Raw genomic sequence first — 55280 nt, 5'->3', positions numbered from 1 at the left:
CGCCCTGCTCCACCCGGGTCCTCCTGCGGCCTCGTGCCGGGCCCGGCTCGCGTGGCGCGGGTCCTCTGTGCACCATAGGCGAACGGGCCGACATCAGGGGTGTGAGGGCTGCCTCGCTGGTGGGAGCCGTCGGACGGTGGTGAGAGGTGACACCGGATCGGGTAAGGTAAGGCTAACCTGCCAACGATCGCGATTCGGTGGTCCCCATGACCGTCCCCGCCCTGTTGCCCGCCCTCCCGACCTCGCCCGTCGCGGCCGCCTACGCCCGGCTCGCCGAGGTCTTCCCCCATCTGCGGATAGAGGAGCACGCCCGGGACGAGCGGCTGCCGCTCGGCGCCGGATGGGTCGGCGCGGAGCAGCTCGCGGCCGGCGGCGCGGACCTCGACGCCTTCCTCGCCTGGGACAACGCGCAGGTGCTGCGCGACTACGGCACCCAGGCCCGCCCCGACGTCGTCGCCAGCTTCGGACTGCACCGGTACGCCTGGCCGGCCTGCCTCCTGGTGACCGTCCCCTGGTTCCTCGACCGCCGGGTGCCGCGACTGCCCGCACGGAACGTCTCCTTCCAGCGGACGCTCGGCCGGCTGGCGGTCCGCGTGGAGGAGTTCGCCTGCCTGCCGGGCGACCCCGCCGCGGCGCTCCCCGGCGCCCGGGTCGTCGCCGACGAGGACGCCCTGCGGGCCGAGGTGCGGTCCTCGCTCGCCGAGCACTTCGAGGCGATCCTGAACGGATTCGGCGCCCGGATGCGGCGCGGCCGCCGCGCCCTGTGGGGCATGGCCACGGACGAGATCGTCGAGGGCCTCTGGTACGTCGGCGCCCTGTTCGGGGAGGAGCGGCGGGCCATGGACGAGCTCGAACTCCTGATGCCGGGGACCGCCAAGCCGTACGCCGGTGCCGCGGGCTTCCGGGAGCTCCCCGGGGCCGAGGGGCCGGACGGCGCCCCGCGCGCCACCCGCGACCGGGCGACCTGCTGCTTCTTCTACACGCTGCGCCCCGAGGACACCTGTCTCACCTGCCCGCGCACCTGTGACGCGGACCGGGTCCGCCGGCTCGCCGCGACCGCCTGAGGCTCCCGAGTGATTACGCCACCCGGACGGGTGGCGTAAATCGAACTCAACTCCCCTTCCCTGCATGGGTGTTCGACCAGATCGCACCTATTCGTATGCCCTGGCGCCCCGATGGCGTGCTCTTGCCCGGAAACCCCTTGAGCGCCCCGCGGGGTCGGCCAGTATGGGCCGCCAAACGCCCTACTGCGATGCAAGGGACACCGCATGAGACTGACCGACATATCGCTGGACTGGCTGCTTCCGGGTGGCGTCATGGTGGCCGGAGTCCTGACGGCGGTGGCGGTGCTCGCGCGCGGGAAGCGCGCCGGTGACCAGGCCGCGGCCGAGGACTCCTGGGAACGCAGCGAGGAGCGCCGCAGACGCAAGGAGGCCGTCTACGGCACCGCTTCCTACGTCCTCCTCTTCTGCTGTGCCGCGGTCGCCGCGGCCCTCTCGTTCCACGGGCTCGTCGGCTTCGGCCGGCAGAACCTCAACCTCACCGGGGGCTGGGAGTACCTCGTCCCCTTCGGCCTCGACGGCGCCGCCATGTTCTGCTCGGTGCTCGCCGTCCGCGAGGCAAGCCACGGCGACGCGGCCCTCGGATCACGCCTGCTCGTCTGGCTGTTCGCGGGCGCGGCGGCCTGGTTCAACTGGGTGCACGCGCCGCGCGGCCTGGGTCACGACGGTGCTCCGCAGTTCTTCGCGGGCATGTCCCTCTCGGCGGCGGTCCTCTTCGACCGGGCGCTGAAGCAGACCCGCAGGGCCGCGCTGCGCGAGCAGGGCCTGGTGCCCCGCCCGCTGCCGCAGATCAGGATCGTGCGGTGGATGAGGGCGCCCCGGGAGACCTTCGCCGCCTGGTCGCTGATGCTCCTCGAGGGCGTACGGACCCTGGACGAGGCGGTCGACGAGGTGCGGGAGGACCGCCGGGAGAAGGAGCAGAACCGCATCCGGCGGCGCGACCAGGTCAAGCTCGACCGGGCGCGGCTCAAGGCGATCAACCGCCAGCACCGGGCCTTCGGGCTCGGCCGGGGCGGCGGCCGCCAGGTCGAGATGGCGGCGCTCAACGCGTCCGCCAGCAGCGGTGCGGGCCCGGGTTCGGGGTCCGGCACCGGATCGGGCACCGGCAACGGTTCCGCGACGGCCTCCGTGCAGGCCGCCGTCGCGGAACCCGCCATAGCGGACCCGGGACAACTGCCGCTTCGACCCCGGCCCTCCCTCCAGGCCGTCAGGGGAGGTGACACCCACCCGGGTGACTCCCGGACGGTGGACCTCACGGCGGAGGACGACACCCAGGCGCTGCCCCGGCTCGACTCCCTGGAGCGCAAGCTCAAGGATCTGGAGCAGCAGTTCGGCTGAGCGCCCCTCGCGCCCACCACAGATCGGCGGGGCCGCCTCTCAGGCGGCCCCGCCGTTCAGTTCGAACCACACCACCTTGCCCACCCCGTGGTCCTCGACTCCCCAGGAGTCGGCCAGCGCCTCCACGAGGACGAGCCCCCTGCCGTGCGTACCGTCGTCGGCGGGCGGTACGTGCGGTGGTGCGAGCCCGGGGACAAAGTCACGGACCTCGACCCTCAGCTGCTCGGGCACGACCGTCGCGGTCACGACGGCGCCGTGCTCGGTGTGGATCAGGGCATTGGTCACCAGTTCGCTGGTGAGCAGTTCCGCCACGTCGGAGGCGCCCGGCCCGCCCCATTTCCGGAGCAGTTCCCGCAAGGCGTGTCGCACCTCCGGCACCGCGGTGAGATCGGCGCATCCCACCTTTCTGAGCAGTTGAGTCGGCTGTCGTGCCTCCCCGGCCATATCCCCCACCCACAGATCGCGTCGAACAGGCTCACGGGGATGCATGCCCCGCCATAACGCCCGCATTCCCTCAGAGTCGGGGCACGTTGCGCAGGTTGGAGCGGGCCATCTGGAGCATCCGGCCCACTCCGCCGTCCAGGACGATCTTGCTGGCGGAGAGCGCGAAGCCGGTCACCATGTCGGCGCTGATCTTCGGGGGGATGGAGAGCGCGTTGGGGTCGGTGACGACGTCCACGAGGGCCGGGCCCTTGTGCTTGAAGGCGTCCTTGAGGGCGCCGGCGAGGTGCTTGGGCTTCTCGACGCGGACGCCGTAGGCGCCGGCGGCGCGGGCGATGGCGGCGAAGTCGGGGTTCTTGTTCGTGGTTCCGTACGAGGGCAGTCCGGCCACGAGCATCTCCAGCTCGACCATGCCGAGCGAGGAGTTGTCGAAGACGATCACCTTCACGGGCAGGTCGTACTGCACGAGAGTGAGGAAGTCACCCATCAGCATGGAGAATCCGCCGTCGCCGGAGAGCGAGACGACCTGCCGGTCCCGGTCGGTGAACTGGGCGCCGATGGCCTGGGGCAGGGCGTTCGCCATCGAGCCGTGGCTGAACGAACCGATGATCCTGCGCCGTCCGTTGGGGGTGAGGTAGCGGGCCGCCCAGACGTTGCACATGCCGGTGTCGACGGTGAACACGGCGTCTTCGTCGGCCAGTTCGTCGATCACGGAGGCGACGTACTCGGGGTGGATCGGCACGTGCTTCTCGACCTTGCGGGTGTACGCCCTGACGACGCCTTCGAGCGCGTCGGCGTGCTTCTTCAGCATCTTGTCGAGGAAGCGGCGGTTGCTCTTGGCGCGGATCCGTGGGATCACACAGCGCAGGGTCTCCCGGACGTCCCCCCAGACGGCGAGGTCGAGCCGGGAGCGGCGGCCGAGGTGCTCGGGCCGTACGTCCACCTGAACGATCTTGACGTCGTCGGGCAGGAAGGCGTTGTACGGGAAGTCGGTGCCGAGCAGGATCAGCAGATCGCACTCGTGGGTGGCCTCGTAGGCGGCGCCGTATCCGAGCAGTCCGCTCATGCCGACGTCGTACGGGTTGTCGTACTGGATCCACTCCTTGCCGCGCAGCGCGTGGCCGACCGGTGCCTTGACCCGCTCGGCGAACTGCATCACCTCGGCGTGCGCCCCGGCCGTGCCGCTGCCGCAGAACAGGGTCACCCGTTCGGCCTCGTCGATCATCCGCACCAGGGCGTCGATCTCGGCGTCCCCGGGGCGGACGGTCGGCCGGGAGGTGACGAGCGCCGTCCCGGCCGTCTTCTCCGGGGCCGGCTGGGAGGCGATGTCGCCGGGCAGCGAGACGACGCTGACGCCGCGGCGGCCGACGGCGTGCTGGATCGCGGTGTGGAGCAGCCGGGGCATCTGCTGCGGGTTGGAGATGAGCTCGCTGTAGTGGCTGCACTCGCGGAACAGCTGGTCGGGGTGGGTCTCCTGGAAGTAGCCGAGGCCGATCTCGCTGGACGGGATCTGCGAGGCGAGGGCCAGAACCGGCGCCATCGAGCGGTGGGCGTCGTACAGGCCGTTGATGAGGTGCAGGTTGCCCGGGCCGCAGGAGCCCGCGCAGGCGGCGAGGCCGCCGGTGATCTGCGCCTCGGCGCCGGCGGCGAAGGCCGCGACCTCCTCGTGCCGCACCTGGACCCAGTCGATGGAGGGGGTACGGCGGATGGCGTCGACGACCGGGTTCAGGCTGTCGCCGACGACGCCGTACAGGCGCCGGACGCCCGCGCGGACGAGGATGTCGACGAACATTTCCGCCACGTTCTGTTTGGCCATGGCTCCATCAACCCACGGCCCGGCGGGTCGCGCCCGGTGGGTTACGCCTCCCAGACGCCCGCCCCGGTGCGGTCGTCGGCGTATCCGGTCACCCTCAGCTGGGTGTCGGCGAGGAACGCGGCGAGGCCCGGCGGCTCCTTGTCGGCCCAGCGGGCGGCGAGCTCACGGGCGAGCGCGGGCTCGCCACGCATCGGCTCGGCGAGACCGGGCGAGGCGAGGAGCAGGGTGTCGCCGGGACGGGCGACGGAGGCGCGGAAGCGGAACGGCTCGGCGGGCGGCGGCACGGGTCCCTCGACGAGCGGCCCCGGGCCGGTCGTGATGCCTAGGTCCATGGTGAGCCGGTCGCCGTCCTCCGTCTCCTCGGCGAGCGCCGCCGGGGCGGCCGCGGCCGGGCCGGGCGGCGAGCCGAAGCCGACGACGGGCGCGCCGGTGACGGCGGCGGCCTCGGGCAGCAGCGGTTCGATGTCCTGCCAGGCGCCGTCGCGGAGCCGGAAGAGGCCGCCGCCGCCGATGCCGAAGAACACCCGGGTGCGGCAGCCGGGGTCGGCGGGGACCAGCAGGCAGCGGAGGGTCGCGGTGTACTCGTCGGGGGCCAGGCCCCGCTCGGCGGCGCGGGCCCGGAGCTTGCCGTAGGTGCGGTCGGTGAGCCGGTGCAGTCCCGACTTGAGCTCGCCGCGGCGGCCGGACCTGATGTCCTCGGAGAGCCGGGCGTGGCTGCGGCAGACGGCCTCGGCGATCCACCGGCAGGCGTCGGCGGCCGCGAGGTGGGCGTCCTCGGCGGCGCGGGAGCCCGCGGCGACGGCGACGAGGACGAGCGCGCTCTCGTCGTGGCCGAAGCGGGCGGTGAGCAGGGCGTCGCGGCGGGGCTCGCCGCGGTAGCGGGCGGAGTCACCGCGTACGGAGGCGGCCCGCAGGGTGCAGGTGCCGTACCGGGCCCCGTCGAGCACGGTGTCGGCGACCAGTTCGCCGAGCTCCCCGGGACGGGCGACGGGCAGCGCGGTCGGCTCGGCCTCGTAGGTGGGCGGCCGGCTTCCGACGTATCCGGTACGGGGCCGGGGCACGGAGACCTCGACGGTGAGGTCGGTGTCGTCCTCGGGAGCCACGGGCGGGGGGACGGGCACCTGGACGGTGGGCGGCTCGACGGGCGGGGCGGCTCGACGGGCGGGGGCGGCTCGACGGGCGGGGCCGCGGGCGGGTCGGCGGGCGGCGGCGCTACCGGCGGCGGCGCGGGGAAGGTCTGGGGCCCGGCGTGCGGCGTCTCCCAGGGGGCCCGGCCGGGCACCGGGGGCGGCGGGGCGGGGCTCGGTGGCGGAGGCGGGGCGGGGCGCGGCGGCGGGGCGGGCCGCGCGGGCGGGGTCGGCGCGGGAGCCGCCGCCCGGGGGTCCTGGCGGTCGGGCGCAGCGCCCGGCCGCTCGGTCGTGGTCGCCCGGGACGCCGTCGTGAAGTGGTCGTCGAGGGTGTCAGCCGTCGCCGCCGGAGCCGTGTCCGGCTCCGACTCGTCGTAGAGCTTGTCCCACCAGTTGTCGTCCCCCTGCTGAGTCATGCCCTTATTGTCCACCGCACGGGCCGCCCGAAAACGGGACATCAGGAAAACCGTTGCGGCAAATGGGTGGTCCGCCGGGCGGCCCCACCCCCCACGGGAAGGACGCCCGGCGGACCGGCGTGATCAGCGCACGTCGTAGGCGCGGACCACGGTCTGGGTGACGGAGTTGCCGTTGGCGTCCGTCAGTTCGGTCTTCAGGGTGACCGGCTTGCCGGCCGCGCCCGTGTGGTTCACGGTCGCGGTCCACGTGCCGCCCCGCTGGGAGACCCGCGCTTCGGTCCAGGTCGTGCCTCCGTCGTAGGAGTACGAGAGCTTGGCCGAGGTGAGCGCTGCGGGGGTGTAGCCCGCGTGACCCGTCGCGGTGAGGCCGATGTGCTGGCCGTCGGTCGCGGCGAGGGTCTTGAGTCCGTCCTCCGGAAGGTCGTACCGGGGGAAGAGAATCGGGATGCCCTGAGAATAGACGCTCTCGTCAAGCTTGGAGGTGAATTTCCAGACCGAGTTGACGGCGGTGGAGCGGGCCCACACCTTGCTGCCGATCTTCATGACGTTCTGTTCGAGGGTGTACGTCCCCTCGTCGGCGGGCACCGGGAAGGCGCCGAACGGCCAGCCGGACTCGCCGAGGACCTCGCCGTCACGGCTGAGGCGGAGGTTGCCGATGTCGCCGAAGGAGCCGGGCTCGCCGTGGTGGGTGGTGTCGCCCCAGATCGCGGCGGAGAAGCCGATGTAGTCGCCCTGGCGCTCGGCGACGAGGACCGGCTTGCCGGTCGCGTCGCGCGGGGCGGTGGGGGCGACCGCCCCGTCGTACCAGCTCTCGGTGCGGCGTTCCCCGGCCTTGTAGGTGTGCGGGGTGCCGATCATGTACTCGCCGAACGGGAAGCTGGACGAGAGCATGCGGTCCCAGCTGGTGTCCCCTGCGGTGTAGTACTCGGTGCGGGTGCCCGGGGCGGGCACGGTCGCGAGGTCGCCGAAGCCGATCGCCAGGCCGCTGGGCCGGGTGGCGCCGCCGAAGTCGAGGAAGTCGTTGGCGACGCCCATCGCGCGGTAGGTGGACTCGGTGCGGCCGAGCTGTCCGTCGCGGACGCGGTAGTTCTTGTCGCCGCGGATCGAACCCCGCTCGGGGAAGGCGAGGTTGTAGAGGTACGGGCTCTTCGCCGTGGCCTTCCAGGAGAGCGTGACCTCGCCGGCCGCGAGCCGGGCGAGCAGCGCCGCGCCCTCGGTGGAGTCGACGGCGAGGACCGGGAACGCGGCGCCGGTGAACCCGGCCGACGGGTACCAGCGGCCGGGGCCGGTGCGGTATCCGAGGACGGCCACCGCGCCCGCCGCCTTGGCGTCGCGTGCGACGGTCGCCGCGGCGGTGGAGGTGTCGGGGAAGCGGACCAGGGCGACGCGGCCCTGGACCCCGGCGGCCTTGAGCTCGTCGGGGGTGCCGGCGCCCGCGTCGGCGAGGCGGGCGGAACCGGCGCCGTCGAGGTTGGCGGAGCCGGTGGAGCCGGTGACCGGGTGCAGGGTCAGGCCGTCGCCGGTCCGCAGGGAGGAGATCTGCGGGGCGGCGGTGCGCCAGTAGCTGCCGAACTCGAAGTCGCCCTCCTGGGCGGCGCCTTCGACGGAGGCGTAGTAGCCGCGGATGGTGCGGCCGCCCGCGGCGGTGCCGGCGTGGATCCAGAAGTCGTCCCAGGAGCGGGCGAAGGCGAGGGTGGTGCCGCGGGCCTCGGACGCCTTGTCGGTCGTGACCGACAGCTTGTGGGCCCTGCGGGCGTCGAGGACGACCGTGGTGTCCTTCTTCAGCTCAAGCTGCGGGCGGCCGAGGTAGCTGAGCGAGTCGTTCAGCGTGGCGCCCTCCCCCGCGTCGGGGGTGGTGACGAAGGAGGAGAGGAAGTAGCTGCCGGGGCGCAGCCGGTAGACCTGGTCGGCGGCGCCGTCGTTGAAGCGGCGCTCGCCGCTGGCGACGTCGGTGCCGATGACGTCGAGGGAGGAGGCGCCCGCGGCGGGCTCGCCCTGACGGTCGATCAGCTTGACCCGGAGGGTGACGGTCTCGGGCTCGACGTAGAGCGAGAACGGGGTGGAGACGTGGACGCCGCCCTTGCCGGTGGCGATCACACGGCCGGTGACGTCGCCGTACTGGGCGCGGTCGAGGCGGGCCGCCGGGTCGAGTTGCAGCGGGACCCGGACGGTGGCGCCGGCCGGGACGGTGACGGTGCGGCTGCCGAGGCGGGCGATCGGACTCCGCACGGCGGAGCCGTCGTTGCCGGTGACCTTCTCGACGGCCAGGTTCAGCGTGACCGGGGCGTCGGAGGTGTTGGTGTACGGGACGGAGACCGAGGTGCGGTCGGTCCTGTCCTGCGGCCAGTTGTAGGTGCCGCCCTGGACGGCGGGGGCGCCGAGGACGGTCTGGTCGATGGCCGCCTTGACGTCGAGGCGGCCGCCGCCGACCTCGCGGACGTCGCCGGGGACGGAACTCTCGGCGGAGGCCACGAGCGCGGCCTTGATCTGCTGGGCGGTCCAGTCGGGGTGGCGCTGCTTGACGATGGCGGCGGCGCCCGCGACGTGCGGGGTGGCCATCGACGTACCGGACATGGACTGGTAGGCGTACACGCCGCGGCCGCCGGCCGCCGCGGCGGAGATGCCGACGCCGGGCGCCGCTATCTCGGGCTTGAGGGTGTGGTTGACGATCGTCGGGCCGCGGCTGGAGAAGTACGCGGTGGAGTCGTCGCGGTCCGTGGCGCCGACGGTGAGGACGCCGGGCGCGCAGCCGGGCGAGGAGACCGTGTTGAGGGCGGGGCCCGAGTTACCGGCGGCGATGACGAACAACGTGCCCTTGTTCTGCGCGAGTTGCTCGGCGGCGACGCTCATCGGGTCGGTGCAGTCGGTGGGTTCGGGGTTGCCGAGGCTCATGGAGACGACGTCGGCGCCCTGGGCGACGGCCCATTCCATGCCGGCGATGATCCAGGAGGCGGCGCCCGAGCCGGAGTCGTTGAGGACCTTGCCGTTGAGGAGGGTCGCGCCGGGCGCGACGCCCTTCTTCTTGCCGCCGCTCGCCGCGCCGGAGCCGCCGACGGTGGAGATGGTGTGGGTGCCGTGGCCCTGGCGGTCGTCGGCGCTGTCGGAGTCGGTGAAGTTCTCCGAGGCGGCGACCCGGCCCTTGAGGTCGGGGTGTTCGACGTCGGCCCCGGTGTCGAGGACGGCGACCTTGGTGCCGGTGCCGTCGTAGCCGGCGGCCCAGGCCTCGGGGGCGTGGACCTGCTTCGTCGAGCGCTCCAGGGTGGCCTGGACCTTGCGGTCGAGCCAGAGCTTCTCGATCCCGGCGGCGGAGCGGGCCGCGGGGGCGTTCAGGTCGGCCCAGAACGTGGCGGCCTGCTTCTTGTCCGCCTTGAGGGCGACGCCGTCGACGGCCTTCAGGACCTGGCCGCGCTTCGCGCCGCGCGGGGCGGCGGGGACGGAGCGGGCGAGGTCGGAGCCGTAGACGGCGATGAGCGGCAGGGTCGGGGTGGCGGCGTCGTCGTAGCCCTGGCGGACGAGTCCGGTGACGTTGAAGAGTTCCTGGTCGACGCGGCCGGCGGCGAGCGCCTCGGTGGCGCCCTCGGGGTAGACGTAGAGGTCCTGGCCGGAGCGGCGGGTCTGGACCAGGGGGACGGTTCCGTCCTCGCGCGGCAGTGCGGTGGCGGCCGGGTTGCCGTCGGCGTCGTGGGTGACCACGACGCGGTCGCCGGTGACCAGGGTCACCGTGGCGGCGCGGTCCCCGGCGCGGGCCGGGGCCTCGCTGCCTACCAGCGGTCGCTTGCCGGCCGTGCCGTCCCGTGGCTCGTTCGCCACGGACGGCGCGACCGCGGTGACGGCCAGGACGACGGCGGTCGCCGCCCCCAGGGCCGTACGCGAAATCGGGCGCATCGCTCTCCCCATCTGATTCCGGAAAAAGGGCACAAGACACCCGTCTCCGGGAGCTGTTGGTGCTGCGGTGGCGCCACATTGGCAGAGGTGAGGGCGGTACAGGGATGATGGGCGAGGCGGGAATACGCCGTGGCCGTTTCCCGCCAGGTCACCAACGGAACGAATGCCTCCGGTGAACGTCCCGGGAAGAATCCGGGGCGCCCGTCGGCGGTAGGGCGAGGGGTGGGGCATCCATGCTGGGAGCGATAGGACTCGACGAGCGCCAGGAGTCCGCGTACCGGGCGCTGGTCGCGCTGGGCGCGGCCGAGGTGACCGACCTCGCGCACCGGCTCGCCCTGCCCGAGCGGGACACCGAGCGGGCCCTGCGCCGCCTGGAGTCGCAGGGGCTCGCCGCCCAGTCCTCGGCGCGCACCGGACGCTGGGTGGCGGCGCCGCCCGGGGTGGCCCTTGGCGCCCTCCTCACCCAGCAGCGCCACGAACTGGAGCAGGCAGAGCTGGCGGCGAAGCTGCTCGCCGAGGAGTACCGGGCGGAGGCGGCCGAGGCCGCCGTGCACGACCTGGTCGAGGTGGTGACCGGCGCGAGCGCCGTCACCCACCGCTTCCTCCAGCTCCAGCTGGGCGCGCAGGAGGAGGTCTGCGCCCTGGTGACGGGCAAGCCGATCGCGGTCTCCGGCATGGAGAACGACGCCGAGGAGCAGGCCGCCGGGCGGGGGGTGCGCTACCGGGTGGTCATCGAGCGCGAAGTGCTCACCCTGCCGTCCGGGCTGCTCGAACTCTCGGCGGCGCTCAGCCGCGAGGAGAAGATCCGGGTCGCCGACCGGGTGCCGACGAAGCTGGTGGTCGCCGACGGGAACCTGGCGATGGTGCCGCTGACCGGCCGGGGCGCGGAGCCCGCGGCGATCGTCGTGCACGCGAGCGGGCTCCTGGAGTCACTGATGGGCCTGTTCGAATCGGTCTGGCGGGAGGCGCTGCCGCTGAGACTCGGCGCGGGCGCGCAGATCACCGAGGACGAGGCTCCGGGCCCGGACGTCATGGACCTGGAGATCCTGTCGCTGCTGCTCGCCGGGATGACGGACGCGAGCGTGGCGAAGCAGCTGGACCTGGGGCTGCGGACGGTGCAGCGCCGGGTGAAGGGCCTGATGGAACTGACCGGGGTGACGACCCGGCTGCAGCTCGGCTGGCACGCGTACGAGAAGGGCTGGGTGGCCCGCGGCTGACCCCGCCGTACTCCGTCCGTCCGCCTTGACCTGCGGGAACACCCGGATTCCGGCACCCTGGGCACATGAGCGTGTGGCAGCTCCTGCTGGTCGCGACGGTGATGCTGCTCGGGCTGTTCGGGGTACTGGCCCCCGGCGTGCCGGGGACGTGGCTGGTGTGGGCGGCGATGCTGTGGTGGTCGCTGCACGAGCGGACCGACCTCGCCTGGATCCTGCTGGCCTCCACGACGGGCCTGCTGCTGCTCACCCAAGTGGTCGTCTGGCAGTTGCCGGCGCGCCGTTTCCGGGGGGTGGGCATCACCCGGCGGATGGTGGCGTACGCGGGGGTGGGCGCGCTCCTGGGCTTCGTGCTGGTCCCGGTGATCGGCGCGATCCCCGGCTTCGTCGGCGGTGTCTACCTCTCGGAGCGGCTCCGGCTCGGCGGACACGGCCAGGCCCGGGCGGCGACCCGGACGGTGATGCGGGCCGCGGGCACCAGCGTGCTCGTCGAGCTGTTCTCCTGTCTGCTGATCGTGGGGGCGTGGGCGGGCGCGGTCCTCTGGGGCTGAAAGGTCGCAAGGGCCGGTCCTAGGACCGTGGAGGGAGCGGGATCGGTCCCGCCGCCGATCCGCCGGGGGCCTCGCGGCACCATCCTGGGGCCATGAGGGATTTCGAGGGCTTCAGCGAGGCGGAACGCGCCTATCTCACCGGTGGCCGGCAGCTCGCCCGGATGGCCACGGTCGACCCGTCGGGTCAGCCGCAGGTCAACCCCGTCGGCTTCTTCCCGCAGGAGGACGGCACGGTCCTGGTGGGCGGGCTCGCCATGGGCCGTACGAAGAAGTGGCGCAACCTGCGGGAGAACCCGAAGGTCGCGCTGGTCGTGGACGACCTCGCGAGCACCCGCCCCTGGCGGGTGCGGGGCGTGGAGATCCGGGGCGAGGCGGAGCTCCTCGTCGGCCCGCACGCGCTGGGCCCGCACTTCAGCGAGGAGGTCATCCGGATCCATCCGCGCCGGATCCACAGCTGGGGCCTTGAGGAGCCGCCGGGAGCGGCGTCCTGAGGTAGCGGGCGGCGTACGAGCGCCAGGGCCGCCACTCCTCCGCGTTCGGGCCGTCCGCCAGGGGCACGTCGGGGTCGCCGAGGGCCCGCATCCGGATCAGGGCCGCGGCCTCGGCGCTCACGCCGGGAACGGCGAGCAGCGCCCGCTCGGCCTCGTCGCGGTCGGCGCCCGGATCGAGGCGCACCTCCCCGTCGGCGAGGGCGCGGGCCAGCGGGCCCGCGACCGGGTGGCCGGTCAGCGCCCGGGGCTCCGGGAAGACGTGGGTGAGGCTGCCGCAGCCGGTGGCCAGCGGGGTGCCGTGCTCCTCGACGACCCGGGCGGACTCCGCCGCGCCGAGCAGCGTCCGCAGCGCGAACTCCTCCGGTTCGGCCGTCCCCGGGGACCGTACGCCGGGCCGGGCGGCCACCTCGGCGGCGAGCCCGGGGGCCGACCCGAGGCGCTCGGCGACCGCGTACGGGTCGGCGTCCAGGTCGAAGAGGCGGCGCAGCCGGTGCACGGCGGTGGTCAGGTCGCGCAGCTCGGTGAGGTGGATCCGGGCCTCGAGCCAGCGCCCGGCGGAGCGCTCGTCGACGGAGACGACCCCGGTGCCGTACGGCAGCCGGAGGGTGCGCCGGTAGGTGCGGGCGCCGGGAGCGCCGACGACCTCCTCGACGCGGGGCACGGCCTCGGCGGCGAGCAGCTCGAAGACCTCGCCCGCGGCGTACGGCCCCCGGTGGGCGAGCCGCAGCGGCACCCCCGCGGCCAGGGCGGTGCGGGCTCCCGCGCCGCTGCCCGCCTCGGCGCGCAGCGCGCTGGGGGTGCGGGCGTAGACGGCGCGGATGGTCTCGTTGAACTGGCGGACGCTGGCGAACCCGGCCGCGAAGGCGATCTCGGTCACCGGGAGCCCGGTGGTCTGGAGGAGCAGCCGCGCGGTGTGCGCCCGCTGGGCGCGGGCGAGCGCGACGGGCCCGGCGCCGAGCTCGGCGGTGAGCTGTCGCTGCACCTGCCGGGTGCTGTAGCCGAGACGTCCGGCGAGGCCGGGGACGCCTTCGCGGTCGACGACGCCGTCGCCGATCATCCGCATGGCGCGCCCGACGACATCGGCCCGGACGTCCCAGGCGGCGGAGCCGGGCACGGCGTCCGGGCGGCAGCGGCGGCAGGCCCGGAAGCCGTGGCCCTGGGCGGCGGCGGCCGTCGGGAAGAAGGCGACGTTCTGCCGTTTGGGGGTGACGGCGGGGCAGCTGGGACGGCAGTAGATGCCGGTGGTGCGGACGGCGAAGAAGAACTCGCCGTCGAACCGCGCGTCCCTGCTGCTGACCGCCTCGTAGCGGGTGTCGTCGTCCGTCACGTCTCCCAGTGTGCGACGGCCGACGACCCCCGGCTCGCGGTTTTCGGACACGACGCTGGTGGCGGGGGACGCTCCCTCTCCCTCGCGCGCCCGCTACCGGACCGGTCCGCGCGCGTGGCGGGGAGGGGCGCTCCCCCGCACGCCGCTACCGGACCTGTCCGCGCTTCATCGCCAAGGCGCGGCGGCCCTCGGCGCCCTTCCGCTTCCAGTCCTTGAGGATCTCGGTGCGCAGCCGGGCGTCGGTCTTGGCCACGATCCGCTGGTTCTCGCGGAGCAGCTTGCGGTAGCTCTCCAGGCGTCGCACCGGGAGCGAGCCGTCCTCGATCGCCGCGGCCACGGCGCAGCCGGGCTCCGACTCGTGGGCGCAGTCGTGGAAGCGGCACTCCGCGGCCAGCTCCTCGATCTCCGAGAAGACCTGGCCGACACCGGTCTCGGCGTCCCAGAGGCCGACTCCGCGGAGCCCTGGGGTGTCGATGAGGACTCCCCCGCCCGGCAGGACGAAGAGGTTGCGGGTGGTCGTGGTGTGACGGCCCTTGCCGTCGACGTCACGGGCCGCCTGGACGTCCATGACGTCCGCGCCGACCAGCGCGTTGGCGAGGGTCGACTTTCCGGCGCCGGAGACGCCGAGCAGCACGGTCGTGCCGCCGGCGACCACCGCGGACAGCACGTCGAGTCCCTCGCCGGTGGTCGAGCTGAGGGGCACGACCTGGACGCCGGGGGCGACCGTCTCGACGTCTTCGACGAGGTAGGAGAGGCCGACCGGGTCGGGCACGAGGTCGGCCTTGCTGAGGACGACGGTCGGCTGGGCGCCGGACTCCCACGCCAGGGCGAGGAAGCGCTCGATCCGGCCGAGGTCCAGCTCGACGGCGAGCGAGACCGTGATGACCGCGTGGTCGACGTTGGCCGCGAGGATCTGCCCCTCGGACCGCTGGGAGGAGGTCGACCGCGCGAAGGCGGTACGACGCGGCAGGCACGCCCGGACGTAACGGGGATCGCTGACGCCCTCGGGGTCGACAGCGGCCCAGTCACCGGTACAGATGACCCGGAGCGGATCGTGCGGAGTCACGAACGCCGTGTCGGCGCGCACGACCCCGCCGGCGGTGGCGACGTAACACTGACCGCGGTCGACCCGGATCACCCGGCCGGGGAGAAGTCCCTGGGCGGCGTAGGGGGCGAACTCGGCCTCCCAGCCCGCGTCCCAGCCGTACGCGGCGAGCGGGTGCTGGGCATCGGAGGAGGAAGACGCGTGGAACGAGGTGTGGAACAAGGGGAACCCTTCGAAGGGGCGGCCCCGGCGGCGCGCTCCGAGCGCGCGGTTTCGAGTGAGTGTCAGCCGGAGGCCACAGGGGTGGGAACGATGAACTCCTGAATGCGGGCAGAGCCCGTCACCGTGACAGTCATCAATGTCCTCACCTCCTGCTTCTTCTCAACACACAGACACCGATCCCCCGACGAGGACACAGCCGCGCCGTGGAACGAGCAGAACCCTAGCCCCCTCCGAGGCGCGGCACCACCGATTAAATCCGGGGCTTCCCGGCTCGCGTGGTGAACTCAGCTCAGTGGCGATTTCCCATGCAGTCGACACGAGGGAAAACGCACCCAGCTCGGGCAGGTCTGCCAGCCGAAAGTCCGATCCTCCGGCGTCGGCCCGCGACCTGCCTGGGCTGCCGCCTTGCGGCCGGCCAGGCCGTCGTCCCCGCCCTCGGCGATCAGAAGGCGTGGAGGTACACCCGCGCCTTGCCGCCTGCCAGGTCGTACACGTAGACGTCGATCCACTGGACGCTGCTACGGCGGTGGTCCTTCACGCATGGCGGGCACACCCCTGCCCAACGGGCACCCTTCAGCGTCTGCGGTTCTGGCAGCCCCAGGTGCCCGAAGAGTTCCTCATCCGGCGGGAGATCCACTGCCTTGGTGCGGATCGGCTTCTCTGTGCGAAGGTCTTCCGCGATCTGGACGGCCGTGTTCGCGTCTGTGACGAAGGAGAGGAGGTAGACGTCCTCCTGCGGGTTCGCCTGAACCGCACCGTTCACTTCCGTCGCGCCCGCCGGCACGACGACCTTCATGAAGTCGGCGACCTCGGGGGCGCCAACTCCCAGCTCCCAGTACGGGTAGGGGTCGCGTGTGGCACGGTCTCGGTCGGATGTGGAGCAGGAACTCAAGAGCAACGAGGCGGCCAACACCATCAGGAGGCGTCGAGTGGTCTTGTCCGGCATCTTCACCTGTTCTCGTCATCGCCTCGCGAAACGCGGTCGGCGCACACGAACGTTGAAGGGGTGGCCCCGGCGGCGCTCCGAGGGCCGTAGGCCCCTTTCGGTTACGTGGGCGGATTCCTGTCGTCCTGGGTGGACTCGCGGTCGCGGGTGTCGGTGTCGGGCTCGGCGTTCTTTCGGTCGGGGACGACGGCGTCTTTCGCTTCGCGGCGGGCAGCGCTGTCGCCGCTTTCCCCGGGGGCTTCGGACGGGGGCGTCGGGCGGTTCTGTTCGCGGTCGGTCATGAGGTGTTCCTTTCGTGCCGTGCGGGCGGATGCCCAGCTGCGTCTGCCCCGTCCTCGGCACGCTTACTCGGTCGGCCCGGCTACACACGGCCCCGCGGGAAAGGCGCGGACCGTGAGGACGGAACGTGCCGCTGCGGGAGGACCGGTTCGATGAGCCAGGAGACGACGGGCCCGGAGCCCTACCGGCGGGCGGCGGACTACATCGCCGCCGTCCTGATCCACCTGCGCGAGAACGTGCTGCTCAAGGAGCCCTTGCGCCGGGAGCACCTCAAGCCGCGGCTCCTCGGCCACTGGGGGACCTGCCCCGGCATCAACCGGGTGTACGCGGCTCTCGACCGGCTGGTCCTGGAGCGGGACGCGGACGTCCTGCTCGTGACGGGACCGGGGCACGGCGCTCCGGCCGTGCACGCGAACCTGTGGCTGGAGGGCACGCACGCGGACGTCGATCCCGCTCTGGGACGCGACGGGGCGGGCCTGCGCGAGCTCAGTCGTCGTTACTGCGCGCCCGACGGTTTCCCCAGCCACCTCTCCCCTGCGGTGCCGGGCACCCTCCACGAGGGCGGCGAGCTCGGGTACGCCCTGTCCACCGCCTTCGGCGCCGCCCTGGACGCCCCCGGGCGGCTGGTGGCCTGCGTCGTCGGCGACGGAGAGGCGGAGACCGGCCCGACCGCGGGGGCCTGGCACGCGTCCAAGTACCTGGACCCGGCCACCAGCGGGGCCGTGCTGCCGTTCCTGCACCTCAACGGCTACAAGATCTCCTCCCCGACCGTGTTCGCCACCATGTCCGACAGCGAACTGACCCACCTCTTCCGCGGCTACGGCTGGGATCCGCGGATCGTGGACGTCACGTCCGATCCCGGCGACGAGAGCCTGGTGGAGGCGGTGGCCGACGCCCACTCCGCGATCACCGCGATCCAGCGGCAGGCGCGCTCCGGGACAGAGCCCTCCCCACGGCCGGCCTGGCCGATGATCGTGCTGCGCAGCCTCAAGGGCGAGGGCGCCCCCGTCGAGGTCGAGGGCAGGCGCATCGAGGGCACGTTCCACTCCCATCAGGTGCCGCTGGCCGACGTCCACGACGATCCGGTCCAGCTCCGCGCGCTGGAGGCGTGGCTGCGTTCGTACCGTCCCGAGGAGCTCTTCGACGAGGACGGCCGGCCGGTCCCGGAGGTGACGGCCGGCTGTCCCGAGGGACGGCGCCGCATCGGCATGCAGCCGGCGGCCGACGGGGGCCGGCTGCGCCGGCCTCTCGACCTGCCTCCGCTGGCTCCGTACGCCGTCGGCCTCGGCGAGGGACGCGGCCGGAGCCCGGCCGGCCCGACCGAGGTGCTCGCCGAGTGGCTGACGGAGATCATGCGCCGGACCGCCGGGCGCCGCGACTTCCGCATCGTCTCGCCCGACGAACTCGCCTCGAACAAGCTGGACGCCGTGCTCCGGGCCACCGGCCGTGCCTGCACGTGGCCGGTGGAGGGGTACGCCGAGGACCTGTCGCGGGACGGCCGGGTCATGGAGGTCCTCTCCGAGCACACCTGTCAGGGCTGGCTCCAGGGCTACCTCCAGAGCGGCCGGCACGGCCTGTTCCCCACGTACGAGGCGTTCGCGTCCGTCGTGGACAGCATGCTCAACCAGTACGCCAAGTGGCTGAAGATGTCCGGCGAGGTCCCGTGGCGCGCGCCCGTCAGCAGCCTCACGTACCTGCTGACCAGTGAGGGCTGGCGCCAGGAGCACAACGGGTACAGCCACCAGGGGCCCGGTTTCATCAACAACCTGATCACCAAGAAGAGCACGGTGACCGGCGTCTACCTGCCCCCGGACGCCAACACGCTGCTGGTCACCATGGAGCGCCTCCTCGACGAGACCGGGAAGGTCAACGTCGTGGTGGCGGGCAAGCACGAGGCCGCGCAGTGGCTCGGCCTGGACGAGGCACGGGCGCACTGCGCCGCCGGGGCGTCCACGTGGGCGTGGGCCTCGCACGAGCGGGGCGAGGAGCCGGAGCTGGTCCTCGCCTGCGCCGGCGGCATCCCCACCGTCGAAACCCTGGCCGCGGCCCAACTGCTGCGCGAGGACCTGCCCGACGCGTCGATCCGGGTGGTCAACATCGTGGACCTGTGCGCCCTCGCGCCCGCCGACCGGCACCCGAACGGCATGCCGGACGACCGCTTCCGCGCGCTGTTCGGCACGGACACCCCGGTGGTGCTCGATTTCCACGGCTACCCCTCGGCGGTGCACCAGCTCCTGCACGGCCGGCCGCGCCCGGACCGCTTCCACGTGCGGGGTTACGTCGAGGAGGGGACCACCACCACCCCGTACGACCTCCTCGCCGCCAACGGCACGTCCCGCCACGACCTCGCCCTCACCGCGCTGGAGCATCTCGCGGCCCGCCACCCGCGGGCGCCGGAACTCGGCGACCGCTACGCGGCCCACCGCGACCGGCTCCGGGCGGAACTGCGCCGGACGGGCGAGGACCCGGCGGAGATCACCACCTGGCGGTGGGGCGGGTGACGCGCGGCCCCGCCTGGCCGTGGGGTGGGTGAGGCGGGTGAAGCGCGGCGGTGCGCCCCGGCCGGGAAAAGAGGCGGCCTCCTGACGCGGCGGTGCGCCGGGGCCGCTCGCGGCGGTGCGCCCCGGTGGCCGGGAACAGGGACGGCCCCCTGACGCGCCTGGGCGCCGGGGGCCGCTCCTGTTCGCCCTGGGGCCGCGCGGCGGCTCACCAGGGCGGTGTCAGGGCCGTTCGCGCTTGTCGCGCAGGGAGTCCTGGACGCCGCGGGCACGCTCCTCGGCCTTGGCCATGGCCTCCTTCGCCTTGCCCTTGACCTGGTCGCCCTTGCCCTCGGCCTTCATCCGGTCGTTGCCGGTGACCTTGCCGACGGCCTCCTTGGCCTTGCCCTTGGCCTGATCCATCTTTCCCTTGTCAGCCATGCTGCTGCACTCCCTGTGTGTGGGGATCTCGGTGAGGCCCAAACTAGGCGATGTCGGACTTTCGCGCGCTTCGAGCCGCATGTGGCCGAACCCGCCTTTGCGGGGCGCGATCCCGGGTAGGCGCCGACCATGAACCTTGCAACCGTGCTCGCCGCCGAGGGAAGTCCGTCCCTGCTGCTGATCCTCGTCGGGGTGGTCATCGCCGCCCTGCTGATCGGCGCCTTCTGGTGGGGCAGCCGCCGCGCCGCCCGCCGCCGGAACACGGCCGGCGCCGCTCCCCGTTCACGCGCCGGCTCGTGGCGCACCCCGGACCGGGACCCGGACGAGTGACGCCCGCGCCGCCGCCCCAGGGGTGGGCCGACGGGTTCCGGGTAGCCATCACTGCATGAACGAGACAGAGCATTGGAAACCCGGTGAAATCGTCCCCCTGAGCGGCATCTACGCCTGCGACTGCGGCAAGGAACATCTGTGGAGCAAGAGCACCGATGTCCGTGGCCACCGGTTCCCGCCGCTGCCCTACGACTGTTCGGGTCAGAGCTGGACCCTGCGCACGCAGGCGCATCCCGACGCCGACGCCGGCTGACGGACGGCTGTGGTGCGCCTGAGGACCAGCGACCCGCATGCGCCGGGGTGGCGCCGGGTGCGGCACGGCCGGGGGTTCCGGTACCTGGACGCCGACGGCCGGCCGCTCCCCGCGGCCGACCGCGAGCGGGTCCGCGCCCTGGTGATACCGCCGGCCTGGCGGGGCGTGTGGGTCTGCCCCTGGCCGAACGGCCACATCCAGGCGGTGGGGACGGACGACGCCGGGCGCCGCCAGTACCTCTACCACCCCGACTTCCGTGCCCGGCGGGAGGCCGCCAAGCACGCGCACGTGCAGGAGGTGGCGCGCTCGCTGCCGCGGCTGCGCAGGCGGGTGGCGCGCGACCTCGCCGGTCGCGGCCTCACCAGGACCAGGGTGCTGGCCTGTCTGACCCGGCTGCTCGACCTGGGTTTCCTGCGCATCGGCGGGGAGCGGTACGTGCACGAGAACGGGAGCTACGGCCTCACCACGTTGCTGCGGGAGCACGCCAGCTGCCGGAACGGGGAGATCCGGCTGGACTTCCCCGCCAAGTCGGGCAGGACCGTCACGCGGACGCTGGTGGACGAGCAGGCCCACGCGGTCGTACGGGCCCTGCTGCGGCGGAAGGATCCGGGCCCGAGGCTGTTCGCGTACTGGGAGCACGCGGCGTGGCACGAGGTCCACGCCGAGGACCTCAACGCGTACCTGCGCGAGCGGGCGGGCGAGGACGTCACCGCCAAGGACTTCAGGACCTGGTACGCCACCGTGCTGGCCGCGGTGGCCCTGGCCGTCTCCGAGAGCACCTCCGACGCGTCCACCGCCCGGCGGAAGAAGGTCGTGGCCCGTGCCGTGCGCGAGGTGAGCGGCTACCTGGGGAACACGCCCGCCGTCTGCCGCGCGTCATACATCGATCCGCGCGTCGTCGAGCGGTACGAGGACGGGAGGACCGTCGCCGCGGCCCTCGGGAAACTCGGGGAGGACGGCCTCTTCGGCCGTCCGGCCACGCACGGCGCCGTCGAGCGCGCCGTCCTGGAGCTCCTGCGGGACGACGACCTGTGACTCCGCGGGACGACGACCGATGACCCGGCCGGCCTGCGAGGGCCGCACGACGACGACCGGTGACCCCGCCGGCCTGCGAGGGCCGCGGGGTCACCGGGGGCGCCGGCGGTGTGACCGATCCGGTCAGTGGCCGAGGGCCCGCTTGAGTTCGGCCTTGTCCATCTTCGAACGGCCGTCGATGCCCCGCTGCTTCGCCTCGTTGTAGAGCTGCTCCTTCGTCGGGCCCTGGGACCCGCTGTGCGAGCGCTGTCCGCCCCGCTTGGACGAGGACTTGTCCTGGGTCGACGAGCGGCTGGAGGTCTTCGACTCCCCGGAGCGGGCGCGTTCCTTGTTGACCGTGCGCGAGGCGATCTCCTTCGCGCGCTTGGTGCTCTCGCCGCGCTGTTCGGCGCTCTCCTTGATGTGCTCGTACTGGCGTTCACGCTTGGGACTGGAACCACGAGGCATGGTGACTGGACTCCTTCACTCGACTCGGTGCGAGAGCTCCGGCGGATGCGTCGGACCCCGTACGGCGGCTGCCCGGCCGGGGCGACATCATTCAGTCCCGGTCCAGAAGTCGACCAAGGTGCCCCGGCCGGGAGCCAGCCCATCCCAGCCGCCGGCGAGGTCCACGACGACGACACCCGCCGTGGGGAACCCCGCCCTCAGCCGTTCCAGCAGCTCCGGCGGTCCCTGGCCGCACAGGCCCGCTGCCAGTTGGTGGAGACCGGGATTGTGGCCGACGAGGGCGAGAACGCCGAGGCCCGCGCCGTGGTCGGCCAGCGTGGTGACCAACTCGTTCGGGGCGGCGTTGTAGAGGCGCTCGTCGTACACGGTGGGCGGCGGGTCCGTCAGCTCAGGCTCGACGAGCCGCCACGTCTTGCGGGCCCGCCGGGCCGGCGAGCACAGCACCAGCTCCGGCCGGTACGGGGACCGCTCCAGCCAGCGGCCGGTCTCGGCCGCGTCGGCGCGCCCCCGGGGGCTCAGCTTCCGGTCGAAGTCCTCGGTGCGGCCCTTCGGCTCCGCCTTCGCGTGGCGCACCAGCAGCAGCCGGGCGCCGGGCCCCGCACCGGCGGAGCCCGTTCCGGGAAGATCGGTTTCCGGTGACATCCTTCGATCGCCTCCTCGGAGCGCCGGGGTCAGACGGCCAGGGTGATGGCGTAGGCGAGGAAGAACAGGGCGACCAGCACGGCGAGCAGACAGATCAGGATGAGCGGCCCCTTGCCCCAGCCTCGTGAGAGCGGCCGATACGGGCCGGCGCCTGAGCCGGTGCTGGACTCCCCTGCGGGGGTTTCGCCCGGTGGGACGCGGCCTCCGCGCGGGCCGGGGTCGGATGCCGGGTTCGACGGGGTCGTCATGACGCGCACCTCCTAGGAGCGGCCCGGCCTTCCCGCGCGGCGACGCCGTCGCGGCCTGGGGCCCGGGGGCCGGTATGCGGCGGCTACCCCCGGCCCGCCCGATCACGCCCCGGCGGGCCCGGGGCGCGTGGCGCTCCGGGTCCGCCCCGCGTCACTCCTTCTCCCAGCCGGAGTGGAGGCGGGCCTTCACGTCGTCCGGGGGCAGGAACTTGGACCAGCGCTCGGGGAACTCGGAGGGCATGTCCGGGTCGTCCTCGTCGACGTCCTCGGCCTCGGCACGCACGCGTGCGACGAGTTCCGCCGCCTGGACGGCACGGGCCCGCTCATTGGCCTCGCGGGCGGCGGCCGTGGCCACCGAGGGCCAGACGCGGTCGATGGCGGCGTTCACGGCGGCGCCGACGAGGACGGCGAAGGCCGAGATGCCGATCCAGAGGAGGACGGCGATGGGGGCGGCGAGGGAGCCGTAGATCGTCGGTCCCTCGACCTGGCTGGTGAGGTAGATCCGCAGCAGGAAGCTGCCGAGGACCCACATCCCGAGCGCGACGAGCGCGCCGGGGATGTCCTCGATCCACGGCGATCTGACGGGCACGGACACGTGGTAGAGCGTGGTCAGGAAGGCGATGGAGAGCAGGATGACGGCCGGCCAGTAGAGGACGGAGACGACTTCCGTGCCCCAGGGGACGAGTTCGACGACCCGGTCGGGGCCGACGACCGCCAGGGGCAGCACGATGGCTCCGATGAGCAGCGCCACGATGTAGAGCAGCAGGGCGAGGAGCCGGGTCTTGACGATGCCCCGGTGCCCGTCGAGTCCGTACATGACGGTGATGGTGTCGATGAAGACGTTCACGGCGCGCGAGCCCGACCAGAGGGCGATCGCGAAGCCGAGGGAGATCAGGTCGGGCCGTTTGCCCTGGGTGATGTCGTCCAGGAGGGGTTCGGCGATCTCGCGGACGCCCCGGTCGGAGAGAACCGTTCCGGCCGCGTGGAGGATGTTCTCCCGGATGCTGGCGACGGTGTCCGTGTTGGTCCAGTCGTCGGCGTAGCCGAGGACCGCGATCAGACCGAGGAGCAGCGGCGGCAGGGACAGCAGGGTGAAGAACGCGGCCTCGGCGGCGAGGCCGAGGATCCGGTACTCGATGCACGAGTTGACGGTGTCCTTGAGGAGCAGCCAGACCATCTTCCGCTTGGAGACGTTGCGGTAGAGGACGCGCGCGCGGTGGAGTCTGCTCCAGGGCCGCCGCTCGGGCCGATCGGGTGTTTCGCTTGCTGCCTGCACCTGCTTACCGTATCGGCATGGCAGCGAGCACCCACACCGTTACCAACCAGGCTCCACCCCTGGTGGGACACGACGTCTTCACGAGCGACCGGGCGCTGGCGGAGGCGGTCGAACGGCACCTCGCGCCCGAGCTCCTGACGGAGGTCCGCGGGGACCTCACCGTCCTCGGCCGGGCGGCCGGTTCGGCGCAGCTCCAGGAGTGGGGGGAGCGGGCGAACGCGAACCCGCCGCGGCTGCGCACCCACGACCGGTACGGCCACCGGATCGACGAGGTCGAGTTCGATCCGGCGTGGCACCGGCTGCTCGGCAAGTCCGTGGAAGCCGGTCTGACCGATGCCTGGGGCCGGCCGGGCGGCCATGTGCGGCGGGCCGCCGGTTTTCTGGTGGTGTCCCAGGTGGAGGCGGGTCACGGCTGTCCGCTGTCGATGACGCACGCCGCGGTGCCCGCGCTGCGCGCCGAGCCGGAGCTGGCGGAGGTCTGGGAGCCGGCGGCCCTCTCGCACGTGTACGAGCGGGAGCTCGGTCCGGTCGCGGAGAAGCCAGGTGTGCTGCTCGGGATGGCCATGACGGAGAAGCAGGGCGGCAGCGACGTCCGGGCGAACACGACGGAGGCGCGGCCGCTCGCGGCGGACGGGGAGTACGTCCTGACGGGGCACAAGTGGTTCTGTTCGGCGCCGATGTCGGACGCCTTCCTGGTGCTCGCGCAGGCTCCGGCGGGGCTGACCTGTTTCCTGCTGCCGCGGGTCCTCGCGGACGGCTCGCGGAACGCCTTCGCGATCCAGCGGCTGAAGGACAAGCTGGGCAACCGTTCGAACGCCTCCGCCGAGGTGGAGTTCGACGGGACGACGTGGGCGCGCCGGGTCGGCGAGGAGGGCCGTGGGCTGCGCGTGATCATGGGCATGGTGGCGGCGACCCGGGTCGACTGCGTCCTCGGTTCGGCGGCGCTGATGCGGCAGGCGGTGGCGCAGGCCGTGCACCACTGCGCGCACCGGGAGGCGTTCGGCGGCCCGCTGGCCGAGAAGCCGCTGATGCGGAACGTGCTCGCCGACCTCGCTCTGGAGTCGGAGGCGGCGACGGTGCTCGGCATGCGTCTGGCGGCGGCCTACGACACCGGTACGCCCCAGGAGCTGGCGCTGCTCCGGATCGCCGTGCCCGCCGCCAAGTACTGGGTGACGAAGCGGTGTACGCCGGTGGTGGCGGAGGCCCTGGAGTGCCTGGGCGGCAACGGCTACGTGGAGGAGTCGGGGATGCCCCGGCTGCTGCGGGAGTCGCCGCTCAACTCGGTCTGGGAGGGCTCGGGGAACGTGCAGGCCCTGGACGTGGTCCGGGCGCTGCGGACCGAACCCGCCGCGCTGGACGCGTTCCTCCGGGAGGTCGGGGCGGCGCGCGGCGCCGACCACCGGCTCGACCGGGCGATCCGGGGCGTGCTGACCGAGCTGGCGGATCTGGAGGGGATCGAGGCGCGGGCCCGGCGGCTCACGGAGCGGCTCGCGCTGGTCCTCCAGGGGGCGCTGCTGGTGCGGTGGGCGCCGCCGGAGGTCGCGGACGCGTTCTGCGCGGCGCGGCTCGGCGGGGACGGGGGCGCGGCGTTCGGGACGCTGCCGCACTCGCTGGACCTGCGGGCGCTGGTGGAGCGGGCGCGGGTGGAGGCCTGAGGCGACTGCCGTCCGCGAGTACGGCGTACGGCAGCACGGCAGTACGACAGCACGGCAGTACGCCGTACGCCCGTGTGTCCGTACGGCCGCGGAAGCTTGCCGCGCGTGCCAGGGGTGGACCCGGAGGGGTCGGCACGCACGGAAAAGCGGGGGTGGTGCTGCGCCGACACGGCACCACCCGCCGCTCGCACCAGCTTCGCCCAGGGGGCCGGCCGGGGACCAGAGTTGCAAAGGGTTGCAGGATTACCCGAACCGGGTCTCGCCGGACGGTTCCGAACGGCACGATGGGCACCGACACTCCGGACATCTGCCCTGTGCAGAACCGATACAGCACGCCGGGTGGCTGGGAGAACCGATGAATAACACGCAGCTCGACATGAAGCGCCTCGCCGCCATGGACGCCGCCCAAGCCACCCGGCTGCTGCACCGGGTGCGCGAGGAAACCCTCGCCGGCCGCACGCCGCCGATCGCCCCCCGCGCGGTGATCGACGCCTCCTGGCAGCGGATGGCCCGGCTCGGGCTCGACCCCGACCAGGGCACGAACAGCGTGCTGCTCCAGCGGGACGAGCTGGAGGAGCGGCGCAGGACCACGCTCCTCTCCGAGGTCATGCAGACGCTGAGCGGCGGACTCGCCGGCATCGCCGACACCTCGCTCCAGATCATGGTGGTCACCGACGAGCACGGCCGGGTGCTGTGGCGGCAGGGGAACCTCGCGGTGATGCGGCAGGCCAACGGCATCTGCCTGGAGGAGGGCGCGGCCTGGACCGAGCACACCACCGGGACCAACGCGGTCGGCACGGCCCTCGCCACGGGGCGCGCGGTCCAGGTGCACTCCGCCGAGCACTACGTCCAGGCGCTCCACAACTGGACCTGCGCCGCCGCGCCGGTCCACGACCCGCGCGACCGGCGGCTGCTCGGCATCCTCGACGTGAGCGGCCCGGCGTCGAGCTTCCACCCGGCGATGCTGGCCCTGGTCGGCTCGGTGGCGCAGCTCGCCGAGGCCGAGATGCGGGAGCGGCACCTGAGGTCGATCGAGCGGCTGCGGTCGGTGGCCGCGCCGATCCTGTGCCGGGTGGGCGGCCGGGCGGTCGCGGTGGACACCCACGGCTGGACGGCGGCGGTGACCGGGCTCGCGCCGGTGGACCGCATCCCGCTGCCGAAGACCTTCCGCTCGGGCCGGCTGTGGCTGCCCTCGCTCGGCCTGTGCGCGGTGGAGCCGCTGCCGGGCGGCTGGCTGCTGCGGGTCGAGGAGGAGACGCCGGCGGAGGAGCCGGGCGCGGCGGCGGCGAGCCGGGTGGTGCTCGACCTGAGCCGGCCGCGCCGCTGGACGGTGTCCGTCTCGGGGGCGGCGGGCAGCTGGCAGCAGGAGCTGAGCCCCCGGCACGCGGAGCTCCTCTACGTCCTGGCGCTGCACCGGGACGGGCGGAGCGCGGCGGAGCTGGCGGACGACGTGTTCGGCGACCGTACGCGGACGGTGACCGTCCGGGCGGAGATGTCCCGGGTGCGCCGGAACCTGGCTGGGGTCCTGGCGCACCGCCCGTACCGCTTCCGCGAGGAGGTCGCGGTGGAAGTGCTGCGCCCGGAGAACCCGGCGGACCTCCTCCCGCACTCGCTGGCTCCGGCGGTGCGGGCGGGGGCGAGCACGTAGCGGGCGCGACCGGCGGGTGTCCACCATGTGGACGAGTGTCTTCCGGCGGGGCCCCGACGGGGCTCCCCCGGCCCCCGCGACCTCCGACCCCTCTGGGAATCCGGCGCTCCGCATGATGCGATGACCCCATGAGCATCACTCTCACCACCTGGTCCCTCGAACAGACCTCGCCGTCCGACCTGCGTCCCGCCACCCCGCCGGAGGGCGACGACGTGGTGGTCCGGCGCGCCGAGGTGCCCTCGGCGGAGTTCAGCCGCTTCCTCTACACCGCGGTCGGCGGCGACATCCGCTGGTCCGACCGGCTGTCGCTGACGTACAAGCAGTGGCAGGAGATCGTGGAGAAGCCGGGTGCCGAGATCTGGGTGGCGTACGACAGGGGGACGCCGGCCGGGTACGTGGAGCTGGACCCGCAGGACGACGGCACGGTGGAGATCGTCTACTTCGGCCTGATCCCGGCCTTCCGGGGGCGCCGGATCGGCGGCCACCTCCTCTCGTACGGCGTGGCGCGCGCCTGGGACCTGGCCGAGCGCTGGCCGGACCGGGAGCCGACGAAGCGCGTCTGGCTGCACACCTGCTCGCTCGACGGCCCGCACGCGATGGCCAACTACGAGCGCCGGGGCTTCCGGCTCTTCGACACCAAGGTCGAGGAGGTCGAGGAGACCGAGACGCCGGGGCCGTGGCCGGGTGCCGACGTCTGAGAGCGCGCGGTACGGACCGTCGCGGACCGGTGAAGGGGCCCTGATCAGGGCCCCTTTCGCGTGACCCGCGTCACGCTGTCTCGTAGAACGAGACGACAATGTCCGCATCCTGGACGATGCTGGACTGGGTCCAAAGTCCCGTGACACGCTTCCGTCATGTCTGGAACTGGAATTGCCTTGGTGAGTCGGCGGCACGTCGACCTCGGCCGCATGTCCAGCGCCATCTGTCCGGCGCGCTGAGAGAACCAGCACCGCCGCGATCACTTTTCAGCACGACTCTGCCCGACCCTGCTGCGCACTGACGCGCCACCCTCCGACCTGAGCGCCAGTGTGCAGGTCAGAGCCGCCCTCTCGCAGTCCCGAAGGACAAGACGCCATGGCCGCCACCCCGGAAAACCCCACTCCCGCCGCCGCACGCCGCAAGACCGGGCGCCACCGTGGCGAGGGTCAGTGGGCCGTGGGGCACTTCACCCCCCTGAACGGCAATGAGCAGTTCAAGAAGGACGACGACGGTCTCAACGTACGGACACGTATTGAGACGGTCTACTCGAAGCGCGGATTCGACTCCATCGACCCCAACGACCTGCGCGGACGCATGCGCTGGTGGGGCCTCTACACCCAGCGCAAGCAGGGTCTGGACGGCACCAAGACGGGTGTCCTGGAGCCGGAGGAGCTGGACGACGAGTACTTCATGCTCCGGGTGCGGATCGACGGCGGCCGGCTGACCACCGAGCAGCTCCGGGTCATCGGCGAGATCTCCGAGGAGTTCGCCCGTGGCACCGCCGACATCACGGACCGGCAGAACGTCCAGTACCACTGGATCCGCATCGAGGACGTCCCCGAGATCTGGAACCGCCTGGAGGCGGTCGGCCTGTCCACCACCGAGGCCTGCGGCGACACCCCGCGTGTCATCCTCGGCTCCCCGGTGGCCGGCATCGCCGCCGACGAGATCATCGACGGCACGCCCGCCATCGACGAGATCTACCGTCGGATCGTCGGCAACAAGGACTTCTCCAACCTGCCCCGCAAGTTCAAGTCCGCGGTCTCCGGCTCGCCGCAGCTCGACGTGGCGCACGAGATCAACGACATCGCCTTCGTCGGCGTGCACCACCCGGAGCACGGCCCCGGCTTCGACGTCTGGGTCGGCGGCGGTCTCTCCACCAACCCCAAGCTGGGCGTCCGCCTCGGCGCCTGGGTCTCCCTCGACGAGGTCCCGGACGTCTACGAGGGCGTCATCTCGATCTTCCGCGACTACGGCTACCGCCGGCTGCGCAACCGCGCCCGGCTGAAGTTCCTCGTCGCCGACTGGGGCCCGGAGAAGTTCCGCCAGGTCCTGGAGGACGAGTACCTCCGGCGCAAGCTGACCGACGGCCCCGCCCCCGAGCAGCCCGCGGGCCAGTGGCGCGACCACATGGGCGTGCACCGGCAGAACGACGGCCGGTTCTACATCGGCTTCGCCCCGCGCGTCGGCCGGGTCGACGGCGCCACGCTCACCAAGATCGCCGCTCTGGCCGAGCAGCACGGCTCCGGCCGGCTGCGCACCACCGCGGACCAGAAGATGATCCTCCTCGACGTCGAGGAGGCCCAGCTCGACTCGGCGGTCGCCGCCCTGGAGGCCCTCGACCTGCGGGTGAACCCGACCCCGTTCCGGCGCGGCACGATGGCCTGCACCGGCATCGAGTTCTGCAAGCTCGCGATCGTCGAGACCAAGGCCCGCGGCGCCTCGCTCATCGACGAACTGGAGCGCCGCGTCCCGGACTTCGACGAGCCGCTGACGATCAACATCAACGGCTGCCCGAACGCCTGCGCCCGCATCCAGGTCGCCGACATCGGCCTCAAGGGCCAGCTGGTCCTTGACGGGGACGGCAACCGGGTCGAGGGCTACCAGGTGCACCTCGGCGGCGCGCTCGGCCTGGAGGCCGGTTTCGGCCGCAAGGTCCGCGGCCTCAAGGTCACCGCGGCCGAGCTCCCGGACTACGTGGAGCGGGTCCTCAAGCGCTTCCAGGCGGAGCGCGAGACCGGCGAGCGCTTCGCCACCTGGGCGGCGCGCGCCTCGGAAGAGGCGCTGTCATGAGCGAGCGTGCCGCCCCGTTCTTCTGCCCCTACTGCGGCGACGAGGACCTGCGTCCGAACGAGCAGGGCCACGGCGCCTGGGAATGCAGCGCGTGCAGCCGAGCCTTCCAGTTGAAGTTCCTGGGGCTCCTCGCCCCCGGAACTTCGGGCAACACCCCTGGAGGGAAAGAGATATGACGACGACTCAGGCAACCGCCGCGGCCGACCTCAAGGCACTCGCCGAGCAGGCCGGCCGCGATCTGGAGGACGCCTCCGCGCTGGAGATCCTCCGCTGGGCCGTGGACACCTTCGGCGAGGGCTTCTGCGTCACCTCCTCCATGGAGGACGCCGTCGTCGCCCACCTCGCCTCCCGGGTCAGGCCCGGCGTGGACGTCGTCTTCCTCGACACCGGCTACCACTTCGAGGAGACCATCGGCACCCGTGACGCCGTGGACGCCGTCATGGACGTCAACGTCATCACCCTGACCCCGCGGCAGACCGTGGCCGAGCAGGACGCCGAGTACGGCCCGAAGCTGCACGACCGCGACCCCGACCTCTGCTGCGCGCTGCGCAAGGTCAAGCCCCTCGAAGAGGGCCTGACCCGGTACGGCGCCTGGGCCACCGGACTGCGCCGCGACGAGTCCCCGACCCGGGCGAACACCCCGGTCGTCGGCTGGGACGAGAAGCGGCAGAAGGTCAAGGTCTCCCCCATCGCCCGCTGGACGCAGGACGACGTCGACGCCTACGTCGCCGAGCACGGCGTCCTGACCAACCCGCTCCTGATGGACGGCTACACCTCCGTCGGCTGCGCCCCGTGCACCCGCCGCGTCCTGGAGGGCGAGGACGCCCGCGCCGGACGCTGGGCGGGCCGCGCCAAGACCGAATGCGGGCTGCACGGATGACGGACACTCAGAACTTTCAGGAGAAGCACGTGACGGGCGCCACCATCTGGCTCACCGGCCTCCCGAGCGCCGGGAAGACCACCATCGCGTACGAGCTGGCCGGCCGGCTGCGCGCGGAGGGCCACCGGGTCGAGGTGCTCGACGGCGACGAGATCCGCGAGTTCCTCTCGGCGGGCCTCGGCTTCAGCCGCGAGGACCGGCACACCAACGTGCAGCGGATCGGCTTCGTCGCGGAACTCCTCGCCTCCAACGGCGTGAAGGTCCTCGTCCCCGTCATCGCCCCGTACGAGGACAGCCGCGAGGCGGTGCGCAAGCGCCACGCCGCGGAGGGCACCCCGTACGTCGAGGTGCACGTCGCCACCCCGGTCGACGTCTGCTCCGTACGTGACGTGAAGGGGCTCTACGCCAAGCAGGCCGCGGGCGAGATCAGCGGTCTCACCGGCGTCGACGACCCGTACGACGAGCCGCGGAACCCCGATCTGCGGATCGAGTCCCACACCCAGACCGTGCAGGAGTCGGCAGCGACGCTCCACGAGCTGCTCACCGAGAGGGGTCTCGCATGACCACCGTGGCTCATGTTCACGACAGTACGGACAGCCCGTTCGCGCTGTCGCACCTCGACTCCCTGGAGTCCGAGGCCGTCCACATCTTCCGTGAGGTGGCGGGCGAGTTCGAGCGGCCGGTGATCCTGTTCTCCGGCGGCAAGGACTCCATCGTCATGCTGCACCTGGCGCTGAAGGCCTTCGCCCCCGCGCCGGTCCCCTTCACGCTGCTGCACGTCGACACCGGGCACAACTTCCCCGAGGTCCTCGAGTACCGCGACCGCGTCGTCGCCCAGCACGGGCTGCGGCTGCACGTGGCCTCCGTGCAGGAGTACATCGACGCCGGAAAGCTGCGCGAGCGCCCCGACGGCACCCGCAACCCGCTGCAGACCGTCCCGCTCACCGAGGCGATCCAGCAGCACCGCTTCGACGCAGTCTTCGGCGGCGGCCGCCGCGACGAGGAGAAGGCCCGCGCGAAGGAGCGGGTGTTCTCGCTGCGCGACGAGTTCTCCCAGTGGGACCCGCGCCGCCAGCGCCCCGAGCTGTGGCAGCTCTACAACGGCCGCCACGCGCCCGGCGAGCACGTCCGCGTCTTCCCGCTGTCCAACTGGACCGAGCTCGACGTCTGGCAGTACATCCAGCGCGAGAAGATCGAACTCCCGGCGATCTACTTCGCCCACGAGCGCGAGGTCTTCGCCCGCAACGGCATGTGGCTGACCGCCGGCGACTGGGGCGGCCCGAAGGAGTCCGAGACGACTCAGACGCGGCTGATCCGCTACCGCACCGTCGGCGACATGTCCTGCACCGGCGCCGTCGACTCCGACGCCACCACGCTGGACGCCGTGATCGCCGAGATCGCCGCCTCCCGGCTCACCGAGCGGGGCGCGACCCGCGCCGACGACAAGATGTCCGAGGCCGCGATGGAAGACCGCAAGCGCGAAGGGTACTTCTAATGAGCACGTCCACCGAGCAGCTGTCCGAGCAGCTGGCGGCCACCACCCTGCTGCGCTTCGCCACCGCCGGCTCCGTCGACGACGGCAAGTCCACCCTGGTGGGCCGGCTCCTCCACGACTCCAAGTCGGTCCTCGCCGACCAGCTGGAGGCCGTGGAGCACGCCTCGCGCTCCCGCGGCCAGGAGGCGCCCGACCTGGCGCTCCTCACCGACGGTCTGCGGGCCGAGCGCGAGCAGGGCATCACCATCGACGTGGCCTACCGCTACTTCGCGACGCCCCGCCGCCGCTTCATCCTCGCCGACACCCCCGGGCACGTGCAGTACACCCGGAACATGGTGACCGGCGCGTCCACCGCCGAGCTGGCCGTGGTCCTCGTCGACGCCCGCAACGGCGTGGTCGAGCAGACCCGCCGGCACGCCGCCGTCGCCGCGCTCCTCCGGGTGCCGCACGTCGTCCTGGCCGTGAACAAGATGGACCTGGTCGACTACCAGGAGCCCGTCTTCGCCGCGATCGCCGAGGAGTTCACGACGTACGCCTCCGAGCTCGGCGTCCCGGAGATCACCGCGATCCCGATCTCGGCGCTGGCCGGCGACAACGTGGTGGAGCCGTCCGCGAACATGGACTGGTACGGCGGCCCGACGGTCCTGGAACACCTGGAGACCGTCCCGGTCAGCCACGACCTGACGGCCTGCCACGCGCGCTTCCCCGTGCAGTACGTGATCCGCCCGCAGACCGCCGAGCACCCCGACTACCGGGGCTACGCCGGTCAGATCGCGGCCGGTGCCTTCCGGGTCGGCGAGCAGATCACCGTCCTGCCGTCCGGGCAGACCTCCACGATCACCGGGATCGACGCGCTCGGCGCGTCGGTGGACATCGCCTGGGCACCGCAGTCGGTCACCATCCGGCTCGCCGACGACATCGACATCTCGCGCGGCGACCTGCTCGCCCCGAGCGGTGACGCCCCGCCGACCACCCAGGACATCGAGGCGACCGTCTGCCACGTGGCGGACCAGGCCCTCTCCGTCGGCCAGCGGGTGCTGCTCAAGCACACCACCCGCACGGTCAAGGCGATCGTCAAGGAGATCCCCTCGCGGCTCACCCTGGACGACCTCTCCCAGCACCCGAACCCGGGTCAGCTGGTCGCCAACGACATCGGCCGGGTCGTCGTGCGCACCGCCGAGCCGCTCGCGCTCGACGCGTACGCGGACTCCCGCCGCACCGGTTCGTTCCTGCTGATCGACCCGGCGGACGGCACCACGCTCGCGGCCGGCATGGCCGGCGATTCCTTCGCGACCGCCAAGGCCGTCGCGGTCGTCGAGGACGAAGAAGGATGGGACTTCTGACATGAGCGAGAACGTCTACGACACCTTCGCGAAGGAAGGCGGCCGGGTGGGCTCCGGCGCCCTCGGTGCGGGCATGGGAGGCGTCGCGCGATGTGCGTGCTGACCTCGACGCGCCGCATGCGCGGCGCGACCCCGCTCCACCCGCTCCACCCCGAACGACATAGACGCAGACTTCGAAAACGCTGAATCGAGGGGAACACCTCCCGTGCCTGCCACCACCCGTACCACCCTGCGCCGCGGCCTCGCCGCTGCCGCCGCCCTGCCGCTGCTGATCGGCGCGCTCGCCTCCTGCGGCTACGGCTCCGACGCCAAGAACGACGAGAAGAAGGTGGCCGCCGAGGGCAAGAAGCTCTCCGCCGACACCGTACGGCTCGGGTACTTCCCCAACCTCACCCACGCGACCGCGCTGATCGGCGTCCAGGACGGCCTGATCCAGAAGGAGCTGGGCGGCACCACGCTGAAGCCGCAGACCTTCAACGCCGGCCCGTCCGAGATCGAGGCGCTCAACGGCGGCTCGCTCGACATCGGCTTCATCGGCCCCTCGCCGTCCATCAACGCGTACGTCAAGTCCAAGGGCAAAAACCTGCGGATCATCTCCGGCTCCGCCTCCGGCGGCGTCAAGCTGGTCGTGAACCCGGACAAGATCAAGACCCTGGACGACATCAAGGGCAAGCGGATCGCCACCCCCCAGAAGGGGAACACGCAGGACGTCGCGCTCCTCAACTGGATCGCGGAGAAGGGCTGGAAGGTCGACCCGGAGTCCGGCAAGGGTGACGTCTCCGTCGTCCGCACGGACAACAAGGTGACCCCGGACGCCTTCAAGTCCGGCTCCATCGACGGCGCCTGGGTGCCCGAGCCGACCGCCTCCAAGCTGGTCTCCCAGGGCGGCAAGGTCCTCCTCGACGAGACCACCCTGTGGCCCGACAAGAAGTTCGTGATCACGAACATCATCGTGTCGCAGAAGTTCCTCGCGGAGCACCCGGACGTGGTCGAGGCCGTGCTCAGGGGGACGGTGAAGACCAACGAGTGGATCAACGCCAACCCGGACAAGGCCAAGGAGTCGGCCAACGCGGCACTGAAGGCGGAGACCGGCAAGGCCCTGGACGCCAAGGTCATCGACCCGGCGTGGCCGAGCATCGCGATCACCGACGACCCGCTGGCCGCGACGCTGAAGACGCAGTCCGAGTGGGCGGTCAAGGCCGAGCTGATCAAGCAGCCCGACCTGGCCGGCATCTACGACCTGAAGCTCCTCAACAAGGTGCTGAAGGCCGCCGGCAAGCCCGAGGTCTCCGACGCCGGTCTCGGCGTCAAGTAACCGCCGAGCCGACGAACCAGACCGCGAATCCGTAACCCCAGGAGGTGACGACCATGGCCACGACGTTCGCCAAGGCTGCCGAGGGCACCGTAGCGGAGCAGACGCACGCCGCCCGGATCGAGCACGTCTCGAAGTCCTTCTCCGGCCCGGCCGGTACCCAGCTCGTCCTGGACGACGTCAGCCTCGACGTCGCTCCCGGCGAGTTCGTCACCATCCTGGGGGCCTCGGGGTGCGGCAAGTCGACCTTGCTGAACCTGGTCGCCGGGCTCGACCGGCCGACCCAGGGGTCCATCGCGACCCCGGGCGGCCGGCCGGCCCTGATGTTCCAGGAGCACGCCCTCTTCCCGTGGCTGACCGCGGGCAAGAACATCGAACTGGCCCTGCGGCTGCGCGGGGTGGCCAAGTCCGAGCGCAAGCCGGAGGCCGAGCGGCTGCTCGAACTCGTGCGGCTCGGCGGCGCGTACGGGAAGCGGGTGCACGAGCTGTCCGGCGGCATGCGGCAGCGCGTGGCCCTCGCCCGTGCGCTGGCGCAGGACAGCCAACTGCTGCTGATGGACGAGCCGTTCGCGGCGCTGGACGCCATCACCCGGGACGTGCTGCACGGTGAGCTGACCCGCATCTGGGCGGAGACGAACCTCTCGGTGCTGTTCGTCACCCACAACGTGCGCGAGGCGGTGCGCCTCGCGCAGCGGGTCGTCCTCCTCTCCTCCCGCCCCGGCCGGGTGGCGAAGGAGTGGACCGTGGACATCCCGCAGCCGCGCCGCATCGAGGACGCGGACGTCGCGGAGCTGTCCCTTGAGATCACTGAACACCTGCGTGGGGAGATCCGCCGCCATGGCCAGCACTGACACCACCCCGAGGGCCAAGAAGGACGACCTCGCCGGCCTGGAGGCCGGTCTCGACGCCCTGGACGCGGTCGAGATCCGCCGTACGCCGGTGCGGGAGGTCCTCGTCAAGAAGGTCCTCCCGCCCACGCTCGCGGTCGTCCTGGTCCTGGCCGTCTGGCAGATCCTGGTCTCCGCGAAGGTCACCGACGAGACCAAGCTGCCCGCGCCGTCCGCGGTGTGGGACGGTCTGACCGACATGTGGCTCCAGGGCACCCTCCTCGAGGTCATCTGGACCAGCGTCTCCCGGGGCCTGGCCGGCTTCCTGCTCGCGCTCGCCATCGGCACCCCGCTGGGTCTGCTCGTCGCCCGGGTGAAGTTCGTGCGCGCCGCGATCGGCCCGATCCTGTCCGGCCTGCAGTCGCTGCCCTCGGTGGCGTGGGTGCCGCCGGCCGTGCTCTGGTTCGGCCTGAACGACGCGATGATGTACACGGTGATCCTGCTGGGCGCCGTCCCGTCCATCGCCAACGGTCTGGTCTCCGGTGTCGACCAGGTCCCGCCGCTGTTCCTGCGGGCCGGCCGCACCCTGGGCGCCACCGGACTCAAGGGCACCTGGTTCGTGACGCTTCCGGCCGCGCTGCCGGGCTACCTGGCCGGTCTGAAGCAGGGCTGGGCGTTCTCCTGGCGCTCCCTGATGGCCGCGGAGATCATCGCCTCATCCCCCGATCTGGGCCTGGGCCTCGGCCAGTTGCTGGAGAACGGCCGGAACAACATCGACCTGCCCGGCGTGTTCCTGGCGATCCTGCTGATCCTGGTCGTCGGCATCGCCATCGACCTGCTGATCTTCAGCCCGCTGGAGCGCTGGGTGCTCCGCACCCGCGGCCTGCTGGCGAAGTGAGCCGATCACCCATGAACCGACCCGTCCTCCTCGTCGTCGCCCACGGCAGCCGCGATCCGCGGCACGCGGCGACCGTCCAGGCGCTGGTGCGCCGGGCCGGTGCGCTGCGGCCGGGGCTGCGCGTGGAGACGGCGTTCCTGGACTTCAACCTGCCGACGGTGCCGGGGGTTCTCGACCGGCTGGCCGCCGACGGGGTGCGGGACGTGGTGGCCCTCCCGCTGCTGCTGACCCGGGCCTTCCACGCGAAGGCCGACATCCCCGCCGTACTGCGCCAGGCGCCGCCGTCGCTGCGGATCCGGCAGGCGGAGGTCCTCGGCCCCTCGCCGCTGCTCATCGCGGCGGTGGAGCGGCGGCTGTACGAGGCCGGGCTCGCGCCCGGCGACAAGAGCACGACCGGGGTCGTCCTGGCCTCGGCGGGCTCCACCGACCCGGAGGCGATCGCGGTGATCGCAGAAACGGCGCGGGAGCTGCGGCGCACCGGTTGGTGCTCCGTGCGGCCCGCGTTCGCCTCCGCATCTCTGCCGCGTACGGAGGACGCCGTCCGGGCCCTGCGCACGGACCCGGGCGTCCGCCGGGTGGCCGTCGCCCCGTACGTCATCGCGCCCGGCCGGCTCCCGGACCGCATCGCGGCGGGGGCGACGGAGGCGGACGTCCTCGCGGGCGTCCTCGGCCCCTCCCCCGAGCTGGCCCGGCTCCTCCTGGAGCGGTACGACGGTGCCCACGCGGCCCGTCCGGCCGTGGCCCACTCGGCCTGACGCCCGCCCTTCGGGGGCCTGCCCTCAGCTGAAGTCCAGGCCGCCCGTGCGGGTGCGCTTGAGTTCGAAGAGGTCCGGGTGGCCCGCCAGGACGCGGAAGCCGTCGAAGAGTTCGGCGGCGCGGGCGCCGCGCGGGACCGCGCGCAGGACCGGGCCGAACCAGACGGTGCCGTCGACGTGGATCGTCGGGGTGCCGACGTACGCCTCGGCCTCGGGGTCCTTGCCGGCGTCGTGGCTGCGGCGGACGGCCTCGTCGTACGCCGGGTCGTGGGCGGCCTCGGCGAGTTCGGCCGGGAGGCCGAGTTCGGCGAGGGACTCGGTGATCACGGCGTCGAAGTCCTTCCGCTTCCCCTCGTGGATCCGGGTGCCGTACGCGGTGTAGAGCGGCCGCAGGATCTCCTCGCCGTGCCGCTCGGCGGCGGCCGTCGCGACCCGGACGGGGCCGAGGGAGGCGTCGACGAGTTCGCGGTACCAGTCGGGGAGGGTGGTGCCCTCGTTGTGCAGGTACAGGCTCATGACCTTGAAGCGGAGGTCGATGTCCCGTTCGCGCTCGACCTCCAGGATCCACCGGGAGGTGATCCAGGCGAAGGGGCAGGCGGGGTCGAAGTAGAAGTCGACGGTGGGGCGGGGCTCGGGCCGGGTCTCGGTGCTCGTCATGGGCCGAATCTAGCCGCGAAGTGGCCTACGGCCTTGGTCCATTGGGCGGCTCTCCGGCTGGGCCATTCGGCCATTCCACGGTCCGGGCCCCACTGTCCCGCGCGCTCAGTCCGCCTTGGTCATCTCCACCAGCTTGACCACGGTGTTCCAGTTGCGGGCGGTCACCACCAGGCCCTTCACGACGGCCGGGCGGGTGAGTGCATCGGCCAGCTTCGAGCGGCCCAGGCCCTCGGGGACGTACAGGTACAGCACCCGGTCGCCGAGGGCGAAGGCCTCGGGAGCGAAGGCCTCCTGGTCGATGGCGGCGAAGCGGCCGGGGTCGGCGGGGCCGGAGAAGTAGAAGGCGTGGAGCTGCTTGCCCTCCAGTTCGGCCGCCGGGAAGGGGCAGTTCTCGGCCACGGCGGCCAGGTAGTCGGCGTCGCGGACGAGGCAGTCGACGCGGAAGCCGAAGTGGCCCTCGATCGCGTCCTCGATCTCCGTGGTGAGCGCGTCCGCGGTGGCGGCCCGGTCGGTGGTGAAGACCGCGTTGCCGCTCTGCAGATAGGTGCGGACGTCCCGGTGCCCGAGCTCTTCCAGGACGGAACGGAGCTGCGGCATGGGGACCTTGCGGTGTCCGCTCACGTTGATGCCGCGCAGCAGGAGCGCGTAGGTCTGCGTCATGGGATCAGGGTAGGGCGGGCCACCGCGCCTCGTGGGGGGTGGCGCGGTGGCTGGTTCGAACACTCTCCGATCAGAGGGAGTCCGGAAAGGGCCCGTCACTCATCTGTGACTTATTCAACAAACTTTCGTAATGACGAACCGCCCGTGAAGGTGTCATTTCCGCTGATAGCGGGCGAGCACCCGGTTGCCGTCCGCGACCAGACGTCTGCTCAGCTCGGCGCCGTCGATGGCGCCGCTGTAGTACTCCTGGAACGCCGGGGTCGCCACCTTGTCCTTCCATTCCGGATACCCCCGCACCGACTGCGCGGGCGCCGGCCGCAGCCGTTCGGCCACGGCGGCGCCGGTCGCCCAGCCGTCCCGCGCGGTGTGCAGGGCGGGGTCGGCGAGCGCCGCCGTACCGGTGGGCAGCATCCAGTCGCCGCGCGCGAGCCGCACCATGTTCTCCGGGCGCAGGAAGAAGTCGAGGAAGGCGGCCGCCTCCTTCTTGTACGGGCTGTCCTCGGCGATCGACAGGGTCTGCGGGGAGACGCCCTGGGTGAGCCCGGCGCTCCCGGCGGGGGCGGGCAGCACCGTCCACTCGAAGCCCTCGGGGGCCTGCTGCGCGATCTGCTGCCGGTAGGCGAAACCCAGCGGGACCATGGCGTACTTCCCCGCGAAGAGGCCCGGCAGGGTGTCGGAGCCGCCGCTGCCGAGCGTGGTGCGCGGGGCGGTGCGGTCGGTGACGACCAGGTCCCGGATGGTGCCGGGGACGACGGCGTCCGCCTCGGTGAAGCGGACGGTCACCCGGCCGTCGGGCTCCCGGTGGAAGAGCTGCCCGCCGGCCGAGAGCCCGAGGTTGAGGCTGACGGAGACCGGTTCCTTGAGCGGCCAGGCGACCGCGTACCGGCCGGGTCCCATGCTCCGGGTGAGGTCCTGGGCGATCTGCCGGAACTCGCTCCAGCTCCAGGGCCTTTCCGGGGTGGGGACGCGGACGCCGGAGGACTCCAGGATCTTCCGGTTGGCGATGATCACCCGGGGTTCCTGAAGGAACGGCACTCCGTAGACCCCCCGGTCGGCGCCGAAGGTGGTGGTCTCCCAGCTGCGGGCCGGGATGTCGGCGCGGAGCCGCTCGGACAGCAGCGGGCGCAGGTCGGCGAGGTCACCGCCGTAGGCGAAGTCGGCCAGGTCGTCGGAGGCGTCGTGGATGATGTCGGGCGCCTCGCCGCCCTCGAAGGAGGTGAGGAGCTGGTCGTGGACGGAGTCCCAGCTGCCCTGGACGTACTCGACCTGGATGTCGGGGTGGGCGGCGTTCCACTCCTTCACGAGCTGCCGGTTGGCGTCGACGGACTCCTTCTGCCAGGCGAGCGACTGGAAGCGGAGCCGTACGACGCCGTCGTCGGGGCCGTCGTGCCCGGCGGTGCAACCGGTGAGGAGCAGGGCGAGCGCGGCGGCGCAGGTCAGGAGCCGTCTCATGACTTCACCGCCCCGGCCAGCATCCCGCCGCTGATCCGGCGTTGGAGGAGGGCGAAGACGACGAGGGACGGCAGGGTGGCGAGGAAGGCCGCCGCGGCCAGCGGGCCGAGGTCGGCGACGCCTTCGGCGCCGAGGAAGTGGGTGAGGACGACCGGCAGGGTCTGCTTCTCCGGCGTCTTGAGCAGGACGAGCGCGAAGAAGAACTCGTTCCACGCGGTGACGAAGGCGAACAGCGCGGTGGCGACGATGCCGGGGGCGAGCAGGGGGGCGGTGACGGAGACGAGGGTGCGGAGCCGGCCCGCGCCGTCGACGGCGGCGGCCTCCTCCAGTTCGGCCGGGACGGCCCGGACGTACCCCATCAGCATCCAGAGCGCGAAGGGCAGCGACCAGACGACGTAGACCAGGACGAGACCGAACCCGCTGTTGACGAGGTGCAGGTTCTTGAGGATCAGGAAGAGCGGGATGATCACCAGGACGAACGGGAAGGCCTGGCTGACCACCACCCAGCCGGTGGCGGCCGAGGTGAGCCGGCCCCGGTGGCGGGCCGTCACATAGGCGAGCGGGGTCGCGATGAGCACCGCGATCACGGCGGCGGCGACCGCGGCGACCAGGCTGTTCCCGGCGGCCCTGAGCAGCGGCTGCTCGTCGAACGCCTGCCGGAAGTTGGCGAGCGTGGGCTCCTCGGGGATCCAGGTGGGATGCAGCGAGGCGAGTTCGGGGGCGGGCTTGAAGGCCGTGGAGACCAGCCAGAGGAACGGGAAGGCGAGGAAGACCAGGTACGCGAGGAGGGCCAGGTACTGGCCCGCCCGCGCGGGTCCGCTCGTCCGGAGGGCGCTCACCGGTCCTGGTCCCCTTTCAGCCGTCGTACGAGGGAGAGGGCGATGAGCACCGAGACGGCGGCGACCATCACGCAGCCCATCGCGGCCGCGTAGCCGAACTGTCCGTAGCGGAAGGCCTCTTCGTAGGCGAAGAGCATGGGGAGCCGGGTCCGGCCGCCCGGCCCGCCGTTGGTCAGCACGTAGACCAGGGCGAAGGAGTTGAAGTTCCAGATGAGGTTCAGGGCGGTGATGGCGAGCGCGACCGGTCGCAGGGCGGGCCAGGTCACGGCCCGGAAGCGGCGCCAGGCCCCGGCGCCGTCGAGCGCGGCGGCCTCGTGGAGTTCGCGCGGGGTGTTCTGGAGTCCGGCGAGCAGGGCGACGGTGGTCTGCGGCATGCCGGCCCAGACGCCGACGAGGACGACGGCGGGCAGGGCGGTGGCGAGCCCGGAGAGCCAGTCGCGGCCCTCGCCGAGGCCCAGGTTCCGGAGGGTCTCGTTGAGGATGCCGGCATCGGGGTTGTAGACGAGCCGCCACATGATGCCGACGACGACCTCGGGCATCGCCCAGGGGACGATGGCCAGGGCCCGCGCCAGCCAGCGGAAGCGGAGTTTCTGGTCGAGCAGCAGGGCGAGGCCGAGGGCGAGCAGGAACTGGGGGACGGTGACGCCGACGGCCCAGACGATCCCGATGCGGAACGAGTCCCAGAACAGGGTGTCGTGCAGCAGGTCCTGGAAGTTGAGGGTGCCGATCCAGCGGGTGGCCTGGGTGCGGCCCGACTGGGCGTCCGTGAAGGCGAGGGCGATGCCGTAGAGCAGCGGGCCGACGCTGAGGACCAGGATCGGGAGCAGCGCGGGGAGCACCAGGAACCAGGCGCCGAGGTCGGGGCCGCGCGGGCGTGTCCCGTGGGCGGCGCGCGGAGTGCGCGTCCGGCCCGGCCGCTTCGTCGCGGTCACCGAGCTCACCGATCGACCCCCGTCCGCCGCCCCCGGCCGCCGCCGCGGGAATCCCGCCATGGTCCTGAGGGTCCGGCGGGGCGTCAAGGCGATCTGCGCGGTGAGCTGCGCGGATGGGAGACTTTGGCGCAATCGCACGGGTCGCGGTCGTCCGGATCGCGGCAGTGCGGGCCGCGGTCGGCCCGATCGCGGTCGCGGAGGACATCGCGGTCGTCGGGATCGCGGTCGCACAGGCGACGGGAGAGTTCGATGGACGAGGCGCGGGCGCGGGAGATCCTGGCCGCGGCGGGGCTGCCGGCCGGGGAGGCGCGGCTGAGGGCCCTCGGGGAGAACGCGGTCTTCACCCTGGGCGAGCTGGCCGTGAAGGTGGGCCGGGACGCCGAGGTGTTCGAGCGGGCCGAGCGGGAGCTGGCCCTCGCGGCCTGGCTGGAGGACGCCGGGGTCCCGGCCGTGCGGGCGGCCGAGGAGAAGCCGCGGCTGGTCGAGGGGCACCCGGTCACGTTCTGGCACCGGCTGCCCGAGGCCGTACGGCCGGCCGAGCCCCGTGACCTGGCGCCGCTGCTGCGGCGGGTCCACGCCCTGCCGGAGCCTGAGGCGTTCACGCTGCCGCGCCGGGAGCTGCTCGGCGGGGTCGAGCGGTGGCTGCGGCTCGCGGGCGACGCGATCGACCCGGCGGACGCGGCCTTCCTGCGGGAGCGGCGTGATTCCTTCGCTCCGGCGGCGGCCGCGCTGACCCCGCACCTGACGCCGGGCCCGATCCACGGCGACGCGCTCCCCCGGAACGTCCACGTCGGTCCGGACGGCCCGGTCCTGATGGATCTGGAGACCTTCTCCTCCGACCTGCGCGAGCACGACCTGGTGGTGCTCGCGCTCTCCCGGGACCGCTACGGCCTCGACCCGGCCGCCTACGAGGCCTTCACCGAGGCGTACGGCTGGGACGTCCGGGAGTGGGAGGGGTGCGCGGTGCTGCGCGGGGCGCGGGAGACCGCGAGCTGCGCCTGGGTGGCCCAGCACGCTCCGGCGAACCCGAAGGCCCTGGCCGAGTTCGAGCGGCGGGTGGCCTCGCTGCGGGACGGCGACCCCGAGGTGCGCTGGTACCCGTTCTGACATCATGGGTCCCTCGCGAACGGGACGAGGGGAACGGGGTGTTGAGATGCGGGTGCAGCTGTCCGAGGTGAACCTCGACGTCGAGGTGAGCGGGGAGGGGCCGGCCGTGCTGCTCGTGCACGGCTTCCCCGACAGCCATCGTCTGTGGCGTCATCAGGTCGCGGCGCTGAACGACGCCGGTTTCACCACGGTCGCGCCCACCCTGCGGGGCTTCGGCGCCTCGGACCGCCCCGAGGGCGGCCCCGCGGCGTACCACCCGGGCAGGCACGTCGCCGACCTGGTCGAGCTCCTGGCGCACCTCGACCTCGACCGGGTCCATCTGGTGGGCCACGACTGGGGTTCGGGCATCGCGCAGGCCCTGACCCAGTTCTACCCGGACCGGGTGCGGAGCCTGAGCATCCTGTCCGTCGGCCATCTGGCGTCGATCCGGTCGGCGGGCTGGGAGCAGAAGCAGCGGTCCTGGTACATGCTTCTGTTCCAGCTGGCCGGGGTGGCCGAGGACTGGCTGGCGCGGGACGACTTCGCGAACATGCGGGAGATGCTGGGCGAGCACCCGGACGCCGAGTCCGCGATCGAGGCGCTGCGCGCGCCCGGAGCGCTGACGGCCGCGCTGGACATCTACCGCGCGGGCCTGCCGCCTGAGGTGCTGTTCGGCGCGGACGCGCCGGCGGTGCCGCTGCCGGAGTCGGTCCCGGTGCTGGGCCTGTGGTCGACCGGCGACCGTTTCCTCACCGAGCGCTCGATGGCGGGGACGGCCGAGTACGTCGCCGGGCCGTGGCGCTACGAGCGCGTCGAGGACGCGGGCCACTGGCTGCAGCTCGACCAGCCGGAGAGGGTCAACGAACTGCTGCTCTCCTTCCTCAAGGAGAACGGCTAGCCGGCCACCGCGACGGCGGGGCGCAGGGGCCACGTGGAGTCGACGACGGCCTCCGCGTCGCCCTTGCGGCGCAGGAAGTCCTGGAAGTTCTCGGCCCAGGCGCGGTACCAGCCGATCTGCCGCTCGTGGAGCTCGGCCGGGTCCAGCTCGGCGACCTCAGGGTGCCGCTCGGCTATCGCGACGGCGACCCGGACGGCGGCGAGCGCGTCGGCGGCGGCCTGGTGGGCGGCTTCGAGGACGACTCCGTACTCCCCGCAGACCGCCTCCAGGTTCCGCTTGCCGCGCCGGTAGCGGTCGACGGCCCGGTCGATGGTGTACGGGTCGACGACGGGCCCGATGGCGGTCCCGCCGAGCCGCTCCTCCAGGGAGGGCAGTCCGTGGCGGCGCAGCTCGGCCGCGAGGAGCGTGAGGTCGAAGGAGGCGTTGTACGCGACGACGGGCACGCCCTGGTTCCAGTAGCCGGTCAGCGTCTCCGCGATCTCGTCGGCGACCTCGCGCACCGGCCGGCCCTCGGCCGCCGCCCGCTCGCTGCTGATGCCGTGGATCGCGGAGGCCTGTTCGGGGATGCGGATGCCCGGGTCGGCGAGCCAGTCGCGCTGCCGGACCACGCGCCCGTCGTGGAAGCCGACGATCGAGGCCGTGACGATACGGGCCTCCAGTGGGTCGGTGCCGGTCGTCTCCAGGTCGAAGCCGACCAGCGGTTCCCCATGCCAAGCCATCGGGTCCTCCTTACGTGATCTCCCCCGTGGTGCTGACCACCCTCGCACGGGCCACTGACAACGCCCCCGACTGCCCCCGGCCGCGCCCGTCGGGGAGTCAGGAGACGGGGCGGGAGTCGAGCCAGACGGACTCGAATTCCTCCCGGTATGTCTCGAAAAGTCCGTGATCGCCGTCACGCATCCCCTGGCCGTGGCGCACCACGTTCCGCCCGCCGCCGCGCAGTACGAGCACCGGCGCCTCCATGCCCCGGGCCCGGCGCAGATAGGACTGCACGACCCCGACCCCGTCCGGCCCGTCGCCGTCCACCAGATAGGCGGTGAAGCGGGGGGTCTCGTCGAAGACGTGGATCTGGAAGGCGTCGGGGTCGCGGAGCTTGGAGCGCACCCGGCGCATGTGCAGGATGTTCATCTCGACCGAGCGGCTCAGCTCGCCCTTCTTCAGGCCGAGTTCGCGCTCGCGGCGCTTGACCGCGCTGCTCGCGGGGTTGAGGAAGAGCAGCCGCGTCCGGCAGCCGGACTCGGCGAGCCGGACCATGCGGCGCCCGGAGAAGTTCTGCACGAGCAGATTGAGGCCTATGCCGGTGGCGTCGAGCCGGCGGGCGCCGCCGAAGAGGTCCTCGGCGGGCAGCTGCCGCTGGAGCCTGACCCGGTCGGGGTGGACGGAGACCACGTCCGCGTACCGGTCGCCGACGAGGTCCTCGACGGCGTCCACCGGCAGCCGGTCGGCGGAGGGCACCCCGGCGCCGCTGCCGAGGATCTCCAGGATGCGCGCGGAGGCCCGCTCGGACTGGGCGAGCACGGTCAGCGACAGGGCCCGGTTGCGGGAGACCACGTTGCGGGTGACCTCCAGCTCGTCCAGGGCGAGCTCGACCTCGCGGCGGTCGTCGAAGTAGGGCTCGAAGCAGGGCCAGTGCTGCACCATCAGCTCGCGCAGCTGGGGCAGGGTGAGGAAGCTGAGGACGTTGTCGTCGGCGGGGTCCAGGAGATAGCCCTTGCGCCGCGAGACCTCGCGGACCGCGACGGCCCGCTGCACCCACTCCTGGCCGGCCGGGCCCGCCGCGGCCACCACCCACTCCTCGCCGTGCACCGGTTCGTACACGGGCCGCAGGACGGCGGCGACCACGGCACGCAGCCGCTGTTCGACGAGATTCAGCCAGATGTAGGCCCGTCCGGCGCGCTGGGCGCGGGTGCGGACCTCGCTCCAGGCCTCGGCGTCCCAGTCGAGCTCGGCGCCTATCTCCACCGGCCGGGCGACGGCGACCGTTCCGGGGGGCACGGCGCCCGGCGGCGCGGCCGCGCCGGGCGGGGCCTCGGCGGGGCCGGCGGAACCCTTCTCCTGACCCGGATCCCCTGGGGGCAGCTCCAGACCTCCCGAGCTCACCCGCGCACCGCCTTCTGCTCCTGGACGCCCGTGTCGACCGGTCCGACAACGATCAAGGAAGGGTACTCCGCGAGCGGGAGGCGGTGCAGCAGGATCGTCAGGCTGCTTGCTCAACTCCCCAGATCGGGCTGCCCGTTCTGCGAGGCGAGATCGGGCGGAGTGAGCGGATTCATAGCGGTTACGTCCCTGGGCGCGAGCTGGAAGCCCTGCCAGTGGACCGGCATCGGCTGCTGGTCCTCGTCCCGGGCGATGTGGTGGAACCCGATGTTGACCCAGACGGACGGTTTGGTCAGAGTCTCACCGTTGACCCATTTGTCCACGCTGTCACCGGCGTTGGGGCCGCAGTCCCCGATGTTGTTGCTCGCGAACCTCTCACAGGCCCGGGCCTGGGTGAAGTAGACGTCGTGCCGCGTGAAGCCGCGCCCGGCGTGGGTGTCGGTGTGCCCGGGCACGATCTCGTACGAGCGGGCGTGGCCGTCGGCGTTCTTGCCGGTGCCGCTGACCACCCGCCACCAGCGCATGTTCTCCGCGTCGCCGGCGAGCTCCTTGGTGACGACGGTGCGCCTGGTCTTCACGGTCGGTCCGCCGCCGCCCGCGGGCGGTGGGGTCACGGTGGAGTCGAACTGCTCGATGCGGTCCTTGGTTGAGCCGTCGAGGCCGAAGTCGAGCTTCCAGAAGACGTTGTGGGCGTGGCTGGTGGCGTAGCCGTCGGCGCCCTTGCCGATGGGCCAGCCGCGGCCGTCCGTCGCGTTGTAGTCGACGGGCGAGAGGCTGCCGGTGGCGCCGACGTTGGCGCCGATGGTGCCGTCGGCGGAGAAGCGCCACTCGGAGATGTACTCGTACCAGCCGACCTTGTTGACGGTGTAGACGAGCAGGTCCTTGGCCTGCGCCTGCCACACCTTGGAACCGGTGTCGGCGGCCATGCGGTAGGCGTGGCCACGCGCGCGGGTGGTCGTGCACAGGCCCTTGACCTGGCCGACCTCGGGCACCTTGACGCTGGTGAGGGTGCCGCCGGGGCACTCGGCCGGCTTGAGGTTCTGCAGGCCCCAGCCGAAGCCGGCGCCGGTGAGGTCGTCGTACTCGGCGCCGCCGTCGTCGTACGGCACGTGGATCTGGGCGAGCCGGGCGCTGGTGAGGACCTTGACGGGAGCGGCGGCGCCGGGCGGCTGGTAGGTCACCTTGTCGAGCGTGAGTCCCGCGTCGGTGTCGTAGCGCCAGCACATGCGCCAGGTGGCGCCGCCGTCGAGCTTCTGCGTGATGCGGTACGCGGCGGAGCAGTCGGCCTGCGGCGGGGCCGGCGGGCCGGGCGGGGTGGTGGCCGCGGTGGCGGTCACGGGGCCCGCGGCGGCCGCGGCGGTGCCGAGCAGGACGGCGGTGGTGAGGACGGCACCCCGGGCGCGGGTGCGCCGCCGTCGCCGGGTGGTCGGGCTGTACCGGGTGGACATGGAACGTACTCCTTCGTACGAAGGTGCGACAGGAGAGGACCGGGCGCGGCGGTGGTCAGCCGACGCGGGTGACGGTCCTCGCGGAGAGGTCGACGATCAGGTTCCGAGTGTCGATCCAGGCCCCGTTGAGGACCTTGGTGACGAGCCGTACGCACCGGTGCTCCCCGCAACGGGTCAGCTGCTCGGGCACGTTCGCCTCGCGGTAGGTGCGGTAGACGTCGCCGTTGAACCACAACTGGGTGGTGGCGGTGAGCTCCTTGCCGGTGGCGTCCTTGTAGTCCTCCTTGACGCCCTTGCCGAGCGGGCTCGCGAGGATCAGCTCCAGGGCCTCACGGAGCTCCTCGGGATGGGCCGAGGGCTGGACCCCGCGCTGGGCGCCGGACTTCTCGACCTTCCCCGTGTCGAGGTTGACGGTCCGGGTGATGAGCTCGTCCCGTCCGTAGTCGTAGAAGCGGACGTCGGCGCGGCGCGTGCCGTCCCCGGGGAGCGGGTCGGCGAGCCCGGTGCCCAGGTGCTGGGGGCCGCGGCCGCCGTCGACATTCTGCTGGGCGGCGGCGCCGGGGCCGGCCAGCGCCAGCCGCTCGGCCCGGGCCAGCTCGTCGTCGGTGAGCGGGTCGCTCCCCACGCCCTTCTCCCCCTCGGCCGCCACGGGGGCCACGGTCGCCGGCGCGGGCGGGCCGCCGGCCCGCGCCCCGGTTCCGGACCCGGCCGCGCCGGCGCCGTCCGTCCCCTCGTTCCCTTCGCTCCCAGCGGCCGTGCCGCCGATGGCGGTGCCACCCACCGGCCTGGGCGGGGCTTCACCTGCGGAAACGCCCGGCAGACCGACGGCGACGGCGACGGCGGTCCCGGTCACCGCCATGGCCGCTCCGGCCACCACCTTCCCCAGGTGGCGGCGTGCTATTTCGTACACACTTCCCCCTCTTTCCCCCTCTTGGTCAGCGGTCACCCGGTAGGACGGGTCGAAGTCCTAGGCGGTTGGGCCTCTTTCGGGCAGGATTCTGGCCGAAGAACATCTACACAACCCGGACAGAAGAGGAAGAGTCGTATCCATGCAGGTCTGGCCGGGTCAGGCGTACCCCTTGGGCGCCACCTACGACGGTGCGGGAACCAACTTCGCGGTCTTCTCGGAGGCCGCCCACAGGATCGAGCTGTGTCTGCTCCATGACGACGGCTCGGAGACGGCGGTGGAACTACGCGAGACCGACGCGTTCGTGCGGCACGCCTATCTGCCGGGCGTGATGCCCGGCCAGCGGTACGGGTTCCGGGTGCACGGCCCGTACGCCCCGGAGCGGGGGCTGCGCTGCAACGCGGCGAAGCTGCTGCTCGACCCCTACGCGCGCGCGGTGTCGGGGCAGATCGACTGGGGCGAGGCGGTGTACGGCTACCCCTTCGGGAAGCCCGACGCGCGCAACGACCTCGACTCGGCCCCGCACACGATGGCCTCGGTCGTGGTCAACCCGTACTTCGACTGGGGCGACGACCGGCGCCCGCGCACCGAGTACCACCACACGGTGATCTACGAGGCCCATGTGAAGGGCCTGACCATGCTCCACCCGGACCTCCCGGAGGAGCTGCGCGGGACGTACGCGGGACTGGCCCACCCGTCGGTGATCGGGCACCTGAAGGAACTCGGCGTCACCGCCCTCGAACTGATGCCCGTCCACCAGTTCGTCAACGACCACCGCCTGGTGGACGCGGGCCTCGCCAACTACTGGGGCTACAACACGATCGGCTTCTTCGCCCCGCACAACGCCTACGCCTCCTGGGGCGACCGGGGCCAGCAGGTCCTGGAGTTCAAGTCGGCGGTACGGGCCCTGCACCAGGCGGGCATCGAGGTCATCCTCGACGTGGTCTACAACCACACGGCCGAGGGGAACCACCTGGGCCCCACGCTGTCCTTCCGGGGCCTGGACAACCCCTCGTACTACCGGCTGTCGAACGACCCCCGGTACTACACCGACACCACCGGCACCGGGAACTCGCTGCTCATGCGGTCCCCGCACGTCCTCCAGCTCATCATGGACAGCCTGCGGTACTGGGTGACCGAGATGCACGTGGACGGTTTCCGCTTCGACCTGGCGGCCACCCTGGCCCGCCAGTTCCACGAGGTGGACCGGCTGTCCTCGTTCTTCGACCTGGTGCAGCAGGACCCGGTGGTCAGCCAGGTGAAACTGATCGCCGAGCCCTGGGACGTCGGCGAGGGCGGCTACCAGGTGGGCAACTTCCCGCCACTGTGGACCGAGTGGAACGGCAAGTACCGGGACTGCGTGCGGGACCTGTGGCGCGGGGAGCCGCGCACCCTCGCCGAGTTCGCCTCCCGGCTCACCGGCTCCTCCGACCTGTACCAGGACGACGGGCGCCGGCCGCTCGCCTCGGTCAACTTCGTGACCTGCCACGACGGCTTCACCCTGCGGGACCTCGTCTCGTACAACGACAAGCACAACGAGGCGAACGGCGAGGGCAACCGGGACGGCGAGAGCTACAACCGCTCCTGGAACTGCGGCGTGGAGGGCGACACCGACGACGTCGGGATCGTCGAGCTGCGGGCCCGCCAGACCCGCAACTTCCTCGCCACGCTGATGCTTTCGCAGGGCGTTCCCATGCTCAGCCACGGCGACGAGTTCGGCCGGACGCAGGGCGGCAACAACAACGCCTACTGCCAGGACAACGAGGTGTCCTGGGTGCAATGGCCGAAGGAGAACAGCGAGGCCGAGGCCACCCTGCTCCGCTTCACCCGGGCGATGGTGCGGCTGCGCCGGGACCATCCGGTCTTCCGGCGCCGCCGCTTCTTCCACGGCCGGCCGGTGGAGGGCACCCACGACGAGCTCACCGACATCGCCTGGTTCACCCCCGAGGGCGAGGAGATGACGGCCCGGGACTGGCAGGCGGCGCACGCCCGGGCACTGACCGTCTTCCTCAACGGCAACGCCATCTCGGAGCCGGGCACCCAGGGCGAGCGGATCGCCGACGACTCCTTCCTGCTGATGTTCAACGCCTCTTCGGAGGAGCTGGAGTTCGCCGTCCCCGACAGCCACGGGGTCCGCTGGCGCACGGTGGTGGACACCTCCGACCCGGAGGGCATGCCGCCGCAGGAGGGCCCGGAGCTCGCGGGCGGCGAGCGGGTGACCCTCGCGCCGCTCAGCCTGACCGTTCTGCGGCGGCCGGCCTGACCTTCCGTACGGGAACGGGCGCCGGCACCCGGACCGTCCAGGACAGCACCGCGCAGGCCACGGCCGCCCCCACCGCCACCGCGAAGGCGGCGGGGGCGCCGTGGCCCTCGGCGAGCCGCCCCGACACGGCCAGGGCGAGGGCCTGACCGGCGACGATCCCGCTGGTCAGGAAGGCCATGGACTCGGCGAGCCGAGGGGCGGGGACCCATCGCTCGGTGAGCCCGAAGACGGTGATCAGATGCGGGGCGTACGCGGCGCCGAGGACGACCACCACCGCGTAGAGCGCGCCGAGCGAACCGACGGCCAGCAGCGGCACGGAGAGCACCACGAGCGCGGCGGTCGCGGCCCGCCAGCGGGTCATGAGTCCGATCCGGGCCGGCACGGCCGCCATGGAGAGGCCGACGACGGCGCTCATCACGCCCATCGCCGCGTAGACGATCCCGGCCTGCGCGGGCGCGCCGAGTGCCTCGGTGAGCGCGGTGATCCCGGCCTGCGAGGCGCCGAACATGGCGCCCTGGAGGACCATCGTGCCGCGCAGGACGTACGCCGCTCCCGGCAGCCGCCCCCGTTCGGCGGCGCCCGATCGGGTGGAGCCGGACGGTTCGGGCGCGGTGGCCCGGGCGGTCGGGTGGAGGGCGAAGGCCGTGCCGAAGACGGCGAGGAGCAGCGCCGCGAGGAGCAGGGCGGCGGCCGGGTGGGCGAGGGCGGCGGCGAGGCCGACGAAGGCCGGGCCGAGCACGAACGACACCTCGTCGAGGGTGCCCTCGAAGGAGAGCACCGCCCCGACGGTCCGCTCGTCCGCCCCGGCGCGGCGGGCGAGGGCCACCGAGCGGGTCCTGGCCAGCGGGCCGGCCTGGGGGACGGACGCTCCGGCGAGTGCGGCGACGCCCATCAGCCAGGGGGTGGAGAGCTGGGCGAGGGCGGCGAGGACCAGGGCGGTGACGGCGGCGGCGTTGGCCGCGGAGGCCACCAGGACGACCCCGCGCTGGCCGTGCCGGTCGGTCAGCCGGCCGATGACCGGTCCCGCGACGGTCTGGCCCGCCGCGAGCGCGCCGCTGGCCAGGCCGGCCGTGGCGAGGGAGCCGCTCGTCTCGGCGACCAGGAGCAGGCTGCCGAGCTGGCACATGGCGGTGGGGAGCCGGGCGAGGAAGGACACGACCGGAAGGGCGGGGCCGAGCAGGGAGAGGGTGTCGCGATACATCCGGAGCATCGGGCGAACGTAACGCGATGCACACGAACGGGTGCATGGGGCGATGACACAGAAGCCCTCCTGCGGGGTACGTACGTTCGCATGACCTCCCTCCCGTCCGGTTCCGCAGCCGTCCTTCCCACCGCCACCTACCGGCTCCAGCTCCAGCCGGAGTTCCCGTTCGCGGCGGCCGAGCGTGCCGTGCCGCACCTCGCGGGGCTGGGGGTCTCGCACCTCCACCTCTCCCCCGTCCTGGAGGCGGTCCCCGGTTCGGCCCACGGGTACGACGTGACCGACCACCGGTCCGTACGGGCCGAACTCGGCGGCGAGGAGGGGCTGCGGGCCCTCGCCGCGACCGCGCGGGCGCACGGTCTCGGCCTCGTCGTCGACCTGGTGCCCAACCACATGGCGGCCTCCCCCCGGCACAACCACGCCCTGCGGGCCGTGCTCCGGGACGGCCCCGACTCGCCGTACGCCCGCTGGTTCGACGTCGACCGGTCGGCCGGGGACGGCCGGCTGCTGCTGCCCGTGCTGCCCGCGCGGCTCCCGGAGGTGCGGGACCGGCTGCGGGTCGCGGACGGATCGCTGCACCTCGACGGGCAGGAGTTCCCGCTCAGGCCCGGCACCGAGGAGCTGCCGCTGGACGAGCTGCTCGACGCCCAGTGGTACCGGCTCGGCTGGTGGCGGCTGGCCAGGACCGAGCTCAACTACCGCCGCTTCTTCACGATCTCGGACCTCATCGGGGTGCGGGTGGAGGACCCCGAGGTGTTCACGGCGACCCACGCGAAGATCGTCGAGCTGGTCCGGGACGGGGTGGTCGAAGGGCTGCGCATCGACCATCCCGACGGACTCGCCGACCCGCAGGGCTATCTGGAGGAACTGGCGGCGGCGACCGGCGGGCGCTGCTGGACGGTGGTCGAGAAGATCCTCACCGGCTCCGAGACGCTGCCCGCCGCCTGGCCGGTGGCCGGGACCACCGGGTACGACGCCCTGCGGCAGCTCGACGGCGTGTTCACCGACCCGGTCGGCGCGGACGAACTGGCCGACGTCTACCGGGAGTTCGTCGGCAAGGCCGGGGACAGGGGCGGCCGCTGGGAGGAGACGGCGCGGCGCGCGGCGTACGAGGTGGTGGGCCACGACCTGGCGGCCGAGACGGCCGTGCTGACCCGCACGGCGGAGCGGATCTGCGCCGCGGACCCGGCGCTGCGGGACCACGCGCCGTGGGCGCTGCACACCGCGATCCGTGAACTCCTCGTCCGGGTGCCGGTCTACCGGCCCTACCGGAGCGGGGGCGAGGAGGTGCTGACGGCGGAGGCCGCGCGGGGCGCGAAGGCGGCCTTCGCGGTGCCCGAGGAGGCCGCGGCGGTCGACGTCGTACGGGGCCTGGCGCTCGGGACGCTCGGCGACGGGCCCGAACACCGGGCGTTCCGGGCGAGGTTCGCGCAGACCTCGTCGGCGCTGCGGGCCAAGTCGGTGGAGGACACCGGCTTCTATCGGTACACCCCGCTGCTCTCGGCGAACGAGGTCGGCGGCGACGCGGGCCGGCCCGCCGTGTCGGTGGACGAGTTCCACGCGCACTGCCTGCGGATCGCGCGGGACTGGCCCGGCACCGGCACCGTGCTGTCCACGCACGACACCAAGCGCAGCGCCGACGTCCGCGCGGCGATCGCGGTCCTCTCCCAGTGCCCCCAGGTGTGGTCCGAGCTCCTCGCCGAGGTCGCGGGGGTGCCCGCGCCGGACGCGCACGTGGCCTGGACGGCCTGGCAGACGGCCTTCGGCTTCGGCGCCCCGGACCCGGACCGGCTCGGGCCCGCGATCCTCAAGTCCGTACGGGAGGCCGGGCTCCGGACCAGCTGGACCGAACCCGACGCGGCGTACGAGCGGGCGGTGGCCGAGTTCGCGGCGGCCGGCCCCGGCCGCGTCCCGCTGCGGGCGGCCTCGGAGGCCGCCTTCGCGCTGGAGCCGCACATCCGGGCGCACGCGCTGGGCGCGCTGCTCTCGCAGCTGACGATGCCGGGGGTGCCGGAGCTGTACCAGAACACGGAGCGGGAGTACCGGGCCCTGGTCGACCCGGACAACCGGGCGCCCTTCGCGGTCGGCGCGGACGACGACCACACGGCCCTGGTCCGGGCGGCCCTCCGGCTGCGCCGTGAACGCCCGGCGGTCTTCGGCGCCCGGGGCGCGTACGCCCCGCTGACGGCGGAGGGCCCGGCCGCCGCCCACTGCCTGGCCTTCAGCCGCGCCGACGAGGTGGTCACCGCCGTCACCCGGCTGCCGCTGCGGCTCTGGGAGGCGGGCGGCTGGCAGGACACGGAGCTGGTGCTGCCGGCCGGCCGCTGGGCCGATGTCCTGGACGGCGTACGGGAGTTCACCGGCGGCCCGGCGACGGAGCTGAAACTGGCGGAACTGTTCGCGGAGCGGCCGGTGGCGCTGCTCGCGCGAATGGAGTGAGGGCGGCCTGGCCCCAGGCCGGCCGCCCTCACCCCTCGCGGGCCGTCAGGAGCGGGAAGCCCGGTCGACCTCGCACTTGGTGTACTCGGAGCCGTCGCCGGAGCCGGGGTACGGGGTGGTCAGTTCGGCGCTGGCGGAGGCGCCGGACGCGACCGTGATGCCGGCCTTGGTCGCGGTCGCCGGGACCGTGGTGCCGCCCGCGTCGCCCTTGAACTTCATGGTGACGCTGTAGGCGTAGTCGAGCGCACCGTCGTTCTTCACGGTGATGCGGGCGACCAGGTTCTTGGTGGCCGCGTCGTACTTGCAGTCGTCGATGGTCACGTCGCGGATCGCCTTGTTGGCGCTGCTGGAGCCGCCGGGCAGGGAGCCGCCGGAGGTGCCACCGGAGGTGCTGTCGTTGTCGCTGTTGTGGTTGCTGCTCGAACCGCCGGAGCTGCTGCTTCCGCCGCCGCAGCTGCCGCCGTGCGAGCCGCGGGCGCCGGTCAGGGCGACGACCGCGATGCCGAAGACGGCGATCGCGCGGACATGACGCATCTTCACGTTTGAATCCCCGTTGAAAGTGGTAAAGGTTGAGGCGCTCTTGACGAGTGCACGCCACCCTAGCAGCGAGCGGAGCGCTGCCTTCCCACCCCCGGATCAGCCTCCCGGCCGGACGATCAGGCTCCGCGGCGCCCGCGTGATGAGACCCGCCCACACCGGGCGGAAGCCCTCGGCGAGGCGGAGCCGGGGCATCGCCGTGAACAGGGCCCGCAGCGCGTACTCCGCCTCAAGACCGGCCAGGAGCACCGCCGGGCAGAAGCCGGAGCCGTACGTCAACTGGCCCGGGTCGGCACGGAAGGGATCGAAACGGTCCGGCTCGCGGAACCGCTCCGGGTCCCGGCCCGCCGAGCCCACGAGCAGCGCCACGGGCACGCCCGCCGGGACGACACCGCCGCTCACCGGCACCTCGGCGCTCGTCCTGCGCACGGCGATCTGCACGGGCGGGTCGCGGCGCAGCGACTCCGTCCAGGCGCGGGCCACCAGCCCGGCCGGCGCGTCCCGCAGGGCGGCGACCTGATCGGGATCGGCGAGGACGTTGCCGAGGAAGGACGCAAGCGCCTTCTCCCGTACGGCGATCTGCCCGCCGCACTCCCCCGCGAGAGCGCCGGCCGCCCGGCCGCGGACGAGCCGCATCATGTCGCGGTAGGGGACGCCGACGGCGGCGGCCACGGTCCCGGCGGGCAGCCAGTGGCAGAAGTCGGCCACCAGATCGGCCTGGGGCCGCTCGGCGATCCGGCGGGCCAGCACGTACGCGGTGCGCTCCGTGACCGACCGCAGGGCCGCCACGTCGACGTCGACATGGGCCCGCGCGCACGGCGGGTCGCCGGGCCGGTGCCCGTGGGTGAAGCGGCTGTCGGTGAGGGCGGTGGCCACGTCGGCGTACCGGCTGAGCACCCAGGCCCGCAGCAGCGGGTCGTACGTGAGCGGGAAGTCCTCCCGCAGCGTCCGGTGGATGCGGTGCGGGTCGC

The 55280-nt window shown here is 72.8% G+C and carries 53 protein-coding genes (2 of these 53 only partly in view); 27 read left to right on the top strand and 26 right to left on the bottom strand.

What is annotated here, in order from left to right:
• On the bottom strand, positions 1 to 13 hold the 5' end (the start) of the coding sequence (locus DEJ43_RS29830) for a GntR family transcriptional regulator (RefSeq protein WP_324603802.1). 1004 nt of this gene lie to the left of the window's left edge; 13 of the gene's 1017 nt are visible here — the first part of the coding sequence; it begins with the start codon at positions 11 to 13; its stop codon lies beyond the left edge, outside the window.
• A 193-nt stretch (positions 14 to 206) separates the two neighbouring features.
• Between DEJ43_RS29830 and DEJ43_RS29825 the strand changes: the two genes are divergently transcribed.
• Both DEJ43_RS29825 and DEJ43_RS29820 read left to right on the top strand, forming a co-directional pair.
• On the top strand, positions 207 to 1064 hold the full coding sequence (locus tag DEJ43_RS29825; protein WP_015037127.1) for a (2Fe-2S)-binding protein: 858 nt from the start codon (positions 207 to 209) through the stop codon (positions 1062 to 1064).
• Positions 1065 to 1268: 204 nt separating this feature from the next.
• Positions 1269 to 2399, top strand: a complete 1131-nt coding sequence (locus DEJ43_RS29820) for a DUF2637 domain-containing protein (RefSeq protein ID WP_015037126.1) — start codon at positions 1269 to 1271, stop codon at positions 2397 to 2399.
• Between the two features lie 39 nt (positions 2400 to 2438).
• On the opposite strand, the gene DEJ43_RS29815 is transcribed toward DEJ43_RS29820, so the two are convergent.
• The 4 genes from DEJ43_RS29815 to DEJ43_RS29800 all read right to left on the bottom strand — a co-directional run bounded on the left by DEJ43_RS29815 (position 2439) and on the right by DEJ43_RS29800 (position 10084).
• Positions 2439 to 2888 (bottom strand): ATP-binding protein, encoded by a 450-nt coding sequence (locus DEJ43_RS29815; protein WP_051025957.1) that lies wholly within the window; start codon positions 2886 to 2888, stop codon positions 2439 to 2441.
• Positions 2889 to 2913: 25 nt separating this feature from the next.
• Positions 2914 to 4656: a pyruvate dehydrogenase gene (locus tag DEJ43_RS29810; RefSeq protein ID WP_015037124.1), complete on the bottom strand. Its 1743-nt coding sequence runs from the start codon at positions 4654 to 4656 to the stop codon at positions 2914 to 2916.
• Positions 4657 to 4697: 41 nt separating this feature from the next.
• Entirely contained in the window at positions 4698 to 5759 is a 1062-nt protein-coding gene (locus DEJ43_RS29805; protein ID WP_244322132.1) for a protein phosphatase 2C domain-containing protein, read from the bottom strand.
• A 563-nt stretch (positions 5760 to 6322) separates the two neighbouring features.
• Entirely contained in the window at positions 6323 to 10084 is a 3762-nt protein-coding gene (locus DEJ43_RS29800; protein WP_015037121.1) for a S8 family peptidase, read from the bottom strand.
• Between the two features lie 233 nt (positions 10085 to 10317).
• Here DEJ43_RS29800 and DEJ43_RS29795 point away from each other — a divergent pair, with 233 nt between their 5' ends.
• The 3 genes from DEJ43_RS29795 (at position 10318) to DEJ43_RS29785 (ending at position 12340) form a co-directional block, all read left to right on the top strand.
• Positions 10318 to 11301, top strand: a complete 984-nt coding sequence (locus tag DEJ43_RS29795) for a helix-turn-helix transcriptional regulator (protein WP_015037120.1) — start codon at positions 10318 to 10320, stop codon at positions 11299 to 11301.
• A gap of 65 nt (positions 11302 to 11366) precedes the next feature.
• Positions 11367 to 11849, top strand: a complete 483-nt coding sequence (locus DEJ43_RS29790; RefSeq protein WP_015037119.1) for a DUF456 domain-containing protein — start codon at positions 11367 to 11369, stop codon at positions 11847 to 11849.
• 92 nt (positions 11850 to 11941) lie between these two features.
• Positions 11942 to 12340, top strand: a complete 399-nt coding sequence (locus DEJ43_RS29785) for a PPOX class F420-dependent oxidoreductase (protein ID WP_015037118.1) — start codon at positions 11942 to 11944, stop codon at positions 12338 to 12340.
• Here DEJ43_RS29785 and DEJ43_RS29780 read toward each other — a convergent pair.
• The 4 genes from DEJ43_RS29780 to DEJ43_RS29765 form a co-directional block, all read right to left on the bottom strand.
• Positions 12273 to 13667 carry a DNA-3-methyladenine glycosylase 2 family protein gene (locus DEJ43_RS29780; protein ID WP_041664342.1) on the bottom strand — a complete coding sequence of 465 codons (1395 nt, stop codon included), beginning with the start codon at positions 13665 to 13667 and terminating at the stop codon, positions 12273 to 12275. The genes DEJ43_RS29785 and DEJ43_RS29780 overlap by 68 nt on opposite strands.
• A 145-nt stretch (positions 13668 to 13812) precedes the next feature.
• Positions 13813 to 14934 (bottom strand): ribosome small subunit-dependent GTPase A, encoded by a 1122-nt coding sequence (rsgA, locus tag DEJ43_RS29775; protein ID WP_015037116.1) that lies wholly within the window; start codon positions 14932 to 14934, stop codon positions 13813 to 13815.
• Positions 14935 to 15376: 442 nt separating this feature from the next.
• On the bottom strand, positions 15377 to 15880 hold the full coding sequence (locus tag DEJ43_RS29770; RefSeq protein ID WP_041664341.1) for a hypothetical protein: 504 nt from the start codon (positions 15878 to 15880) through the stop codon (positions 15377 to 15379).
• Between the two features lie 101 nt (positions 15881 to 15981).
• Entirely contained in the window at positions 15982 to 16161 is a 180-nt protein-coding gene (locus DEJ43_RS29765) for a hypothetical protein (RefSeq protein ID WP_015037113.1), read from the bottom strand.
• Positions 16162 to 16311: 150 nt separating this feature from the next.
• On the opposite strand from DEJ43_RS29765, the gene DEJ43_RS29760 reads away from it, so the two are divergent.
• Positions 16312 to 18660 carry a phosphoketolase family protein gene (locus DEJ43_RS29760; protein ID WP_015037112.1) on the top strand — a complete coding sequence of 783 codons (2349 nt, stop codon included), beginning with the start codon at positions 16312 to 16314 and terminating at the stop codon, positions 18658 to 18660.
• 219 nt (positions 18661 to 18879) lie between these two features.
• Here the strand turns inward: DEJ43_RS29760 and DEJ43_RS29755 are convergent, their stop codons facing one another.
• Positions 18880 to 19077, bottom strand: a complete 198-nt coding sequence (locus DEJ43_RS29755) for a CsbD family protein (protein ID WP_015037111.1) — start codon at positions 19075 to 19077, stop codon at positions 18880 to 18882.
• A gap of 129 nt (positions 19078 to 19206) precedes the next feature.
• On the opposite strand from DEJ43_RS29755, the gene DEJ43_RS29750 reads away from it, so the two are divergent.
• From DEJ43_RS29750 to DEJ43_RS29740, 3 genes are read left to right on the top strand one after another with little or no spacing between them, the layout of a single operon-like run.
• Entirely contained in the window at positions 19207 to 19407 is a 201-nt protein-coding gene (locus tag DEJ43_RS29750) for a DUF6479 family protein (RefSeq protein ID WP_015037110.1), read from the top strand.
• A 55-nt stretch (positions 19408 to 19462) separates the two neighbouring features.
• On the top strand, positions 19463 to 19660 hold the full coding sequence (locus DEJ43_RS29745) for a hypothetical protein (RefSeq protein ID WP_015037109.1): 198 nt from the start codon (positions 19463 to 19465) through the stop codon (positions 19658 to 19660).
• Between the two features lie 12 nt (positions 19661 to 19672).
• A complete protein-coding gene (locus DEJ43_RS29740; protein ID WP_041663042.1) occupies positions 19673 to 20695 on the top strand; it encodes a DNA topoisomerase IB in 1023 nt (340 codons plus the stop codon).
• 123 nt (positions 20696 to 20818) lie between these two features.
• On the opposite strand, the gene DEJ43_RS29735 is transcribed toward DEJ43_RS29740, so the two are convergent.
• The 4 genes from DEJ43_RS29735 to DEJ43_RS29720 form a co-directional block, all read right to left on the bottom strand.
• Positions 20819 to 21142 carry a hypothetical protein gene (locus tag DEJ43_RS29735; RefSeq protein ID WP_015037107.1) on the bottom strand — a complete coding sequence of 108 codons (324 nt, stop codon included), beginning with the start codon at positions 21140 to 21142 and terminating at the stop codon, positions 20819 to 20821.
• 87 nt (positions 21143 to 21229) lie between these two features.
• On the bottom strand, positions 21230 to 21784 hold the full coding sequence (locus DEJ43_RS29730; protein ID WP_015037106.1) for a SixA phosphatase family protein: 555 nt from the start codon (positions 21782 to 21784) through the stop codon (positions 21230 to 21232).
• A 29-nt stretch (positions 21785 to 21813) separates the two neighbouring features.
• Positions 21814 to 22032, bottom strand: a complete 219-nt coding sequence (locus tag DEJ43_RS29725) for a DUF6480 family protein (RefSeq protein WP_015037105.1) — start codon at positions 22030 to 22032, stop codon at positions 21814 to 21816.
• A 151-nt stretch (positions 22033 to 22183) separates the two neighbouring features.
• The gene (locus DEJ43_RS29720) at positions 22184 to 23308 is read right to left on the bottom strand and encodes a YihY/virulence factor BrkB family protein (RefSeq protein ID WP_015037104.1); all 1125 of its coding nucleotides are present in this window, start codon (positions 23306 to 23308) and stop codon (positions 22184 to 22186) included.
• A 17-nt stretch (positions 23309 to 23325) separates the two neighbouring features.
• On the opposite strand from DEJ43_RS29720, the gene DEJ43_RS29715 reads away from it, so the two are divergent.
• The 14 genes from DEJ43_RS29715 (at position 23326) to DEJ43_RS29655 (ending at position 36893) form a co-directional block, all read left to right on the top strand.
• Positions 23326 to 24963 (top strand): acyl-CoA dehydrogenase family protein, encoded by a 1638-nt coding sequence (locus DEJ43_RS29715; RefSeq protein ID WP_015037103.1) that lies wholly within the window; start codon positions 23326 to 23328, stop codon positions 24961 to 24963.
• A gap of 355 nt (positions 24964 to 25318) precedes the next feature.
• The gene (locus DEJ43_RS29710; RefSeq protein WP_015037102.1) at positions 25319 to 26611 is read left to right on the top strand and encodes a helix-turn-helix domain-containing protein; all 1293 of its coding nucleotides are present in this window, start codon (positions 25319 to 25321) and stop codon (positions 26609 to 26611) included.
• A 128-nt stretch (positions 26612 to 26739) separates the two neighbouring features.
• A complete protein-coding gene (locus tag DEJ43_RS29705; protein ID WP_015037101.1) occupies positions 26740 to 27309 on the top strand; it encodes a GNAT family N-acetyltransferase in 570 nt (189 codons plus the stop codon).
• A gap of 156 nt (positions 27310 to 27465) precedes the next feature.
• Positions 27466 to 27549: a putative leader peptide gene (locus tag DEJ43_RS38720; RefSeq protein ID WP_310591794.1), complete on the top strand. Its 84-nt coding sequence runs from the start codon at positions 27466 to 27468 to the stop codon at positions 27547 to 27549.
• A gap of 136 nt (positions 27550 to 27685) precedes the next feature.
• Positions 27686 to 29383, top strand: a complete 1698-nt coding sequence (locus DEJ43_RS29700; RefSeq protein ID WP_015037100.1) for a nitrite/sulfite reductase — start codon at positions 27686 to 27688, stop codon at positions 29381 to 29383.
• Complete coding sequence (locus tag DEJ43_RS29695) at positions 29380 to 29559, top strand: hypothetical protein (RefSeq protein WP_071892237.1); 180 nt, start codon at positions 29380 to 29382, stop codon at positions 29557 to 29559. Before DEJ43_RS29700 ends, DEJ43_RS29695 begins: the two co-directional genes overlap by 4 nt.
• Complete coding sequence (locus tag DEJ43_RS29690; protein WP_015037098.1) at positions 29556 to 30263, top strand: phosphoadenylyl-sulfate reductase; 708 nt, start codon at positions 29556 to 29558, stop codon at positions 30261 to 30263. The genes DEJ43_RS29695 and DEJ43_RS29690 overlap by 4 nt, the downstream gene beginning before the upstream one ends.
• A complete protein-coding gene (gene cysC, locus DEJ43_RS29685) occupies positions 30245 to 30826 on the top strand; it encodes an adenylyl-sulfate kinase (protein WP_181399510.1) in 582 nt (193 codons plus the stop codon). The genes DEJ43_RS29690 and cysC overlap by 19 nt, the downstream gene beginning before the upstream one ends.
• On the top strand, positions 30823 to 31758 hold the full coding sequence (gene cysD / locus DEJ43_RS29680) for a sulfate adenylyltransferase subunit CysD (protein ID WP_015037096.1): 936 nt from the start codon (positions 30823 to 30825) through the stop codon (positions 31756 to 31758). Before cysC ends, cysD begins: the two co-directional genes overlap by 4 nt.
• Entirely contained in the window at positions 31758 to 33101 is a 1344-nt protein-coding gene (locus DEJ43_RS29675; protein ID WP_015037095.1) for a sulfate adenylyltransferase subunit 1, read from the top strand. The genes cysD and DEJ43_RS29675 overlap by 1 nt, the downstream gene beginning before the upstream one ends.
• A 205-nt stretch (positions 33102 to 33306) precedes the next feature.
• Entirely contained in the window at positions 33307 to 34416 is a 1110-nt protein-coding gene (locus DEJ43_RS29670; protein ID WP_015037094.1) for an aliphatic sulfonate ABC transporter substrate-binding protein, read from the top strand.
• A 53-nt stretch (positions 34417 to 34469) separates the two neighbouring features.
• Positions 34470 to 35264, top strand: coding sequence for an ABC transporter ATP-binding protein (locus DEJ43_RS29665; protein WP_015037093.1), 795 nt, complete (start codon positions 34470 to 34472; stop codon positions 35262 to 35264).
• Positions 35251 to 36138: an ABC transporter permease gene (locus DEJ43_RS29660; RefSeq protein ID WP_015037092.1), complete on the top strand. Its 888-nt coding sequence runs from the start codon at positions 35251 to 35253 to the stop codon at positions 36136 to 36138. The genes DEJ43_RS29665 and DEJ43_RS29660 overlap by 14 nt, the downstream gene beginning before the upstream one ends.
• 11 nt (positions 36139 to 36149) lie before the next feature.
• A complete protein-coding gene (locus tag DEJ43_RS29655) occupies positions 36150 to 36893 on the top strand; it encodes a sirohydrochlorin chelatase (protein WP_015037091.1) in 744 nt (247 codons plus the stop codon).
• A gap of 24 nt (positions 36894 to 36917) precedes the next feature.
• Here the strand turns inward: DEJ43_RS29655 and DEJ43_RS29650 are convergent, their stop codons facing one another.
• The 5 genes from DEJ43_RS29650 to DEJ43_RS29630 form a co-directional block, all read right to left on the bottom strand.
• On the bottom strand, positions 36918 to 37550 hold the full coding sequence (locus DEJ43_RS29650) for a mycothiol-dependent nitroreductase Rv2466c family protein (RefSeq protein WP_015037090.1): 633 nt from the start codon (positions 37548 to 37550) through the stop codon (positions 36918 to 36920).
• A gap of 105 nt (positions 37551 to 37655) precedes the next feature.
• On the bottom strand, positions 37656 to 38210 hold the full coding sequence (locus tag DEJ43_RS29645) for a DUF1697 domain-containing protein (protein WP_015037089.1): 555 nt from the start codon (positions 38208 to 38210) through the stop codon (positions 37656 to 37658).
• 153 nt (positions 38211 to 38363) lie between these two features.
• Positions 38364 to 39662: an ABC transporter substrate-binding protein gene (locus tag DEJ43_RS29640; protein WP_015037088.1), complete on the bottom strand. Its 1299-nt coding sequence runs from the start codon at positions 39660 to 39662 to the stop codon at positions 38364 to 38366.
• On the bottom strand, positions 39659 to 40501 hold the full coding sequence (locus DEJ43_RS29635; protein WP_015037087.1) for a carbohydrate ABC transporter permease: 843 nt from the start codon (positions 40499 to 40501) through the stop codon (positions 39659 to 39661). Before DEJ43_RS29635 ends, DEJ43_RS29640 begins: the two co-directional genes overlap by 4 nt.
• Positions 40498 to 41493 carry a carbohydrate ABC transporter permease gene (locus tag DEJ43_RS29630; protein ID WP_015037086.1) on the bottom strand — a complete coding sequence of 332 codons (996 nt, stop codon included), beginning with the start codon at positions 41491 to 41493 and terminating at the stop codon, positions 40498 to 40500. Before DEJ43_RS29630 ends, DEJ43_RS29635 begins: the two co-directional genes overlap by 4 nt.
• Before the next feature lie 189 nt (positions 41494 to 41682).
• Here DEJ43_RS29630 and DEJ43_RS29625 point away from each other — a divergent pair, with 189 nt between their 5' ends.
• Both DEJ43_RS29625 and DEJ43_RS29620 read left to right on the top strand, forming a co-directional pair.
• Positions 41683 to 42540 (top strand): phosphotransferase enzyme family protein, encoded by an 858-nt coding sequence (locus tag DEJ43_RS29625; protein ID WP_041663037.1) that lies wholly within the window; start codon positions 41683 to 41685, stop codon positions 42538 to 42540.
• 46 nt (positions 42541 to 42586) lie between these two features.
• Complete coding sequence (locus tag DEJ43_RS29620) at positions 42587 to 43417, top strand: alpha/beta fold hydrolase (RefSeq protein WP_015037084.1); 831 nt, start codon at positions 42587 to 42589, stop codon at positions 43415 to 43417.
• On the opposite strand, the gene DEJ43_RS29615 is transcribed toward DEJ43_RS29620, so the two are convergent.
• From DEJ43_RS29615 to DEJ43_RS29600, 4 genes are all read right to left on the bottom strand, one after another.
• Positions 43414 to 44136 carry a 3'-5' exonuclease gene (locus DEJ43_RS29615; RefSeq protein ID WP_015037083.1) on the bottom strand — a complete coding sequence of 241 codons (723 nt, stop codon included), beginning with the start codon at positions 44134 to 44136 and terminating at the stop codon, positions 43414 to 43416. The two genes, DEJ43_RS29620 and DEJ43_RS29615, sit on opposite strands and share 4 nt — an antisense overlap.
• 97 nt (positions 44137 to 44233) lie before the next feature.
• Positions 44234 to 45517 (bottom strand): SAV2148 family HEPN domain-containing protein, encoded by a 1284-nt coding sequence (locus tag DEJ43_RS29610; RefSeq protein WP_041663036.1) that lies wholly within the window; start codon positions 45515 to 45517, stop codon positions 44234 to 44236.
• A gap of 110 nt (positions 45518 to 45627) precedes the next feature.
• A complete protein-coding gene (locus DEJ43_RS29605; RefSeq protein WP_015037081.1) occupies positions 45628 to 46962 on the bottom strand; it encodes a copper amine oxidase in 1335 nt (444 codons plus the stop codon).
• A gap of 55 nt (positions 46963 to 47017) precedes the next feature.
• A complete protein-coding gene (locus DEJ43_RS29600) occupies positions 47018 to 47821 on the bottom strand; it encodes a hypothetical protein (RefSeq protein ID WP_051025956.1) in 804 nt (267 codons plus the stop codon).
• Between the two features lie 190 nt (positions 47822 to 48011).
• Here DEJ43_RS29600 and glgX point away from each other — a divergent pair, with 190 nt between their 5' ends.
• Entirely contained in the window at positions 48012 to 50132 is a 2121-nt protein-coding gene (gene glgX / locus DEJ43_RS29595; protein WP_015037079.1) for a glycogen debranching protein GlgX, read from the top strand.
• On the opposite strand, the gene DEJ43_RS29590 is transcribed toward glgX, so the two are convergent.
• A complete protein-coding gene (locus DEJ43_RS29590; protein ID WP_015037078.1) occupies positions 50101 to 51333 on the bottom strand; it encodes an MFS transporter in 1233 nt (410 codons plus the stop codon). The genes glgX and DEJ43_RS29590 overlap by 32 nt on opposite strands.
• Positions 51334 to 51423: 90 nt before the next feature.
• Here DEJ43_RS29590 and treY point away from each other — a divergent pair, with 90 nt between their 5' ends.
• A complete protein-coding gene (treY, locus tag DEJ43_RS29585; RefSeq protein WP_071892235.1) occupies positions 51424 to 53772 on the top strand; it encodes a malto-oligosyltrehalose synthase in 2349 nt (782 codons plus the stop codon).
• Between the two features lie 45 nt (positions 53773 to 53817).
• On the opposite strand, the gene DEJ43_RS29580 is transcribed toward treY, so the two are convergent.
• Positions 53818 to 54306 (bottom strand): hypothetical protein, encoded by a 489-nt coding sequence (locus DEJ43_RS29580; RefSeq protein WP_202491795.1) that lies wholly within the window; start codon positions 54304 to 54306, stop codon positions 53818 to 53820.
• Between the two features lie 102 nt (positions 54307 to 54408).
• A protein-coding gene (locus DEJ43_RS29575; RefSeq protein WP_015037074.1) for a cytochrome P450 crosses the window boundary here: on the bottom strand, positions 54409 to 55280 show its 3' portion. It continues 244 nt past the right edge of the window; only the last 872 of its 1116 coding nucleotides appear in the window; its start codon lies beyond the right edge, outside the window; it ends in the stop codon at positions 54409 to 54411.

The sequence above is a fragment of the Streptomyces venezuelae ATCC 10712 genome, from assembly GCF_008639165.1.
Classification (GTDB): Bacteria; Actinomycetota; Actinomycetes; order Streptomycetales; family Streptomycetaceae; genus Streptomyces; species Streptomyces venezuelae.
This window is presented reverse-complemented; position numbering and strand designations above follow the sequence as displayed.

Coding starts and splice junctions, on each gene's coding strand:
- DEJ43_RS29660 (WP_015037092.1), top strand. CDS start 35,251: ATGGCCAGCACTGACACCACCCCGAGGGCCAAGAAGGACGACCTCGCC.
- DEJ43_RS29675 (WP_015037095.1), top strand. CDS start 31,758: ATGAGCACGTCCACCGAGCAGCTGTCCGAGCAGCTGGCGGCCACCACC.
- DEJ43_RS29705 (WP_015037101.1), top strand. CDS start 26,740: ATGAGCATCACTCTCACCACCTGGTCCCTCGAACAGACCTCGCCGTCC.
- DEJ43_RS38720 (WP_310591794.1), top strand. CDS start 27,466: ATGTCTGGAACTGGAATTGCCTTGGTGAGTCGGCGGCACGTCGACCTC.
- cysD (WP_015037096.1), top strand. CDS start 30,823: ATGACCACCGTGGCTCATGTTCACGACAGTACGGACAGCCCGTTCGCG.
- DEJ43_RS29700 (WP_015037100.1), top strand. CDS start 27,686: ATGGCCGCCACCCCGGAAAACCCCACTCCCGCCGCCGCACGCCGCAAG.
- DEJ43_RS29600 (WP_051025956.1), bottom strand. CDS start 47,821: ATGGCGGTGACCGGGACCGCCGTCGCCGTCGCCGTCGGTCTGCCGGGC.
- DEJ43_RS29630 (WP_015037086.1), bottom strand. CDS start 41,493: ATGGCGGGATTCCCGCGGCGGCGGCCGGGGGCGGCGGACGGGGGTCGA.
- DEJ43_RS29730 (WP_015037106.1), bottom strand. CDS start 21,784: ATGTCACCGGAAACCGATCTTCCCGGAACGGGCTCCGCCGGTGCGGGG.
- DEJ43_RS29710 (WP_015037102.1), top strand. CDS start 25,319: ATGAATAACACGCAGCTCGACATGAAGCGCCTCGCCGCCATGGACGCC.
- treY (WP_071892235.1), top strand. CDS start 51,424: ATGACCTCCCTCCCGTCCGGTTCCGCAGCCGTCCTTCCCACCGCCACC.
- DEJ43_RS29765 (WP_015037113.1), bottom strand. CDS start 16,161: ATGACCGACCGCGAACAGAACCGCCCGACGCCCCCGTCCGAAGCCCCC.
- cysC (WP_181399510.1), top strand. CDS start 30,245: ATGCGGGCTGCACGGATGACGGACACTCAGAACTTTCAGGAGAAGCAC.
- DEJ43_RS29655 (WP_015037091.1), top strand. CDS start 36,150: ATGAACCGACCCGTCCTCCTCGTCGTCGCCCACGGCAGCCGCGATCCG.
- glgX (WP_015037079.1), top strand. CDS start 48,012: ATGCAGGTCTGGCCGGGTCAGGCGTACCCCTTGGGCGCCACCTACGAC.
- DEJ43_RS29580 (WP_202491795.1), bottom strand. CDS start 54,306: ATGCGTCATGTCCGCGCGATCGCCGTCTTCGGCATCGCGGTCGTCGCC.
- DEJ43_RS29620 (WP_015037084.1), top strand. CDS start 42,587: ATGCGGGTGCAGCTGTCCGAGGTGAACCTCGACGTCGAGGTGAGCGGG.
- DEJ43_RS29820 (WP_015037126.1), top strand. CDS start 1,269: ATGAGACTGACCGACATATCGCTGGACTGGCTGCTTCCGGGTGGCGTC.
- DEJ43_RS29645 (WP_015037089.1), bottom strand. CDS start 38,210: ATGACGCAGACCTACGCGCTCCTGCTGCGCGGCATCAACGTGAGCGGA.
- DEJ43_RS29695 (WP_071892237.1), top strand. CDS start 29,380: ATGAGCGAGCGTGCCGCCCCGTTCTTCTGCCCCTACTGCGGCGACGAG.
- DEJ43_RS29795 (WP_015037120.1), top strand. CDS start 10,318: ATGCTGGGAGCGATAGGACTCGACGAGCGCCAGGAGTCCGCGTACCGG.
- DEJ43_RS29745 (WP_015037109.1), top strand. CDS start 19,463: ATGAACGAGACAGAGCATTGGAAACCCGGTGAAATCGTCCCCCTGAGC.
- DEJ43_RS29605 (WP_015037081.1), bottom strand. CDS start 46,962: ATGTCCACCCGGTACAGCCCGACCACCCGGCGACGGCGGCGCACCCGC.
- DEJ43_RS29640 (WP_015037088.1), bottom strand. CDS start 39,662: ATGAGACGGCTCCTGACCTGCGCCGCCGCGCTCGCCCTGCTCCTCACC.
- DEJ43_RS29590 (WP_015037078.1), bottom strand. CDS start 51,333: ATGTATCGCGACACCCTCTCCCTGCTCGGCCCCGCCCTTCCGGTCGTG.
- DEJ43_RS29735 (WP_015037107.1), bottom strand. CDS start 21,142: ATGCCTCGTGGTTCCAGTCCCAAGCGTGAACGCCAGTACGAGCACATC.
- DEJ43_RS29810 (WP_015037124.1), bottom strand. CDS start 4,656: ATGGCCAAACAGAACGTGGCGGAAATGTTCGTCGACATCCTCGTCCGC.
- DEJ43_RS29790 (WP_015037119.1), top strand. CDS start 11,367: ATGAGCGTGTGGCAGCTCCTGCTGGTCGCGACGGTGATGCTGCTCGGG.
- DEJ43_RS29760 (WP_015037112.1), top strand. CDS start 16,312: ATGAGCCAGGAGACGACGGGCCCGGAGCCCTACCGGCGGGCGGCGGAC.
- DEJ43_RS29785 (WP_015037118.1), top strand. CDS start 11,942: ATGAGGGATTTCGAGGGCTTCAGCGAGGCGGAACGCGCCTATCTCACC.
- DEJ43_RS29615 (WP_015037083.1), bottom strand. CDS start 44,136: ATGGCTTGGCATGGGGAACCGCTGGTCGGCTTCGACCTGGAGACGACC.
- DEJ43_RS29750 (WP_015037110.1), top strand. CDS start 19,207: ATGAACCTTGCAACCGTGCTCGCCGCCGAGGGAAGTCCGTCCCTGCTG.
- DEJ43_RS29715 (WP_015037103.1), top strand. CDS start 23,326: ATGGCAGCGAGCACCCACACCGTTACCAACCAGGCTCCACCCCTGGTG.
- DEJ43_RS29625 (WP_041663037.1), top strand. CDS start 41,683: ATGGACGAGGCGCGGGCGCGGGAGATCCTGGCCGCGGCGGGGCTGCCG.
- DEJ43_RS29755 (WP_015037111.1), bottom strand. CDS start 19,077: ATGGCTGACAAGGGAAAGATGGATCAGGCCAAGGGCAAGGCCAAGGAG.
- DEJ43_RS29825 (WP_015037127.1), top strand. CDS start 207: ATGACCGTCCCCGCCCTGTTGCCCGCCCTCCCGACCTCGCCCGTCGCG.
- DEJ43_RS29770 (WP_041664341.1), bottom strand. CDS start 15,880: ATGCCGGACAAGACCACTCGACGCCTCCTGATGGTGTTGGCCGCCTCG.
- DEJ43_RS29665 (WP_015037093.1), top strand. CDS start 34,470: ATGGCCACGACGTTCGCCAAGGCTGCCGAGGGCACCGTAGCGGAGCAG.
- DEJ43_RS29725 (WP_015037105.1), bottom strand. CDS start 22,032: ATGACGACCCCGTCGAACCCGGCATCCGACCCCGGCCCGCGCGGAGGC.
- DEJ43_RS29815 (WP_051025957.1), bottom strand. CDS start 2,888: ATGCATCCCCGTGAGCCTGTTCGACGCGATCTGTGGGTGGGGGATATG.
- DEJ43_RS29650 (WP_015037090.1), bottom strand. CDS start 37,550: ATGACGAGCACCGAGACCCGGCCCGAGCCCCGCCCCACCGTCGACTTC.
- DEJ43_RS29800 (WP_015037121.1), bottom strand. CDS start 10,084: ATGCGCCCGATTTCGCGTACGGCCCTGGGGGCGGCGACCGCCGTCGTC.
- DEJ43_RS29690 (WP_015037098.1), top strand. CDS start 29,556: ATGACGACGACTCAGGCAACCGCCGCGGCCGACCTCAAGGCACTCGCC.